Annotated in this window: 46 protein-coding genes and 2 pseudogenes (1 of these 48 running past the window's edge); 23 read left to right on the forward strand and 25 right to left on the reverse strand. The window is 62.7% G+C overall.

Translation table 11 applies throughout. The annotated features are described in order from the left end of the window. Positions 1 to 561: 561 nt before the first annotated feature. On the forward strand, positions 562 to 1,341 hold the full coding sequence (locus ASU33_RS03880; protein WP_286130411.1) for a ParA family protein: 780 nt from the start codon (positions 562 to 564) through the stop codon (positions 1,339 to 1,341). A gap of 29 nt (positions 1,342 to 1,370) precedes the next feature. Beyond that, a complete protein-coding gene (locus tag ASU33_RS03885) occupies positions 1,371 to 2,012 on the forward strand; it encodes a DUF3408 domain-containing protein (protein ID WP_059068408.1) in 642 nt (213 codons plus the stop codon). A 434-nt stretch (positions 2,013 to 2,446) separates the two neighbouring features. Here the strand turns inward: ASU33_RS03885 and ASU33_RS03890 are convergent, their stop codons facing one another. Next, entirely contained in the window at positions 2,447 to 2,725 is a 279-nt protein-coding gene (locus ASU33_RS03890; protein ID WP_059068410.1) for a hypothetical protein, read from the reverse strand. A 516-nt stretch (positions 2,726 to 3,241) separates the two neighbouring features. On the opposite strand from ASU33_RS03890, the gene ASU33_RS21150 reads away from it, so the two are divergent. Then, positions 3,242 to 3,511, forward strand: a complete 270-nt coding sequence (locus tag ASU33_RS21150) for a hypothetical protein (protein WP_149867031.1) — start codon at positions 3,242 to 3,244, stop codon at positions 3,509 to 3,511. Positions 3,512 to 4,130: 619 nt separating this feature from the next. After that, entirely contained in the window at positions 4,131 to 5,342 is a 1,212-nt protein-coding gene (locus ASU33_RS03895; RefSeq protein WP_059068412.1) for a PAS domain-containing sensor histidine kinase, read from the forward strand. A 519-nt stretch (positions 5,343 to 5,861) separates the two neighbouring features. Here ASU33_RS03895 and ASU33_RS03900 read toward each other — a convergent pair. Beyond that, positions 5,862 to 6,137, reverse strand: a complete 276-nt coding sequence (locus ASU33_RS03900; protein ID WP_149867032.1) for a hypothetical protein — start codon at positions 6,135 to 6,137, stop codon at positions 5,862 to 5,864. A 291-nt stretch (positions 6,138 to 6,428) separates the two neighbouring features. Here ASU33_RS03900 and ASU33_RS03905 point away from each other — a divergent pair, with 291 nt between their 5' ends. Further along, the gene (locus tag ASU33_RS03905; protein ID WP_059068417.1) at positions 6,429 to 6,752 is read left to right on the forward strand and encodes a hypothetical protein; all 324 of its coding nucleotides are present in this window, start codon (positions 6,429 to 6,431) and stop codon (positions 6,750 to 6,752) included. A gap of 215 nt (positions 6,753 to 6,967) precedes the next feature. On the opposite strand, the gene ASU33_RS03910 is transcribed toward ASU33_RS03905, so the two are convergent. Together ASU33_RS03910 and ASU33_RS03915 are read right to left on the reverse strand one after the other, a co-directional pair. Continuing rightward, positions 6,968 to 8,182 (reverse strand): PAS domain-containing sensor histidine kinase, encoded by a 1,215-nt coding sequence (locus ASU33_RS03910; RefSeq protein WP_059068418.1) that lies wholly within the window; start codon positions 8,180 to 8,182, stop codon positions 6,968 to 6,970. A 110-nt stretch (positions 8,183 to 8,292) separates the two neighbouring features. Then, positions 8,293 to 8,691, reverse strand: coding sequence for an ANTAR domain-containing protein (locus tag ASU33_RS03915; RefSeq protein WP_059068420.1), 399 nt, complete (start codon positions 8,689 to 8,691; stop codon positions 8,293 to 8,295). 602 nt (positions 8,692 to 9,293) lie between these two features. Between ASU33_RS03915 and ASU33_RS21745 the strand changes: the two genes are divergently transcribed. The 4 genes from ASU33_RS21745 (at position 9,294) to ASU33_RS03930 (ending at position 10,691) form a co-directional block, all read left to right on the forward strand. Next, complete coding sequence (locus tag ASU33_RS21745) at positions 9,294 to 9,416, forward strand: hypothetical protein (protein ID WP_286130404.1); 123 nt, start codon at positions 9,294 to 9,296, stop codon at positions 9,414 to 9,416. A 316-nt stretch (positions 9,417 to 9,732) separates the two neighbouring features. Beyond that, on the forward strand, positions 9,733 to 10,026 hold the full coding sequence (locus ASU33_RS03920; RefSeq protein ID WP_059068422.1) for a hypothetical protein: 294 nt from the start codon (positions 9,733 to 9,735) through the stop codon (positions 10,024 to 10,026). A 5-nt stretch (positions 10,027 to 10,031) separates the two neighbouring features. Beyond that, positions 10,032 to 10,400 (forward strand): hypothetical protein, encoded by a 369-nt coding sequence (locus tag ASU33_RS03925; protein WP_059068424.1) that lies wholly within the window; start codon positions 10,032 to 10,034, stop codon positions 10,398 to 10,400. A gap of 45 nt (positions 10,401 to 10,445) precedes the next feature. Next, entirely contained in the window at positions 10,446 to 10,691 is a 246-nt protein-coding gene (locus ASU33_RS03930) for a BPTI/Kunitz domain-containing protein (protein WP_059068426.1), read from the forward strand. Between the two features lie 175 nt (positions 10,692 to 10,866). Here the strand turns inward: ASU33_RS03930 and ASU33_RS03935 are convergent, their stop codons facing one another. Continuing rightward, positions 10,867 to 11,418, reverse strand: coding sequence for an NADPH-dependent FMN reductase (locus ASU33_RS03935; RefSeq protein ID WP_059068428.1), 552 nt, complete (start codon positions 11,416 to 11,418; stop codon positions 10,867 to 10,869). Next, the gene (locus tag ASU33_RS03940) at positions 11,411 to 12,187 is read right to left on the reverse strand and encodes an arylamine N-acetyltransferase family protein (protein ID WP_059068430.1); all 777 of its coding nucleotides are present in this window, start codon (positions 12,185 to 12,187) and stop codon (positions 11,411 to 11,413) included. The genes ASU33_RS03935 and ASU33_RS03940 overlap by 8 nt, the downstream gene beginning before the upstream one ends. Before the next feature lie 330 nt (positions 12,188 to 12,517). Here ASU33_RS03940 and ASU33_RS03945 point away from each other — a divergent pair, with 330 nt between their 5' ends. Continuing rightward, on the forward strand, positions 12,518 to 13,267 hold the full coding sequence (locus tag ASU33_RS03945) for an energy transducer TonB (RefSeq protein WP_059068433.1): 750 nt from the start codon (positions 12,518 to 12,520) through the stop codon (positions 13,265 to 13,267). 286 nt (positions 13,268 to 13,553) lie between these two features. Here the strand turns inward: ASU33_RS03945 and ASU33_RS03950 are convergent, their stop codons facing one another. Further along, positions 13,554 to 14,564, reverse strand: coding sequence for a bestrophin family protein (locus ASU33_RS03950; protein ID WP_059068435.1), 1,011 nt, complete (start codon positions 14,562 to 14,564; stop codon positions 13,554 to 13,556). A 616-nt stretch (positions 14,565 to 15,180) separates the two neighbouring features. Here ASU33_RS03950 and ASU33_RS03955 point away from each other — a divergent pair. Together ASU33_RS03955 and ASU33_RS03960 are read left to right on the forward strand one after the other, a co-directional pair. Beyond that, positions 15,181 to 16,254, forward strand: coding sequence for a TolB family protein (locus ASU33_RS03955; protein ID WP_160328126.1), 1,074 nt, complete (start codon positions 15,181 to 15,183; stop codon positions 16,252 to 16,254). A gap of 199 nt (positions 16,255 to 16,453) precedes the next feature. Next, the gene (locus tag ASU33_RS03960) at positions 16,454 to 16,966 is read left to right on the forward strand and encodes a hypothetical protein (protein ID WP_059068440.1); all 513 of its coding nucleotides are present in this window, start codon (positions 16,454 to 16,456) and stop codon (positions 16,964 to 16,966) included. 81 nt (positions 16,967 to 17,047) lie between these two features. Here ASU33_RS03960 and ASU33_RS03965 read toward each other — a convergent pair whose 3' ends face one another. The 3 genes and pseudogenes from ASU33_RS03965 to ASU33_RS21890 all read right to left on the reverse strand — a co-directional run. Continuing rightward, the gene (locus tag ASU33_RS03965; RefSeq protein WP_059068442.1) at positions 17,048 to 17,638 is read right to left on the reverse strand and encodes a DUF4468 domain-containing protein; all 591 of its coding nucleotides are present in this window, start codon (positions 17,636 to 17,638) and stop codon (positions 17,048 to 17,050) included. Between the two features lie 123 nt (positions 17,639 to 17,761). Then, complete coding sequence (locus tag ASU33_RS03970; RefSeq protein WP_059068444.1) at positions 17,762 to 18,427, reverse strand: MFS transporter; 666 nt, start codon at positions 18,425 to 18,427, stop codon at positions 17,762 to 17,764. Positions 18,428 to 18,482: 55 nt separating this feature from the next. Next, positions 18,483 to 18,599 (reverse strand): annotated as a pseudogene (locus ASU33_RS21890) (hypothetical protein); the annotation flags it as partial. Between the two features lie 419 nt (positions 18,600 to 19,018). Here ASU33_RS21890 and ASU33_RS03975 point away from each other — a divergent pair. Continuing rightward, complete coding sequence (locus ASU33_RS03975) at positions 19,019 to 19,528, forward strand: hypothetical protein (RefSeq protein WP_149867034.1); 510 nt, start codon at positions 19,019 to 19,021, stop codon at positions 19,526 to 19,528. Positions 19,529 to 19,592: 64 nt separating this feature from the next. Here ASU33_RS03975 and ASU33_RS21895 read toward each other — a convergent pair whose 3' ends face one another. The 3 genes and pseudogenes from ASU33_RS21895 to ASU33_RS03985 all read right to left on the reverse strand — a co-directional run bounded on the left by ASU33_RS21895 (position 19,593) and on the right by ASU33_RS03985 (position 22,141). Then, the gene (locus tag ASU33_RS21895; protein WP_059068450.1) at positions 19,593 to 19,802 is read right to left on the reverse strand and encodes an ATP-binding protein; all 210 of its coding nucleotides are present in this window, start codon (positions 19,800 to 19,802) and stop codon (positions 19,593 to 19,595) included. A 503-nt stretch (positions 19,803 to 20,305) separates the two neighbouring features. Next, a pseudogene (locus ASU33_RS21900) lies at positions 20,306 to 20,605 on the reverse strand (PAS domain-containing protein); the annotation flags it as partial. A 126-nt stretch (positions 20,606 to 20,731) separates the two neighbouring features. After that, on the reverse strand, positions 20,732 to 22,141 hold the full coding sequence (locus ASU33_RS03985) for an RCC1 domain-containing protein (RefSeq protein WP_149867035.1): 1,410 nt from the start codon (positions 22,139 to 22,141) through the stop codon (positions 20,732 to 20,734). Between the two features lie 125 nt (positions 22,142 to 22,266). On the opposite strand from ASU33_RS03985, the gene ASU33_RS03990 reads away from it, so the two are divergent. The 3 genes from ASU33_RS03990 to ASU33_RS04000 all read left to right on the forward strand — a co-directional run bounded on the left by ASU33_RS03990 (position 22,267) and on the right by ASU33_RS04000 (position 25,263). Next, positions 22,267 to 23,190 carry a hypothetical protein gene (locus ASU33_RS03990; protein ID WP_059068454.1) on the forward strand — a complete coding sequence of 308 codons (924 nt, stop codon included), beginning with the start codon at positions 22,267 to 22,269 and terminating at the stop codon, positions 23,188 to 23,190. Beyond that, the gene (locus ASU33_RS03995) at positions 23,187 to 24,137 is read left to right on the forward strand and encodes a hypothetical protein (protein ID WP_149867036.1); all 951 of its coding nucleotides are present in this window, start codon (positions 23,187 to 23,189) and stop codon (positions 24,135 to 24,137) included. The genes ASU33_RS03990 and ASU33_RS03995 overlap by 4 nt, the downstream gene beginning before the upstream one ends. Before the next feature lie 88 nt (positions 24,138 to 24,225). Continuing rightward, positions 24,226 to 25,263, forward strand: coding sequence for a hypothetical protein (locus tag ASU33_RS04000; RefSeq protein ID WP_059068458.1), 1,038 nt, complete (start codon positions 24,226 to 24,228; stop codon positions 25,261 to 25,263). A 331-nt stretch (positions 25,264 to 25,594) separates the two neighbouring features. On the opposite strand, the gene ASU33_RS04005 is transcribed toward ASU33_RS04000, so the two are convergent. Continuing rightward, on the reverse strand, positions 25,595 to 27,265 hold the full coding sequence (locus ASU33_RS04005) for a hypothetical protein (protein ID WP_149867037.1): 1,671 nt from the start codon (positions 27,263 to 27,265) through the stop codon (positions 25,595 to 25,597). Positions 27,266 to 27,660: 395 nt separating this feature from the next. Here ASU33_RS04005 and ASU33_RS04010 point away from each other — a divergent pair, with 395 nt between their 5' ends. Next, on the forward strand, positions 27,661 to 28,770 hold the full coding sequence (locus tag ASU33_RS04010; RefSeq protein WP_160328127.1) for a ligand-binding sensor domain-containing protein: 1,110 nt from the start codon (positions 27,661 to 27,663) through the stop codon (positions 28,768 to 28,770). A gap of 436 nt (positions 28,771 to 29,206) precedes the next feature. On the opposite strand, the gene ASU33_RS04015 is transcribed toward ASU33_RS04010, so the two are convergent. From ASU33_RS04015 to ASU33_RS04030, 4 genes are all read right to left on the reverse strand, one after another. Further along, positions 29,207 to 29,932: a DUF4097 family beta strand repeat-containing protein gene (locus ASU33_RS04015; RefSeq protein ID WP_059068464.1), complete on the reverse strand. Its 726-nt coding sequence runs from the start codon at positions 29,930 to 29,932 to the stop codon at positions 29,207 to 29,209. 40 nt (positions 29,933 to 29,972) lie between these two features. Beyond that, entirely contained in the window at positions 29,973 to 30,743 is a 771-nt protein-coding gene (locus ASU33_RS04020) for a DUF4097 family beta strand repeat-containing protein (protein WP_078062863.1), read from the reverse strand. Between the two features lie 89 nt (positions 30,744 to 30,832). Then, positions 30,833 to 31,672: a zf-HC2 domain-containing protein gene (locus ASU33_RS04025; RefSeq protein WP_059068468.1), complete on the reverse strand. Its 840-nt coding sequence runs from the start codon at positions 31,670 to 31,672 to the stop codon at positions 30,833 to 30,835. 2 nt (positions 31,673 to 31,674) lie between these two features. Continuing rightward, entirely contained in the window at positions 31,675 to 32,226 is a 552-nt protein-coding gene (locus ASU33_RS04030; protein WP_059068469.1) for an RNA polymerase sigma factor, read from the reverse strand. A gap of 331 nt (positions 32,227 to 32,557) precedes the next feature. Here ASU33_RS04030 and ASU33_RS04035 point away from each other — a divergent pair, with 331 nt between their 5' ends. The 4 genes from ASU33_RS04035 (at position 32,558) to ASU33_RS04050 (ending at position 42,885) form a co-directional block, all read left to right on the forward strand. Beyond that, a complete protein-coding gene (locus ASU33_RS04035; protein ID WP_059068471.1) occupies positions 32,558 to 33,670 on the forward strand; it encodes a hypothetical protein in 1,113 nt (370 codons plus the stop codon). A gap of 423 nt (positions 33,671 to 34,093) precedes the next feature. Continuing rightward, positions 34,094 to 34,813 (forward strand): hypothetical protein, encoded by a 720-nt coding sequence (locus tag ASU33_RS04040; protein WP_059068473.1) that lies wholly within the window; start codon positions 34,094 to 34,096, stop codon positions 34,811 to 34,813. 649 nt (positions 34,814 to 35,462) lie between these two features. After that, complete coding sequence (locus tag ASU33_RS04045) at positions 35,463 to 42,074, forward strand: LamG-like jellyroll fold domain-containing protein (RefSeq protein ID WP_078062865.1); 6,612 nt, start codon at positions 35,463 to 35,465, stop codon at positions 42,072 to 42,074. Between the two features lie 289 nt (positions 42,075 to 42,363). Then, positions 42,364 to 42,885 carry a CHRD domain-containing protein gene (locus ASU33_RS04050; RefSeq protein ID WP_078062866.1) on the forward strand — a complete coding sequence of 174 codons (522 nt, stop codon included), beginning with the start codon at positions 42,364 to 42,366 and terminating at the stop codon, positions 42,883 to 42,885. Between the two features lie 290 nt (positions 42,886 to 43,175). Here the strand turns inward: ASU33_RS04050 and ASU33_RS04060 are convergent, their stop codons facing one another. The 6 genes from ASU33_RS04060 to ASU33_RS04085 form a co-directional block, all read right to left on the reverse strand. After that, positions 43,176 to 47,627, reverse strand: a complete 4,452-nt coding sequence (locus tag ASU33_RS04060) for a DUF7619 domain-containing protein (protein WP_059068480.1) — start codon at positions 47,625 to 47,627, stop codon at positions 43,176 to 43,178. A 682-nt stretch (positions 47,628 to 48,309) separates the two neighbouring features. Then, positions 48,310 to 49,911 carry a Na+/H+ antiporter gene (locus ASU33_RS04065; RefSeq protein ID WP_059068482.1) on the reverse strand — a complete coding sequence of 534 codons (1,602 nt, stop codon included), beginning with the start codon at positions 49,909 to 49,911 and terminating at the stop codon, positions 48,310 to 48,312. A 910-nt stretch (positions 49,912 to 50,821) separates the two neighbouring features. Next, the gene (locus ASU33_RS04070; RefSeq protein WP_059068484.1) at positions 50,822 to 51,235 is read right to left on the reverse strand and encodes a hypothetical protein; all 414 of its coding nucleotides are present in this window, start codon (positions 51,233 to 51,235) and stop codon (positions 50,822 to 50,824) included. Between the two features lie 199 nt (positions 51,236 to 51,434). After that, complete coding sequence (locus ASU33_RS04075; RefSeq protein WP_078062867.1) at positions 51,435 to 53,675, reverse strand: penicillin acylase family protein; 2,241 nt, start codon at positions 53,673 to 53,675, stop codon at positions 51,435 to 51,437. 394 nt (positions 53,676 to 54,069) lie between these two features. Next, entirely contained in the window at positions 54,070 to 54,726 is a 657-nt protein-coding gene (locus ASU33_RS04080) for a beta/alpha barrel domain-containing protein (protein ID WP_286130405.1), read from the reverse strand. Positions 54,727 to 55,410: 684 nt separating this feature from the next. After that, entirely contained in the window at positions 55,411 to 56,481 is a 1,071-nt protein-coding gene (locus ASU33_RS04085; protein WP_059068486.1) for an ArsO family NAD(P)H-dependent flavin-containing monooxygenase, read from the reverse strand. Between the two features lie 271 nt (positions 56,482 to 56,752). Between ASU33_RS04085 and ASU33_RS04090 the strand changes: the two genes are divergently transcribed. Further along, positions 56,753 to 57,151: a hypothetical protein gene (locus ASU33_RS04090; protein WP_059068488.1), complete on the forward strand. Its 399-nt coding sequence runs from the start codon at positions 56,753 to 56,755 to the stop codon at positions 57,149 to 57,151. Between the two features lie 126 nt (positions 57,152 to 57,277). Continuing rightward, positions 57,278 to 57,400, forward strand: coding sequence for a hypothetical protein (locus ASU33_RS21750; RefSeq protein ID WP_286130406.1), 123 nt, complete (start codon positions 57,278 to 57,280; stop codon positions 57,398 to 57,400). 163 nt (positions 57,401 to 57,563) lie between these two features. On the opposite strand, the gene ASU33_RS04095 is transcribed toward ASU33_RS21750, so the two are convergent. Continuing rightward, positions 57,564 to 57,671 carry the final stretch of a hypothetical protein gene (locus ASU33_RS04095; RefSeq protein ID WP_059068491.1) on the reverse strand. It continues 363 nt past the right edge of the window, so only the last 108 of its 471 coding nucleotides appear in the window; its start codon lies off the right edge, out of view — the gene reads right to left on this strand; the stop codon is at positions 57,564 to 57,566.

Here is a 57,671-nt window from a genome sequence, read left to right on the forward strand (position 1 = left end):
TGCATTTATAGTGCGTAAATAAGCTAACACCTACTCACATAGCTACATTGTTTTGATAACATGGATATGTATTATATATAATATATATTAATACGTCACCTTATCAGCAACCTTATGTATTGCTATTAACACAAGGTCTATGTTGTTTTGATAACATTAGCATGTAGTTATGATAGCATGTTTTAAAACCTGCTAATTAAAGTGTGCATGCATATTAGCAAGGCTACATTTCTATATGTTTTAATGGACATGTGATAACATTACATCATTAGCACACATACTCACTGTTATGTATTCAACTATCACTGTATGATTACAACCATAAAATCGGGTGATGATATGATTACAGAACCTTGTATGATCACTTGACTTTGGCAACAGACCACTATGTCATTTTGATAACATTACAATATCTGACCAGATACCCACATAACCAGCATGATATGTTAGGTTGTATAAATGATTGTATATAATGATGCATACATGGTATTGGAATAGCTTGTATGTTTGTCCGAGCTCGACCGCTTCGGCGGTCTTTCGCCCGATCAACTGCCTTCCACCATGGCTCAGACCAAGTACATCGCTATCTCTTCACAGAAGGGTGGGGTGGGTAAGACCACCGTCACCATCATCGCCGCCTCGGCCTTTCACCACCTTGGCGGTATTCGCACCGCGGTCGTGGACTGCGACTTTCCCCAGCAGTCCATCGTGGACTTCCGCGACAAGGAGCTCAGCGCCCTGCAGCGCGAGCTGACCCACCTGCAGCAGGACCCGGAAGCAAATGGCAAGCGCATCGAGGAGATTGAAGCAGCAATTGCCGATGCTTACCCTGTAATCGGCTGCATGGTCAAAGATGCCGCCGCGCAGCTGCAAGCGCTCGACGGTCAGGTTGACCTGGTGTTCGTGGACACCCCGGGCACCATGAACGCCGAGGGCATCGTGGATCTGTGGGCCCGCCTGGACTACATCTTTATCCCCGTGGAGCCGGATAAGATCAGCGTCTCGTCGACCATCAGCTACATCGACACCATCCAGGAGATTATGCAGGAGCACCCGGGCAGCCGTCTCAAGGGCATTTATCCCTTCTGGAACAAGTACATCAAGAGCGAGAAGCGCACCATGTACGACCGTACGGAGCAGTATTTCGCCGACAACGACATCCGCCAGCTCGACGCGCGCCTGGAGCACAGCGTGAACTACCGCAAAGACGAGATGCGCTCAACCATGTTCCCGCTGAAAAAGCAGTTTCTGGACCTGGGCGTGCGGAGCCTGATCGAGGAGATGAGCAACGTCATCTTCGCCGACGCCGTGCCCGCCGGAGCCGAAGCCGACGCCCAGTAAACAAGTAAGAGCTAGCGACCCGTATTCCCATGGCCACCAAGACTTCCCCCGTTAAGAACAGCAAGCCCCTGGATGATGAGCCGCTGGGCCCGTCCAAGCGCACCAAAGCCACCACCATTAACTTTTTCCGCTCACCCGCCGCGCCAGCCCCGAAGGTAGCCGCGGAACCTGTAGCTGCTGCCAAGGCAGCAGTTGCTGAGCCGGTAGTCGTTGAGCCAATCGTGGTGCCCGTTGAAACTCCGCGGGTAGAGGTGGTAGCGCCGCCCGCGATAGCACCAATAGCCGAGCAGCTGGCTCAACCGACCATTGCTGATGTACCCGCTCCAGCAATTGAGGCTTCCGAGGTGGAGCCGATCGTAGCAGTAGGCGACAAAGTAATCGTATCAGCAGAAGCATCAGCAGCCAGCGCTGGGGTAGGGGAGGGGCCAACGCTGGAGTATGCCCACTTTCTTGAGAAGCGGGACAAAGACCAGCGTACCCACGCTTACATCAGCCGGGAACTGTACGAAAACCTGGTCTACATCGCCAATACGCTCGGGGACAACAAGTTCGTTTCTACGACCACGCTGCTCAACAACATCGTCGAGCACCACCTGCAGCAGTTTGGCCCGCAGATCCGCAAGCTGATCAAGGAGAAGGAAGCTCAGGCCAAGAAAAAGCGCCGCTTCTAAAGGTCTCAAGTAATACTTGAAGTAAGTAGCCGCCGTGCTCGCTCGCTTACCCGGGTCAGCACGGCGGTGCTGTTTGCAGTGGGGTAGGGGAGGGGCCACGCCAGGTGGACCTGCACTAATAAAAAAGGTATTTCCTCCCCTCGCATAAACAAAAATCCGGTTCATATAAGCCGGAATCAATGCCGGGTGGTCAGCAAACACATTCCGACCGCAAGGATTAAGGTCGCGCAGTAATGACAAAGATTAGGGTGACTTGGTTAATCGCCGGTGCATTCAGGGCAAGAATGGTGCGATGCAGCAGGGACCTCGCCAATAACTCCTTTGCTCCTTACCACCTCGTTTTCGAGCAGCTAGGTCGGACTCACCGGATGAAAGCTCTACAAGGCTCTACTAGTACAGGCCAACGCCCGGAACACTGGAAGGCGGGATCCCCATCAGGCGCAGGCGTCGCGGAGCTCGTGCTCTTCCAGCGCGGCGAGCAGCAAGGCTGACAGCGCGGGCACGCTGATGAAGCGCAGCTGATCGGGGCGGCTGACTAAGTAGCGCTTAGCCAAGTACTGCGCGGTCGCAAGCGGTCCTTCGCGCAGGTAGCGCTGAAAGTCATGGGTCAGCACCCAGGGTCGGCAGCCGTCGTTGATGCGAACCTCCAGGTTAGCGGCGAAGGGGTCAAGAAGGATGTTGACGGAAAGCAGGCTGCGGGCGTTCGAATCCATAGGTTGCTGCAAAATACGCTACTAACTTTATTAGCTTATTGTACTATCAAAGTTAGCAAGCATTGGCGTATTTGCAAGGAGTTTAAGCACAGGACTGAGCTTGCCGGAGGGCTAGCCTCGCGCAGCCACGACCAGCTGATTGGTGTAAGCACGGGCTTTGCTTGCCCAACCGAAAGCAGAGGGCTCCTTCACGAGCCATGTCTGGATCCAGCGCGGTGCTGGTGTAGAGGATGGATACCATCCCGACCTGACTAACTGGTGAACATAGAGGGAATGGAGCTGACAGTTGCAGTCAGCGGTTATAAATACGTAATACCCCGATAATTATCGTATCTTTTCAGGCGTAACAGCACGAATTAGCACGGTTAACAGTTGGCCTGGCTGTACCTATTCCCTCACGTGGGCGTAGGGTGCGCCTGCCGCACTTTCAAACAGCTACGAATATCACGCAAGCCACTGCCACGGATTTCCGGGGTTGCCTTTCCGACCCTGTTGCTCATCCTCTACAGTTCTTGCATGCTTGTTCTTCCGACTTTTGCTGCGCATCGGTACCTCCCACTGGTAGCGCCGACCTTTCTTCCACCCGGCTACGCCACCCACCGCAGCTTTAGCAAGCATCCGCGGGGGGGGCGATTTTTCTTTTTCTACACCCGGGTGGGCCCGGGTGCGGGCGTTACGTTGCCGCGCGGCAGCGGGCTGCTGCCCTGGCGCCACCACGCCTACTCCGATGCGGCGCACGACCCGCAGTCCCCGCACAATTCCGCCACTGCCTTCGACCCGGTGTGAAAAAGCGTACGGTCTACCCGAACGTGCTCAACGATCGGCACGCCGGCGCGGTGGCTTTGCGCCCGGCGACTTTCCCGGGTGTCCGACCCTTAAGTGTTTGGCCAACGAGGGTGTGTGAGCCCGGGCTGGGGCGCCTTGTATCTCGCTTCTAAGCCGCGATTACCAAGGGATAGGGACTGTTTTCGCGGCTGCCGGTGCATTCTGCCTTGGGCGCCCTGCCCGGGGCCAGCGGCAATGGGAGCGGCCATGAGAATGGCTACCGGAACGTAAACAACCACGATAAGTCGCGCAAATCCATGTTCTTCGATCTTCTTGACCAGGCGAGCTGTTCCGGGGTAACCATCACCAGCTGCCGAGCCGCCTCCGTTTTAAGGTGTAGAAGCGGGAATTGAATCCGACCTAGCCCGTTATCCGAACGCTCAGCAACATGGGCGTTATGGACTTAAGCCGATCCAGCTGTCAACATCCCAGCGACCAACCGCGTGGCGCGCCGCCCGTGTTGCTGGCCCCTCGACCAGTCGGCGGGCTGCCTAAGGCCCGTTGTACGGCCATGACACCCAGTACCCCCGAAGCGCTTGCTTTGGCGGGCAGCCCTTATACCACACCCCGCTCATTGCTTATGTCCCACGCCTCCCGTACCCCGGCTCCCGACTCTTCCTTCCAGGCCGAAAACGACGCCTTGCGCGCGGAAAACCGGGAGCTACGCGCCGCGCTGGTTGCCGCGTCGGAGCCCCAAAAGCCTCCCGACCGTTACGCGCAAAGCCAGGTACGCTTTCGCACGGTATTCGATAACGCCCCGCTGGGCCAGAAAATCATCACCCCGGATTTGACCATCCGGCAGGTTAATCAGGCCCTGGTGGCCATGCTGGGTTACACCCGTCCCGACGAGCTCATCGGCCACGAGATCCTGGAATTTGCTCACCCTAGCCACCGGGCCGATTGGCAGGAGCTGCAAACGAGCCTGTGGCAGCACAAGCTGCCGGCTTTCTCGCTGGAAACCTGCCTGATGCGTGCCGACGGCTCCTCCTTCTGGTGCCTCGTGCACTCCGTGCTGTTCCCCGACGACGGCGCCGAACTGGGGTATACCATTCTGGAAGACATTTCCGAGCGCAAAACCCTCGAAGCCTCACTCAAGCGCCTCTACGACGCGCAGGAAACCATTTTGCAACTGGCCACCCACGACCTGAAGGGGCCCATTGCTCAAATCGAGTTAGTGGTCGACCTGCTGCAGAGGGAAATCATCAGCCGCAGCGGCCATGCCCCGCCGCCGCCCGAGATGGTGCATTACCTAGCCCTTATCCAGGAGGCCTGCGCCCGTGCCCGCGGCCTGTTGGAAGACGTGCTCTGCGTGGGCGACCTGGACCAGAACGGCTTGGAGAAGCGGCCAACCGACCTGCTTGTGTACCTCGCCGCCCAACTTGAGCTGCACCGGCCCGAAGCCCGGAAAAAGGGCATTCACCTGGTCCTGGACCTACCCGCCGAGCCCCTGCAGGCTCGTTTGCACGCCGACAAATTCAGCCGGGTGCTCGGCAACCTGCTCTCCAACGCCCTCAAGTTCACCCCGGCTGGCGGCAGCGTCACCCTGGGCCTGCGCGACGAGCAGGGTACCCCCCGCTTCACGGTGCAGGACACCGGCATCGGCATTCCGGGCAAGCTGCACGCCCAGCTGTTTGACAAGTTCAATCCCACCCGTCGCGCCGGCCTGCACGGCGAATCCACCACCGGTCTGGGTTTGTTTATCGCCCGGCAAATCGTGGAGCTGCACGGCGGGGCCATCTGGCTGGAAAGCCGGGAGCGGGAAGGCACTACCTTCTTCATCGAGCTGGCGTAGCCCACCGCGCTGGTCGCGCCCTGGGGTGGGGTCGCTTCGAAGGCATCGCTAAGCTTTTGCGGGCAACCATGCCCGGTCTGCGGTCCTCGTTTTCAACGCATAGAACCCTTTAGGAGCGCGCCGTCCGCTTCCGCGGCACGCGAATAAAAGTAGCCGTAGAGTTTCGACGGTCGTTTACCCGGGTCCTCGCTTCGAGGTCATAAACGAGTCATCCGCCGGGGGTCGTGGCCCCAGGCCACTGTAAACCCCAAAAATGGCACCGATCCGCCGCTTCCAGGGCAACCGGTTCTGCAGCGGCAGATTGGCAAACACATCCTGACGGCGCAGCGGCGCCACCCTAGCACTCAGGCAGCGGTTAACGCCGAGCGGGTGCTCAAGAAACAACACCGGGCCGTCTTGCGGCAGGTGGTCGCGTTGCTAGCGCCGGGCCTGGGCAAAGGCAGGGCCACGGGCCGGTGCGTTTCCGCGCAGCGGCGCGAAGCCGAGGCTTCGCGGGTATAACCCGGTCCTGACAGCAAACTATGAAGCAACCGTGGTGGCTACTTCGGCCGGCCAGTTGACCTGGCGCAGCAATACCCGCAGTTCGGCTTCGGAGGCTACGCGGCCCTGAAAGCAGTATAGTAGTTGGCCGTTGACGCTTTCCAGCAGGGTCATCTCCCCGTCGGCGTAAAGCACTATGGTTTCCTGCCCGCAGGCACTGGGGCGGCTGTGGCGCACCTGGCCGGGCGGCGAGCGGTGCGCCACAAAGCCGAACGCGAGCAGCAGCTCGGCGGATGGCTGGTAGGGAATTGGCATGAAAGGGGAGGGGGAAATGCTGCTCAAATCGCGCAAGAGGCAGTGTCTGCTTATACGTCGCTGACAGCCGGGCAGGCATCCAGCCGGCCGAATTATTTTGATTCTGGCAAGGCGTCGGGTCGTCGGGGCTGGGCGTACCACGCAGAAGCACCGGGTGGGGTCAGGCACAGCCGCCGTAAGTGGGCGCAGTCCGGAACGGCACTGGTCGCCGGTATAATGTTCAACCAAAAGACTTTACTTGGAACGAATGGGCGCGTACAAACCAGCGGCTCTTCTCCCCGAGTCTCAACTATGAAACCCAAGACGTTTACAACCAAGCAGGGCATCCGGTGCGGATCAGACGCCGACCTAAGGGCCCTGCTGGCCTACGCGCACGCCAAGGGCGTGCCGGTGGCCATTGCCACCGAAGAAGCCCTGGAGCGCCCCGAGCCCCTGGCGGCCACCATGCTGGTGTGGGAGCACGACGACTACCCCATCGGGCGCTACGCCGGGGACATGTCGCTGCACGCGCAGCCGGGGCGACCCGAAGGCGGCCTGGAGCTCACCCCCGAGCAGTTCCGGAGCTGCTGCGACCATTATGCTGAGGCCCAAAAGAGTCGACAAAGACCCCGGTAACATTCATACCCGTTAACCAGCCGGAATGCATCAACAGGCCCCGCGGAGCAATTCTGCAGGGCCTTTTGCTTATTCCCGGGCACTTATCTAGGGCCGCGGCCGAGTAGGTTGTTTGCTGCAGCACCTGCGCGCATCCTTCCCGGCAGTTGCTCGGCGCCATGTGCGCTGTCTCCCAGGGCTTCAAGTTGCAAGCCTCCCTGCCGGTGGCAGAACGATCAGACCAACTCAATGGAGAAGGTCGCTCCTTCTTTTTCACGGCTCTCCACCCAGATCTTGCCGCCGTGCAGCTGCACGATTTGCTTGGTGATGAACAAGCCCAGCCCGGTGGTGGTGTCTCCGTAGAGCCCTTCGCGGGCTGCGGCGCTGAACTTGTCGAAGATGCGTTCCTGCAGCTTGAGCGGGATGCCCACCCCGGTGTCGGACACCGAGATGCGGGGGCGGCCCTGGACCTCCGCCAGGCTTACGCCCACGCGCCCACCGGGCGGCGTGAACTTGAGGGCGTTGGAGAGCAGGTTGTCGAGCACCCGGCTGAATTTGTCGGGGTGAATGGCGGCCTGGATTACCCGGTCCGGCAGCGCCAGTGTCAGCTCGACGCCTTTCTGCTGGGCTACCACGTGGTACACCAGCAGACGCGCGTCCAGGAACGCGTTTAAATCCGTGGGCTGCTTCTCCAAGCGCTTGGCATCCAACTCGCCCAGGAAGAGCACATCTTTCAGCAGCGTGTTGGCCTCGGTGCAGGAGCGCTGAATCATGGCCAGGAAGGCACGGGTCTCTTGTTGAGCATTCGCCGGACAGGTAGCCAGCAGCGCCTCGTCGCGCTGAAGTACCTCCACCAGCATCTTAATGTTGACCAGCGGGCTTTTCAGGTCGTGGGCGATCAGGTGCATGACGGTTTCCTGCGCGTCGTAGAGGCGCTGCAGATCGGCTTCGGCCCGCTTGCGTTCGGAGATGTCTTCCAGGGTGGTGTAGCCGAGCTGGCCGGCTTCGTCCTCGAAAAGAATGGAGGTAACGTGGCACCAGAACACGGAGCCGTCCGGGCGCACCAGGCACGTCTCCAAGCTGAAGCTCGGCAATTTGCGGGCCCATAGCCGCTCCCGCAACTGCTCCCAGTCGTAGCGGTGGTGCGGGTGGACAAACTCCAGGATGCGCCGGCCCACCAACTCGGACTTGCCGGACAGGCCCAGCATGGCCACCAAGGCGGGGTTGGCTTGCCGGATGATCAGGTCGGCATCAATGATCTTGTGGCCCAGCGGCGAGTGCTCAAATACCGTCCGGAAGCGCACCTGGCTTTGCTGATAGCGTTCGGTCAACGCGCGCACGGTTTCCATTTCGGTACGCTCGGCGCGCAGCCATTCGATTTTGGCGCGCAGCGCCAGGACCTCCTCTTGCAAGGCAGCCAGGGACGGGTTGTGTTCGGATGCAGCTGGCATGGGTGGATGAGGTCTGGAAGCAACAAGTGATGGGCAGCGGCAGGCTTCCTGGCTAGGGGCAGCCTGCCGCTGTCAGGTCAAGCAGTGACGGGACACCACCAAATTCGTGGCTAAGCTACTTCGGCGAGGGTTACGCAGAGGCTCTGTTCTACCCCATGCTGCAGCTGCTCCGGCGTAGGCGGCTTCGGCACGCAACGAGACGACGCAATGCCCGGCCACGAGGTAGGGAACGGGCACAGCTGCCACGTTTCAGGCACCAGTACCAAGACCGGAACGGGCCCGCACCGGGCGAGCAGCTGCTGAGCGGGATTCAGCGATTCCTGGCTATCCGCCCACGGCGCGCTCAGAACTACCAAGTCAGGGCGACAGGCCGCCGCCTGGGCCAGGGCTTCCCCGCTCGTTTCCACGGCGGTCACGTGCGCGAAACCCCAGCGGGCAAACTGCCGGAGCAGGCCCAACCGCAACGGCGCACCGACCTCGACAATCAGGATGTGCTGGAAGAGGGTCATACCGCAAGGCCAGGGGACGAAGCGGTAAAGATCAGCGCAATTAGCTGGTCGTGGTTGCGTGTAAATGCGGGTTCTTCCGTGCGTGTAGTACCCAATTACGGAAGTATATGTTGGTAAGCGCCTCCGGCTTGTGGCCCGGCCCCTGGCTGGTCAGCCCTATTCTTCAAGCCGGTGGTAAGGGAGTGGTAGGACTAAGGTGTCAATCTTCTATCATTGCTGGCCGGCTCAGCCAGCGTTTTCAGGTTTTGGTTTAGCTGTCCGAGCACCTTGTGCGGCCGCTTCTTGTTCAGGGTAATTGTCCGGTGCGCTGCGACGTCGAGGATGGGAACGGCGTAGCAGTCGGCAGCGGTTCTGGAAGGGCAGCGAGTGCGGCAAGGATTCGCCGACGCAGAACTTGAAAAGCTCAGCCGCGGTGCGGGCGAACGGGCAGGGCTCCTGCTTAACGTCGCAGTAGGTAATGGCCTTGTTGAATGTATTGCCGGGAAAACGAAACGGCCGAATTCGAACGCCAACGCACCCACGACGGCCTGGCCGCGGCCCGGGCGTGCGGTCAGGCGGGCAGACGTTGCGGTCTCTCGTAAGAAGCCGAGCGCAGGGCCTTCGTGGCCGAGACCCTCTACAAGGAGGAGAAGCCCCGCGTCAACGAGAAGGCTCAGCGCCTGCGCAGCTCCAAGCGTCACAACACCCAACAAGCTCCCACGCTACCGCGGGGTGCTGACGAATAACCATCGTACGGGAACGTTGACGCCCGAGCAGCGCTCCAAAGGTTATTTTTTGGGAATATCCTCCTTTCGTGGGTTTAGCCCCGGTAACGAAAATCGGGCCGCGAGCATTGGCTTCCGCAGCAGGCCGGGTTAACCTTTGCTGATTTGCAACCGCTGTTGTGCAAACAAATCGAATCTTTCAATCCGGTATGGCAAAAGGGTTTTTAGCCTTACCAGGGCCTATACGTTTGATACTTCGCTGGAGCAAGCAACGGTTCTGCGGCCAAAGCCACGTGTATCCTGCTCTCGCTTGCAGCTGCGGCCGTAACTTTGCGGCATGAAGGCACCTTTGTTCCGGGTTGGGCAGGAAGTGATTTGCACGAACGATGACTTCACCCTTCTGCTCGTGCAGAACCCCAACATTCAAACGCCCAAGCGCGGCCCTATTTACACCGTGCGCGAGCTTTACGATACGCACCGCGGCTACGGCATCACCCTGGAAGGCATTAACAACGCCCAGGTAGCTCCGGGCTTCCCGGAGGCTAACTTCCACGAGTCGCGCTTTGCGCCCGTGCCGCCCCTGGAGGAAGTAGACATCAGCGCCGCCATCGAAGAGTGCGTTACGGTGTAAACATCATGACCGTAGCCCTGCCCATTCCGGATTGCCCGCTTGAGGGACTGCAGCCCGTGTACCCTACTGGGTGCATTAGCACCACCCAGTCAATCGTGGAGCAGGTAATGCAGCTGGACTTTCCGGAGTTGGCCGCCCGAGGCCTGGAGGCTTATGCCAACCGCCTGCTGCGCGTCGACTACCCCGACAGCACTTCGGTGTTCTACCTGGATTGGACCATCGATCTGCCCGGCTACACGCTCTGCTACCTGGAGCCGTGGACCAGTGAGGTGGGTCCGGATGGCGGGATATACACCAATATCCGCTATTACCGCGGGCCGGAAGCTGCCCGGCGGGCCGAGGCGATTCGGCGCAGCATTCCACCCGAAGCGTAGCGGGCGGGGTTGCAACCTTTTAAGTGGCGTCGAACTCCTGACGGTATGAAAAGTATTTGCTACGCTTTCCTGCTGCTGAGCGCCGGCCTGGCCGGCTGCGCCAAAGAACGCTCCTTGCCCAAGCAGTGTACCCTCGAACCCGAAACCGGGCCCTGCAAAGCTTTGATGCCCCGCTACTTCTACAATCAGAAAACCCAGCGCTGCGAGCAGTTTATCTGGGGTGGCTGCGGTGGTCTGGTTCCCTTTCAGACGCTGGAAGAGTGTTTGGATTGCGGCTGCGAAGAGGCGTAGTACCCATTTACGGTGTTAAGAAAGGCTTGGCCCTCACCGTCGGGCTTTTCCTGGTCAGGGGTAGCGAGCAGTACGGTGCATCATGCCCTGCCCGTGAGCCAGCCACCAAAAAGATCTGGATGCGCGAACGCTATCCGTACGGAGGAAACCAGCCCCGCGCTCAAGCTTGCGCTAATTACCGCAAGGCACGGTGGAAGCCAAGCAGCTCCGTCACGACCCGGGTCAGCCGGCGGTTGCCGGATTCGCTGGTAAGCGTTCCTTCCGGCGAGAAGTCGTTAGCCGTTAAAGTGACCCGGGTCGGCGCCAGCCAGGCCCGCAGCTCCGTTACGCAGTCCGCCATGTTGCCCAGCGGCGCGGGGGTGGCCAGCGCCACCAGGCCCACGGCGCGCCCCTGCAGGTAAGGCGCGGAATCGCGGGCCAGCAGCTGCATGTAGTCAATTGCGTTTTTAAGCGCGCCGCTCATGCACCCGTGGTACGTCGGCGTCGCCCACAACATGACGTCGGCGCTGCGAAAGGCCGCCACCAGCCGGCTAATGGCGCCCTGAGCCTCAGCCGGGTAGTCTTCCAGGGCCAGGTCGGGCAGGTACACGGGAAGGTTCAGCTCCCGCAAATCCAGCAGCTCCGTGGCCGCGCCGCTTTCTGCCGCGATCCGCAAGCCCGCGCGCAGGGCAGCAGTGGAATGGGAGCCGGGCCGCAGGCTCCCGCTTAAGCCAACTAGTTTAAGCATGGGGTTGCGGTTGCAGGGTAATGGCAAAATGCGTTTGCAGAGCCCGCAGGAACTCCTCCTCGGATTCAAGCACGGTTTCCTCCCGGCGGGAACCGCGGGTGACGATCAGGCGCTGATCGCTCAGCGTGATCCGGCCTTCCGGCGTGGCCCGCGAGCAAACGCGCTTTTGGGTAAAGTGCGATTCGGGCGAAGTCTGGTGGTAGTGGCACATGCCGGCGAAGTCCGTGAGCGGATGCGGCTGCCGGGTAAAGCGGTACTGGGTTTCCCAGTGGGGCTCCCGATCCAGCAGGTTTTGCGCTCGCAGCAGGTAATATTCGCCTTCCCGGCTGATCTGGTAGGCAGTTGCGCCCTGCCTCTGAGGGCCGGGCTCATTCAGGCGCAGGGGCAGACGAAACGAATCGCCAAAGCCGACATCTGCCAGCCACGTCTCGTCGAGCTCCACCAGCAGGGCGAGGTGGTCATACGGCGGGCTGAAGGTGCCGTCCTTTTGGCACACCTCCGCCGAGATCAGGATCACATTAAATCCTATTTGCTGCAGCAGCCAGCCGAACAAGCTGTTCAGCTCGTAGCAGAAGCCCCCGCGCCGGTGCTCCACCACCTTGCGGAACACCCGCTCCAGGTCCAGCACAATGGGCTGCCCGTAGTGAATGCTTAAGTTCTCAAAGGGAACGCTTAGCAGGTGGGCCAGATGCAGCTCCTCAAGCGTAGCGAGGTCCACCCGCGGAATGCCGCTGTACTGAATTCTAGTTAGGTATTGGTTCACGTTCATAGGTAACAGGTCAAACCTTCTGCTTGGCTTAGAGCATGGAAGGCCTAGGGCCTGCCCGACAAGCTAGCTTGCCTCGAAGGTAGCAAGTGGCAGGTAACCGTAAGTGCCATTCCTCAGGTGCGCGAATTTTTAGCAATAAGCAGCTTTGTTCCGGTCATGCGGGTTTAAAGGCAACCCCGGGAACACCTGCAAGCTCCAAGTGTCACCACTGATCACGGCCGGCGGCCCAACCTATAGCTCCGGCAGCGGATAGCCCATGCGCTTAAAACTGCGTTCTTCCGGCGTATGTTAACTTTCTTCGTCGCGTATTTACCAAATATCAGCGCGCCCATGCCCCTGCCTTCATCCACCGACCCGTCCCCCGCTTCGTCCAAAAGCACTGCGTGGGGTACTTTGGCTTTCCTGGCGGGCAGCTTTCTGCTGAGCTGCGGCGTGGTGGTCGGCGTGGTGCTGATCGAGTTTGCACTGTACTCGAAGGGCAACTCCGGGTTCTTAAAAGAAAGCTTGCTACTGCTGGCCGGCTCTTTGCTGGTGGGCGTACTCACCGTGCTGAGGCTACTGCTCGCTCGGCGCTTTCACGATGCCATCGCCGTGTTGCTGGGTTTGCTGCCGGTGCTCCTGCTGGCTTGGTTTATCCACGGTGTGTCCGGGTGGGGCCCTATAGCAGGCCGGGCTGCGCGGCCCGCGGAGCCGCTACCCAGCGAAGAGCTGCCGCCCGAACCGGCCGCCCTGTTTCCGGGTACCGATTCGGCCCGGGTTTACTCCTACGTGGAACAGCTACCCGAGCTGCCCACCGGGGGTGGGTTAATTGCGCTGGTCGACACGCTGACCAACCGCACGGCACGCCGGCTGGGAGCTCAGTTAACCAAGCAAGAGGGTATAGTGGTGGTTAGCTTCGTGGTGGGCCCGCGGGGTGGCCTATTCCTGGCCCAAATTGAAGAAAGTCTCTCCCCGGTAGCTGACTCGGCCGTGTTGGCCGAGGTGCGGCGCCTGCCCCGCCTGCAGCCGGGCAGGCAGAACGGGCGCGCGGTAGCCGTACGCCTGAGACCGTCGGTGGTCTTGCCCCCTCCGGTGCAGTAGGCCTGAGCTCCAGGCAGTCAATTAGGCAAAAGCCGCCACAAAATGCGAACGGCGGTCGGGAAATAACGAGGGTAGGTGGACACTCGAGCTGGTCGGGCCGAGCGGCTAAACGGGGTACGCAAAAGCGGATGTCCCGGGCATGGCTTTACGGGGATGGTGCGCGGAAATCGCGTCCGGCCAAACCCTCCGGCACTCCGTCCGCGCCACAATCGTAATCGGAAAACCCAGGAACCTGTCCAGCGGCAACAAGCATGCGTTTACGAGCCTTGATGCGCACTTACTGCCGCTAAAGGAGAATGTCGTTCACGGGCTGGATGCGGGCGGGCACTTCCGTTTCGCCCAGCATCTGCCGCAAATCGATTTCGATGCCCCGGCAGAGCGCCGTCATGGGCACGTCGTTGACGTAGTTCTCGAACGGGTCCTCGGAGTTGTCGCCCACAATCTCGATGGTGGTGAAGATCCAGGAGATCAGCACGGAAAAGGGAATGGTCAGCCACACGAAGCCACGGGGTTCGAGCCGGCTGAACTCGCTCACCAGTCCGAAAGGCAGCAGCCAAACAAAGATCCACACGAACAGGGTGCTGAAGTAGGCGTACTGCCGCGGAAACGGGGTGTTCTTGATGCGCTCGCACATGCCCTGCTGATTGTAGCATTCCTTGAGCGTTTGCATCAGGTCCACGTGGCGGAAGTCGTCGAGCAGCCCCAGGGCCCGGAGTTCCTGCAGGCGCAGGGCCTGGCGGTGCAGCAGCTGGGCGGCTGGATTGGCTGCGCCCACTACGGCCGCGTGCTCGTCCGCCGAAAGAAAGTCCTCCACCCGCGGCTCATGCGCCGCGGCCCGGGGCAAGTGCAGATCCGGGATGTAGCTGGCGTTCTCCCGGTCGTGAATGGTGGTGCGCCGCAGCTGCAGCCGCAGGGCGTTGATCCAGGCCAGGTGGCGGTACACCAATTCCCGGCGCACCGCCCGCAGCGCGGCGCCCGAATCAGAGGCAACCGGGTCGGTTACGTAACCGCACACCTGGCTGGCCCAGGCGCGGCTCTGGTTGACGATGCTGCCCCAGATCTTACGGCCCTCCCAGAAGCGGTCGTAGGACTGGCTGTTTTTGAAGCCCAGGTAAAAGGCCACGGCGATGCCGATGGTGCTCAGGGGCAGGAACGGCAGGCGGATGTCCAGTCCGTGGTGGGCTCGCAGGTACTCGTAGCCGAACGTTACCAGGCCCGACCAAAGCAGAAAGCCCAGCAGGTTTTTCCAGGCAAAGCGCAGGATCAGCCCCGCGCGGATGTTGCGGCGTATGTGCATCGGGAAGAAGGTTATACAAAAGCCCGGCTTGACTCCAAGCAAGTGACGCTTAGCTGCTTGACTCGGGCCCGTCAAGGTACGATTGGGCTCCGGACCTTGTATATTCTGATGCCCAGATATTGTCAGGCTTAACCAATTCAGGTGCGGCACCCGCAAGCCTGATTGCGCCGTCAGTATTCCGTGGTATTCCGGGTCGGGAAGTACGAAAATTGCCCGAAGGTCATGGTCGGTTCACTGCCTGCCTTGGCGCCCGAGATAAACCAAAATAACCTCGGCTCGGGCGAGATGACGATGTCCGAATCGGGTACGGCTTCCGGCGCCCGCAGTTAGCGGGCCAGCGTTGCGTTCAGGTCGGGTGCAAGCATTGACAGGGACACGTACCCGCAGAGTATCCGGCTACGCCCAGGCGTCCCGGCCCTGTTACCAAGCAGCGCGGCGGACTACCGCAGCGTGAAAGCTTTGCATCTCCAACTGCTTGCGTCCGCCACCGGGCGGATCTGGTGCAACGGCAAGTCCACATCAGAGTCATTAAGCTGATTGACTTTTTCAGGATAAAACGCCGAGGTACATGAGCAACGCACTAAGCGCTTACGGATTGGCCACCTGCCTGCTGCTCGTGGGATCGTACGCGATGGGACAAACAACTTCCGGCCCGGTGCCTGCTTACGCTTCTGCGCCGGCCAAGAACGGAGCTTCGTCCCTGCCCGGACCGGGCATGTCGGAACCCCAGCTCACGCAGCGGGCCGCTGCCTTACAAAGCCAGCCGCCTGCGGTCGAGTCGGCGTTTATCAACCTGAACCCGGCCTGGTCGCCCGACGGCCGACAGCTCGTCTTCGAGAGTTGGCGCAGCGGGGCGGGGGAGCTCTACACCCTGGATGCCGACGGCACCAACGAGCGGCGGGTACCGACCGGGGGCGGCAACAGCACCCACCCGCACTGGGCACCCGACGGCCGGATTGTCTTTGATTCAGACCGCGGGGGCTTTTTCACCTTGTACACCGTCCGGCCCGACGGCACGGACGAGCGCTTGTTGCTCCCGCGGGGCCGGGATACCACGGCGTACTTTGCCCGCCACCCGGCCTGGTCCCCCGACGGCCGCTACGTGGCCTTTGATTCGGGGCGCGACAGCAACGGCGAAATCTACGTCGCCCGCGCCGATGGCTCCGGTACCCGGCGCATTACCGCGCTGCCCGGCAACAACTCCCACGCCAGCTGGGCACCCTCGGGCGAGGTCATTCACGAAGGAACCATCGACGGCCAGCCGGGCCCCTGGGCCGTGCACCCGGAAACGGGCGCGCGGCGGCGCCTGTTCGCGCGGCCTGAGCCGTACGGCTACGTCGAAGTAGCCCCGGACGGTCGCCGCTTTATCTACGGCACCAAAGGACGCTTGTTCGTGGCCCCAGTGGACGGCCCCGGCCAGCCCATACCGCTGACCGAGCCGGGATTTATCAGCTACGAAGCCGCCTGGTCGCCCGACTCCCGCCGCATTGCTTTTTACACGGATATAACCGGCCGGCACGAACTGTACCTGATTGATGCCGATGGCATGAACCTGCGGCAGTTAACCGGCCTCGCACCATCGGCGCAGGCGGATGCGGGCGCGGCTAGACCAAATCCCGCTGCTTCCGCCAAGGATGGGCAAAAAGTCCCGGCCGCCGCGACGCCCCGCAAACGAGCGCGCCGCCAGTAGCCAAGGGGCAGTGCAACCTGAAGATAGACGATACCCACTGTCGTGAAAGCTTGCCCCAGCGTCCGGTTCTTTCCTTAGCCGGGCAAATCCCGGCGGAGGCGACTATGACCACATCAGGGAGGCGGAGCAGGAGCAAGAAAATCAGGCTTTGCTTGAAACCGCCGTATGTTTACCGTTCGACTATAAACCTGTGCTCCCCTTGCGCCTGCCACTGATCCTTACGGCCCTCATTCTTGCCAGCTCCTCGGCCACGGCCCAGCAGCTGAAGTCCGACCTCGACAAGCTCGACGCCAAGCACGGCTTCCGTGACGTTAAGCTGGCCGACACGGTTACGGCAATTGCGGGGTTGCAGTTAATCAAAGACGCGGGCGACGTCAAGGAATACAAGCGATCTACGGACGAGCTGGCCATCGGCTCAAACCAGCTGCAGGCCATTACCTACCGTTTTTACCGGGGCCGCTTGGCCGCCGTGGAGCTGCTGCCGCGAACCTTCTCCGACGGGCACGGCATTGTGGGCAAGTTCTCCGAAGTTTTCGGCACCAGCTTGACGACCTGGGAAGACGAAATCAAGGGAGAGCTCAGGGAATGGAAGGGCCAGACCACCCGCCTCAGCTACCTCTACCTTAAACCCGGCAATTACACGACCATTACTTTCAGCGACGTGAAGCTAAGCGAGCGGCTGCCGGCCAGCTTTAAACCCGCGACCCGGTAAAGCCCCGGGGAATGCCGGCAACCTAGTCCGGTTTGACGGCCGGACTGGTTGCCGCGGCCCTGGTTAGCGTATCGGCGGAGTTTAGAAGTCGGTGGGGTCTTTGGCTTTGCTGGCCATGGTAGTGGTCAGCTGGCTGATCAGCTCGCGCACCTGCTCGTCGGTGTGTTCCTTGATGCTGCGCCAGTGAAAGCCGAGCATCATCATGGGCCCGCAGGCAGGCTTGGCGTTTTCCAGGGCGCCGCCGGTACTCACCCCACCCTGGGGCAGGGCAATTCCTTCGTGGTAGAAGTTAGTGAACTCGTACTTGTAGCGGCCGTCCTTGACGTAAAGCGAGAGCGTGTGCGTTACGTTACCCGCGGTGCTGTTGATGCCCAAAGCTTTGAGCTTGGCCGGGGTAAAGCCTTGGATAATGATTTTGCCCCCTTCCTTGTCGATGGTTTGCGGCGCCGAGACGCTGGACTTGTAGGCCGTGCTCACCCACTGGGACGCGCGCGTAAAAAGCTCGTCCCGGCTGGCGCCGGGCACCTCTACCACGCTGGTGTACGTGATAAGCTTGCTGGCAGAGCTAACGGGCAGAGCAGCAGCGTGTTCCTTGCCGGTCGGCTGCTGAGCCCGCAGGACGGGGGCCGTCAGCAAGCCAAGCAGGGTAAGCAGCAGAAAAGGATTTTTCATGCTATGAAAATTGGCCAGGTGCGCCGCCGGCTGGCAGTTCTAGAGGTAGATCGGGTAGCATCACAATTGCTTGGCTGAAGTTTGCACTATTTCCAGGCAATTGCAAGGCAGCGGCTTTTAGCTTTAAACAAGCAGCAGGGCGTAATGGCCGGGGTTCGCTGCCGGACTGCTTAGGCCTTTTTTTTTTGCGAAGGCCGTCTCGGGCATGGTAAACAATACGGGCAGCACCAGCACCGCAACCAGGGCAATCATGGCGCAGGGTACCAACGGCCAGCTTGTGCGATTGATGAGCAGCTCGGCCACGAAGGGCGTCAGCCCGCCGAACACGGCTGTGGCGGCCGCTGCGCCCAGGGCCAGCCCGCTCAGCCGTCCTTCGCCGGGAAACTGCTCGGCGGTAGCGGCCGCGCCCACGGCGCTTACTCCCCCGGCCAAGACGGCCAGCACAACCGCTCCAAACACCGCTTGCGGGGTACTAGCGGCGTGCATCAGCGAAAACAAGGTGATGGGCAACAGGGCGTTGGCGCCGGCCAAGCCGATCAAAACGCGCCGACGGCCGAGCCGGTCGGAGATCAGCCCGACCAGGGGCGTAACCAGAATTACCACGACGGCGGCAACCGTGGACAACCCCAGCGCCTCGCTTTCCCCGCGCCGCCCGGTGGTGGCCAGAAAAGTCGGAACGTAGATAATACCCACGTAGTAAGTGATTGAGCCCAGGGCGGAGATGGAGAAGGTACGCAGCATGGCGGCGCGGTGGTGGCGCAGGGTGTAGCGCAGGGGCTCGGCGGGCACCCTCCAGCAGGTAGGCTACCACGCCGGTGTACTGCCCGCCAACCGAAAAAGCCATCAGGCAGCGCAGCAACAGCAGCAGCCATCCGGCTGGGGCGCCCAGCAGCGCGTAAGTGGGCAGCAGCGCCGTGGCCAGCATGGCCGCCGTCATCAGGGCCATGGAGAGCAGCATCATCCGCCGCCGGCCGTGCCGGTCGCCGATGTGGCCGAACCCAGGTTAAGCGTGTCGGCAGTGGATGCGCAGAGCCGCAGGACGTTGCGGGGTCGAGCCGTCACCTCGCCTCGGCCTTAAAACGAATACGGGAGCCCGTCAAGAACACCAGCGTTTGAGTTTACGAAAGGCGGGCAAGTTTGCGCTTCTGCCGGGTTTTGCCCGCTGAGCAGCCGCGCAGGCCAGTTCAGCGGCGCACCACCGGCAGCGACTTTAACCCGGAAGCAATAACAAGTGAGGAAGCCGGGCAGCGGTACCTATCGCCGGGGCGGGCCCCGGATCCACCTAAGCGGCCGCCAGGGCTGCCAACTGGGAACTTGATTCGCTGGCACCCCGAAAGTTTTGGTACCTTTATTCTAAACCCCGACTATAGCCGCATTACTATGTACCGGGAAGTACAAAATATCTTTGGGCGGGTGTTCTACCGAATTGAGTACAACAGCGCCGCCAACATCGTGGAGGCCGAGTGGCAGGGCGCAGCAACCCAGCAGGACTTAAGAAACGCGGTGGTTGCCGGGCTGGAAGTGCACGAACGTACGCACTGCGCCTACCGGCTGAATGACAACACCGGCTTTTCGGGCCCCTGGGCCGATTCGGTGGCCTGGCTGGAGGAAGAATGGCTGCCCCGGGCCCACGCAGCCGGCATTCGGTACCTGGCCCACGTCGCCCGCGCCGGCTCCTTTGGTGAGCAGGCCGGCGAAGCAATGCTGCGCGGGCGGATCGGCTCCCAAATCGAGGTCGCCCTGTTTTTTAACCGGCCCGCGGCCTTCAAGTGGCTAACCCAGAAGCAAGGGGAACAGGCGGCGGGGCCCGGCGCCCGGGGCCTACCCACGCGCCAAGCTAAAGCTTGCCACAAGGGGCCAAAGCCGCTTCGGGAATGCAGCGCTGCTTGATTTCCGCGCTGGCCGGCAACGAGCGATGGTCACTGCCTGCAAGCTAGGCATCCGCAACCAACCGCTACGCCACCTCCACGAGGAAGGCAGTGCCCACGTGCTCTTGCAATGGCACGCAGCTTCTGCCGCCGGGCAGCTTCACGACCTGCCGGGTGATGAACAAACCCAGGCCGGTGGTTGTGTCCCGGTGAAGCCCGGCGCGAGCCGCCGCACTGAATTTGTCGAAAAAGCATTCCTGCAGCTCGACAGGACTACCCAGGCCCCTGCCTTGCACGGCAAGCCGCGCCCGCCGGGGTAAAATTCAGGGCGTTGGCAAGCAGGTTGTCGATTACCCGGGCACACTTCTCCGGCTGTACGGGGGCATAGACCACCTGGGCCAACAGCTCGAGCGTAAGCTTGAGGCCTTTTCCCTTGGCTGCATCCGATAAACAAACAGGCGGGCATTCAGAAAGAGATTAAGGCCGGTGCCCTGCTTAATCTAACGATTGGCATCCCGCTCGCCTAGGTGCAGCACAAGCAGCAGCCGGTTGTTGGTTTCGCCGCAACCTCGCAGTTGTATTTCCGGAAACACCCGCATTTTCTGCGGCGCCCCGACCGAACAGGTGGCCAGCAGCTCCAAGTCAGGCTGAGCACCTCCACCAGCATCTGACTATTGGTCAGCGGGCTTTTCAGGTCGTGGGCGATCAGGTGCATGACGGTTTCCTGCGCGTCGTAGAGGCGCGGCAGGGCGGCTTCCGCGGCCGGGCGCAGGCTAATTTTCTCCAGGGCAGTGTCTCCCTAACTCCGCTTCTTCCTCCGGAACCAGGATAAAAGTAATCCCGCACCCGAAGGAGGTCCGTCGGGACGCACCAGGCAGTTCCCCAGCGTGGAGCTGAGCGTCTTGTGAAACCAGACCCGCTCCTCCAGCACGTTCCACTCGTAACGGTGGTGGGCAGGGTCACCCTCCAGGAAGCAGCGGCTTGCGAGCTCGGCCGGGTTACTCAGGCCCAGCATGCGGGCCAGTGCATTGTTAGCCTGACAGATGCTCAGGTCCGGGGCAATGGTCTTGTGACCCAGCGGTGAGTTTTCGAACACGGTGCGAAAGCGGCGCTGAGCCCCGGTTTTATTCTCGCCTGGCTTCCCCGCCTTTGCACAGGCAACATAGAGAGCTGCGGTTACGGGAACCTGAAAGCAGGAGCATCCTCAACAGCTTTATTTGCTTGGTTATCGCAGGGCGGAGACCAGCTGCGGCGAACGGGTACTCTCAGCAGAGTTGCCCAATTGCCCCGCGTCATTGTTTCCCCAGGTCCAGACCGTGCCGTCCCGCTTCACGGCAACGGAGTGAAAGCGCCCGGCGGCAACGCTTCGCCACGCTGAGTCTGTGCCGATCTGCACGGGACTTAAACGAGTGCTTGTGGTGCCGTCGCCCAGCTGGCCTTCGTCATTATGACCCCAGGCCCAAAGGGTGCCGTCGCGGCGCACGGCCAAGGTGTGGGAGCGCCCGGCAGCGAGGCATTGCCAGCGCACCCCCGGGCTTATTTGTACCGGATTCGGGGCATAACTTTGATCTCCGCGCCCTAACTGCCCATGCTCGTTGTTACCCCAGGCCCAAAGGGTGCCGTCCTGCTGCAAGGCCAGAGCGTAATCATACCCCACGGCGATACTTTGCCAGCTAGTTGAAGTGCCTATTTGGATCGGGCCGCGCCATGGAATCGAGGCAGCCTGCTGGGGATCTGCCCAGGTTTCAACACTTCTGTCCTCAATTTGTCCCCAAGCCCACAGCGTGCCGTCGGACCTCAGCGCCAGCGTGTAGCGCTCCCCGGCCGCTACGCTACGCCAGGAAGCGCCGGGCGGGCCAAGGGGCATGGGCGCCGGCAATGACGCCGTTTTGCTACCCGCCGCGGATCGGGCCTGGTTGGCAGCCTTTACATCCCTGGTCTGGACGGCGCGATTGTAACCCCAGCCCCACAAGGTGCCGTCGGTCCTGATCGCCAACGAATGAGAGTACCCGCCGGCAACCTGCCGCCAGGTGCTTGCCGACTTAATCTGCACGGGTGAGCTGACCCGAGCCGTGCCGCCCAAGCATACCTGCCCGCGGGCGTTGCTGCCCCACGCCCACAGCGTGCCGTCCCGGCGCACGGCTAAGGCATGGTGCTCGCCTACCGCCACGCTTTGCCAGCGCACCGTGTGGCCTTGCGGAGCGGGGCCTGTTTTCCGATCAGGAGGGGATTCCCAGCCCGGATCGTAGGTCAGGTTGCCCCAGCTCCAAAGCGTGCTATCGGCGCGAATGACGGCTGTGTACGTTCCCCCGGCGGCAACAATCTGGCCGCTCACCGGTCCTATAAGCCCAAGGCTTAAAAGCAGAAAGGACGCCATCCCGACAAAGCTGGCTTGCTTGCGCTGGGCCTTGAGGCGTACCGAAGAAAGTAAACCGGCGTTGAAAGGTACCCGCGGGGGAAAGCAGGAATATTGCATTGACAGAAAGCAAGACCGGGCTTGGCGCAGCAGGGTTGCCGGCCAGACGAGAAAGGCAGAAACTTTCAAGCAGCAAAGCTTGAGCGCGGTAGTAACCGGTCCAAATAGCTTCGCTTGCTTGTGATTCAAAATTACATATAGCTGAATGGAAACGGGCAAAAGAATGGGTAACTGAGTTGCTTGCCCCTCAGCGGCGCAGCGCGCAAAGCCAGCACCCGCCCCAATAGCACCCGTTCAGGGTTATCTTCGCGGTCGCTGGCTTTTTTTAGCCCGCGCTACTGCCTATGTACCGAACCTTTACGCTCATTAGCCGGCGCTGCTTCCTGCTGCTGCTGGGCTGCGTGGGAGCCTGCCGGCCTGCCTCCTCCGATGCCGACCGGCATCAGTTAGAGCAGCTGGATGCTGCTCTGCAAGCCGTTAACCAGGCCCAAGCCGCTTCCTCTGTCGAGCGGCTTGACTTGCTAGGCGAGGTATTCGATCAGCACGGCGCCTCGGATGACGCGTTGCGTGAGCAGGTTTTCGCTTTGCACGATCGGACGAGCGCGGAACTAGCGTACCTGCGCCAGCTGCGCCAACGCCTGCACGCGCCGGCTTCGGCCGGTGATGCCGGCTCGCTGACAGGCAGCGAGGCCGACACGCTGCGAGGGCGGCTTCGCAGCTACGCGCAGTACGTGCAGCAGTACGTGCCGGCTGCCGGTGGATCCCTGGGTCTGGATGTCAAAGACGATATGGACATCCAGAGCGTGGCGGGCAAACAACTCAACGACCAAAGCTTTGGCGAGTTCTACTTCAAGGGTAACTCCGAGGCCAGCAGCTCGGCCATGCTCAGCCTGCACGAGCACCGGGTGCTGCGCCTTGAACACGATGCCCTGGCCAAGCTAAGTGAGCGGGTAGGGCCTAGAGGCTTATTCTTTGAGAAGATTGCCCCCTTCGCCGTACCCGAAGCGCAAACAGTGCGGGCGGGGGAAACCTACCGGGCCCAGCTGTTTCTTGCCGCGGCGTCCCCGGGCGTTCGCCACCTGAAGCTGGAAGTTAACGGGCTTCCGGTAGCGATGGATCCGGGCACCGGGAGCGGGCGGGTCAGCTTCCGCGTGCCGGCGGATGCGCCGGCCGGGCCCGCGGTCTGGGAAGGCAAGCTCCGGGCTTCCTACCGCGGCCGTCCCGTTACTTTTCCCCTGCGCGTACCCTACCAAATCAAGGCCCAATGACCCCGTGGATGACGTTTACCCGCTCGTTTATTCAAGCCGGTTTGATTAAGCGGCTGGCTTGCGCCGCTTTGCTGCTGCCGCTGGCAGCCGGCAGCTTCTCGTGCCAGGGTCCGTCGGCGGACGCTGCGGCCCTGCTTCGCCTGCACCAGCTTGAAGGCGCCCTGCTCAACAGCAGCGACAATCTCTTCAAAGCCAATGCGGAGCGGCTGCAGGGAATGGAAGCCCAGGCCCGGGCCGCGGGACGCCCCGCTGATATGGCTATCCTGGCCCAGGCGCAGGCGCTGCGCGACAGCACGCGGGCATTGACCTCTTACCTACGCGCGGTACGGGAACGGTTAAATCAGCACACGCGCAACGAAGATCCGCTTGCCCGACTCGCTACCCACGGCGCCGCGGGCGAATTTATGCAGGCCTCCCCGGGCCCGGCCGATAGCCTGCAGCATCAGCTTCGTCGCTACGGGGAGCTGCTGCAGCGCGTGACGCCGGCAACTGCCGGCGCCGGGCAAGCCGGAAGTCTCGAGCCTTTCGATTTCGGCGAAACCTCGCTGGCCGGAGCGCTGGCGGCCCTGGCCCGCTGCGAAGCGGCCGTGTTGCTCCAGGAGCACAAAGCGCTGGTAGAGCTGAGCACCAAAGTGACGCCCACTCGCCTGCAAACGGCCCTGCGGCCAGTCGTGAGTGCCAAAGCCAGCTCGGTAGCTCCGGGCGACACGTACCAGGCCCAGGTAAGCGTGGCAAGTGTGAAGTACCACCCCGGGGCCTTGGCCATGACCGTTAACGGGAAGGCTATTGAGGTCGGCCCCGATGGGATTGGACAAGTCGCGTTGTCACCGCCGGCCCTAAGCGGGGGCCGCGCGCAGCAAGCTTATTGGGAGGGCACCATCACGGTTCGCGCAGGAGCCCGCGACTCAACTTTCCGTCTCCGGGTGCCCTACACCGTAGAGCAATAGTCCCGGTCTAGCTCCGGGGATTATTTCAACTTCGAACTACGTGCACATAAGCCGGGCGGGGCGCATCCGGCGGTAAATACCCGTTTCCATGTTAGCCAGCACCACCGAACTCATTCGCTATCTGCGGCGGCCGGCCGAGCAGCAAGAGGACGCCGTGCGGCAAGCCCTCGTTAATGCGGTATGGCTAGGCGGGAGCGCGGATGACGCCCGCGCGCTGCTGGCCGAGTACCGGCAATTCCCTTTTGCTGCTACGCACGCTTGCCTGCTGCCCGTGTTCGAGCGGCACGGCGACGCAAGCTTCGCGCGGGTACTGACGGAAGCTTGCTGCCCCGCGGGGGAGCTGCTGCCCGACGCGCCAGCGGAAGTGCTGTCGCTGGTAGCGCGATTGGGCGATTCCGGTATCAAGCCGCTGCTGGTCCGCTACGCGTTCGGAACGGGGGTTGGGTACAACGTGGCTAAACACGCCGCCTTGGGTTTGCTGCACGTCGACTGCCGGGATCTGGAGCAACAGATCCGCGCTGCCATTGAGGCCACGTACCGCAAAAATTTGTTTCCGGAATTCATCCCGGCGTTGGTGTGCAAGCTGCCCGATCGGGCGGAGCTGCTGGCCCGACTTTACCAATCGGGTACCGAGTACTGTTCCACTGATTGCAACGCCGGCATATTGCTGGGCTTTTCCCTCTGCGGGGCGGAAGGGGTCAGCTATTTTAAACAGGCCCTGCTGAGCCCGGCCTGGGAAGCGCACGGGAGCGGCTCCGGGACGCGCTGGTATGCCTACCTGGGTATGCAGAACCTAGGGCTAACCTTTCAGGAGCTGTACGCTGAGATCCAGCGCCTGGGTAGCTCCCAGGAGCAGCGTTATGCCGTCGGCGTACTCCTCGCCTTGCTTAGGCTCAAAGCCGGTCCCTACTCGTACACCGACCGTGCTCCCGAACCGTTTGCTGAACTTTATCCGGCCTTGTTTGGGTGGGAGAGCCCGGAGCACCGCAACAACCTGCAGGACCTGGCGGCCACATTTGGCAGAGAGGACGAAGCGGATGAGCTGGAGGCACTGATGCAACTTCGGCTGCAGCAGGAAGTCCTGCAGCTCGACTGTACCCGGCGACTGAATATAGGACTTTGCTGACTTCACCTCGCGCGGGATGCTGGCCTGCTACGCCTGGTTAACACCCCGGTCTAAGCTGGTATATTAATTCTCAATCACCAGCTGTTTTACTTTCCGCTTAGCTGCGCCCCCGTCTCCGGGCCTAAGCTTAAGCACCGGAGCGGGTGCTGCAGGCCGGGGCAAGATGGATTAAAGGGCAGACACCTCTGAACGCAACGAACCGTGGTCAGGCTTCCGGGAGGCAAGCCCTGAGCGGATTAAATAAAAGCCCCAGCCGATTGGGCTGGGGCTTACGGATTGGGCAATTAAAGCAAACTGCCCCGCCTGGTTTAGCAAGGCCGGAGCGAGAACCTTATTGCTTCTTGTTTAGGGTATAAGCCCAGCCGTGGTCGAGCTTAAACTCCAGCTTGCTGGGCGTTATGCGGCCATACTGCACACTGGTGGTCCAACGATTATCGTGAAAGCGCAAGTAGTAGGCGTTACCGCTCTTGTAAACGGACCACGTAATGTCGTAGAACGGATCGCTGCCCCATTTGGAAGTATAATCCTCCGAACGGGTTGGCGTACGAACGGACAAGCGCTTGCCCTGCCCATTGGCCTGCAAGACAATGACGTCTTCCTGGTGAAAGGAACCGTACGCATGCCAGGTGGTTACCCAGTTGCCTTGCACCAGCTTACTGTAGTAAGCGATGGAGTCGGGGTTGGTAAAGGTGGCGTTTAGGGTGCGCCGCACGTTGATTCCTAATTCGGCATTTTCATACACGACATCAAACGTGAACGGGGTATCCGTCTTGATGGTGGGGCTCGATGCTTTCAGGTTCAGGGCATTGTTGACCACCGAGCTTGCCAGCGTAATCGCGGTATTTGAAACGTTCTGAATTCTGACCAGCTCCGCCGAGAGCTTGCGCTTACCGGTAGCCGCGGCGGCCTTCACCGGATTTATGTAGGTTGAAGGCGGGTTGGCAGACCCAAGCCACGCCTTGATGCGCTCAAAGGTTTTGACAAAAGCCTCGTGCAGGCTGCCTAGCTTTTCATTGGCCTTGACAATGCTGGTCAGCAAGGAGCTTTTACCGGCATCACTGGCGGCCAAGGTGCGGCCCGTCGCATCAATTGCGGCGGGCGTGCCCTGGTCTTGGGCCAACGTCAGGGTGGAAGAGCCCCCGAGGGCAAACAATTTCAAGTCGACGATCAAGTCGAAGCGGCGGCACAATTCGTCGATGAGCTTGAAGGAGCTGCCCACCGAAACGATCCCTACCGCCGCGGCCGCTACGGCACCCAGCTTGGAAACAGGGTCCGGGGAGGCCGCAAAAACAAAGAAAGCGTCGATGGAGGCCGCCGTAAACGCCATCGTGGTCACGAACGCCTTTCCGATAGCCGTGAAGTCATTCCCGGGGTCCGCGGAAGTAATGCCCGCCACTCCGCGTCGCTGGGGAATGGTGATTTCCTGAAAGGTCATTTTCTGCAGCACGTAAGCTGCTTCGATCTGCTCGGCCGGCGTTAAGGTCTGCCACTGCGCAGCCAGCGTTTTCTGCAGGCTGCGTACCGAGGCCACATCCTGCGCCGCTACGGGGCTGAGCGTGTCTTTGCTTAGGGCTTCAAACTGGGCAATGGCCTTAGTCATCCGCCCATCAAATGCCGTTAGCACGGCGGCGGCATCCGTAATGGGCGTGTAGGAGTTCATGGTTAAGGCCGGTGCGGCCTTTATTCCCATTGTCGACAGCTCCAGGCTGATGGGACCGGGGGCCAGGGTGGGCACCAGGAAGCAAGCACGCCGCGCATCCAAGCGGACGGCACGCAGCTTGCGGCCGCCAACCAGGATATCCCATCCTTCTTGCGCCGGCAGATCTGCCGAAACAGTCAGGGTGACCACCTGGCCGGGGCTCACGCTGTTTTGGTCCAGGGTAGCGGTTATGGCAGTGCCCGCGGGATTGGGCTTGCCGTCAGGATCCTCTTTTTTGGTGCAGGTGCTGAAGCAAAGCAGCATTCCGAGCCACAGGAAGCTGGAACGTAAAAGTGCAAGCATAAAAGCTCAGTTGAGGGCAAAACCGGGCCCGAGCAGAATAAATGAAAAAGCGAAATTAGGCAAAACCGGCCGCGTAGAAGCTAGCCGGCAGGATTTGCAAGTACACTTTTCAGGCTGCTTGCAATTAGTTTCATGGGCGAGGCGGCCGAAGCGATGGCTATGCACCTATTGATGCATTAGAAGGTCGCGGGAGTGCTGGTGATGCACAAGCAGGAATTGAGCGCTTAAACTTGCGCCGTTCTGGGCGGCGAGTTGCATGTTTGCAGATAAGATAAATAACCTCTGCATGGTTAATGGGCCGGTTCGGTCACCTGGTTAAGGTTACAGGTATCCTGTCATTTAACCGCACGATAGCGCGCGCAGTGGTTGGGCGCGACTTGTACCAGACGCAAACGATGCATAAGCTAAAACCCAGCTCACCATTAGCTTTTATTTTCCTGCTGTTGACAGCATTCGCTTGCCGTGAAAAAAAAGAAGCAGTAGCTGAAAAGACGAGCGCGGAAATTATTAATACTGCTCGCTCCGGTACGCCAAAAACTACTGCCCCTGCGTTACGGTTGAAGTTCACATCTGGAGTTCGGGCAATCCTGGAAGATAGCCACGGAAATACTTGGTTTGGCAGCGATGCGGAAGGAGCATGCCTGCTTCAAAATGGCCGGCTACGATATTTTACAACGGAGCACGGACTGAGCAACAACCAAGTGCGGACTATTTATGAAGATAAAGATGGGATAGTCTGGTTTGAATGCGGCCGGGGGCTAAGCAGGTATGATGGCCGCGGAATGACAGTTTATACGCAAAGGGATTACCATTCTCCAAATGACTGGTCTTTGACCGGCAGCGAGCTTTGGTTTAAAGGGAATGAGACGGATAGGTACAATGAGCTTGAAAAACAGCCCGGGGTGTATCAATACGACGGAAAAAAGCTTTCATACCGCAGGTTCCCCTCGGAGTTAAAAAGCATTGCTGCCATTTCGACCCCCTTCGTAAAAAGTAAAGATGGAACGATCTGGTTTGGAACTTACAGCGCAGTTATTGGGTATGACGGCAACACTTTCAAAATAATAAATAATGAATATTTAAGCACTACCGAAAACGCCAAGGGGTTGCATGTTCGTAGCCTTATGGCCGATAGCAAAGGGAACCTTTGGATTGGCAATAATGGCTTGGGCGTTTATAAATATGATGGTCAAAAGGCAATTAAATTGCCCCAACAGCAACCTGCCTCAGCGACCGTTTATTCGCAATTCACCAAGCCCAATTCTCTTACAAGAGTTTTCTCCATTGGCGAGGACACTTTGGGAAATATCTGGTTTGGCACCAGGGAATCTGGGGTTTATAGATATGACGGTAACCGCTTAACCAACTACACCGAACAAGACGGCATCGAGAGCAACCACATTTGGACGATTTACAGAAGCAAAACGGGAGCCATGTGGTTTGGCGGTGCAAACCCAAGCGGGGTATATGAATTCGTTGATGGCGCTTTTAAAAGGAAGTATTAATTGTTCGGCCAAGGTGGTATGGGTTGATGGAGTTAGATGTCCACCAGGAGGAAAAGGCAAATTGCCTCGGTAGCCACAAGCCTCTGACAGTCTGGTTTAAAGGGTTAACCCTTCCCGCTCACAGTGGACGTTTATGCTCCACGCCTGATCGGGGTAACGCCACCTCTGCTTGCGGGAGAGGATGGTCGAAGATCAAATTATATGTTGCTCGAACCGCGAGTAACTTGCCCTGTCAAACGAGTACCCACTCGGACGGCGGCGACTTGCTTGCCGAGGTCGCGACTTACCGGATAGAGTTAAAGAACCACCGCCCAGCGCCACTTGCTGCGGCGCAGCAAGTGGCGCTGGGCGGTAGGTGTGCCCATTTCGTTTTTAGTGCTTCCGGACCAGCAGCCACTTGCTTCGAAAGTCAACCAGCGCCCGGTTCACGCGGGAGCTACTTTCGTTTGCGGAAGTACACGTCGTTGCTGATGGACTCGAGCCGCACCAGGGGACCGGGGGTGCCCAGGGCCCCGCGTACCTCGTAACCAACCATGGGCACGTCCGGCTTGCGGTTGGTAAAGGCAATGTCCTGATCGGTGTAGACCTCCCCGGTGATGGTTTTAAAGGCAACTTTCGCGCCTCGGGCCGCCGGCCAGGTAACGTCCACGTAGCCGCTGATTGACTTGGCTTCCAGGGGCCCGGTCAGGCCCGTGGCTTCAATATTAGCGCTGATGGTGTTTACGCGCAGGGCTACGCCTTCGGGCACCTCAATCTCAACTTCCACGGAGCTGCACACCCGGTATGCTTGCTGGCCATTATGCCCCTCGCCCATGTTCCAGGTCTGGCTGCCGCCCGTTTCGGTCGGGCAGTCGCCCGGCTGGCCCGTGCGCAGCAGCGCCTCGTCGAAGGCCGACTTGACCAGCACCCGGTCGCCCTCGCTGCGCAAACTCAGCTGCAGGGCGTCGTTGAGCTTGTTCTGGTTGATGGTCACGGCGGCCCGCAGGCGGAGCTGCTGGCCGCTGCCGCCGCGAATCCTGATGCTGGTGGCTTGCGGCAAATCCAGCACCACTTGCTGCTGACCGCCGACCGGAGCACTTTTTTCGATGATTTTCTGGGCGTGGGCAGCGGGCAGCAGCAGCCCGGCCGCGCATAAGCTGAGCAGGAGGCGAAAGGGTTTCATGGCGAAGGGGAGTTAAAAGTGAGTGATGTCGGTAAGGCGGCTACTTGGCTTTGCGCACGAAAATGTCGCCGCTCACCGACTGCAGCGACACCTGGGTGCCCCCGCCGTTAATGGTGCCTTGCACGAGTTGCCCGCCCACCCGGCGCATATTGCTGTCCGATTTGCCCAGGTCGATGTCCAGGTCGGTGTAGACCTCGCCGCTGATGGAGCGCAGTTGCAGCGTAGCCTTGCTGTTGGGTCGCATGGTCACGTCCACGTCGCCGCTTACCGAGGAAACAGCGCTGGGGGCCTGGCTTATGCCGGCGTAACGCACGGTGATGTTGCCGCTAATGGTATTGGCGACTACCCCACCGCCCACGTTAAGCAGCTTGGCGTTGCCGTTTTTCAGGTTGAGCTCGAGGTTGCCGTCCACGTCACGCACTTCCACGTCGCCGCCGTTATAGCTGTTCTGCTTGAACACCACGGCCACCGCCCGGGGCACCCGGATAAGGTACCTGGCGTCTTTGCGCGAGGCCTGCACTATGCGCACGATGTTGTCCTTCTGGGTTACCGCCAGGCCCAGGCGCGTGTTGTCCTCGGCCGTGTTGTACACCGCGCGCAGGCCCTCGGCCCGCTTGGGCGCGGGCTGGTAGCCATTGCCCTGGATGATGAGCTCGCTGCCGCTGTAGCCTTCCAGCGTCACGCTGCTGCTTTGCATATCTAGCTCGATTTTACGGTCCTTGCCGCTGATTTTCAGCTTGTATTCCTGGGCCCGAAGGGCCGGCGCCGCCAGCATTAGCAGGACAAAGGGAAGTAGGAGTGCTTTTTTCATATCAAGAAGGAAGTACACGTAGGGCCCGGCCGACCCCGGCGCGCAGGCCGGGCCGGTAGCCGGAACAGGGATGGAAAAGCAAGGACGGGCTAGAGCAGGGTGCCGAGGCCGTATTCGGCCTGCTGACGCACCATGGGCAGCGCGTCGGGCTTCTGGGCTAGCTGCTCAAACTGGGCGGCAGCGCGTCGCTCGCGCATGTTCACCAGCAGCTCGATCAGCAGGATTTGCACGTTGGGGTCGGTTTGAATGGAGAGCGACTGCGTAAAGGCCTCGCCCACGCGCGGATCCGCCCGGAGCCGGTACAAGGCGCCGGCCGCGGCCAGGCGCACGTTCACGTTGGAGTCGAAGTTAAGGGTGTTGATGAGCGCCTGGATGACGGGGTCCCCGGGGGCGTCGGTAGCTTCTGCGGCCGCGGCGGCGTTGCTCACCAGCTGGATGCGGTCGCTGGCCGATAAGCGCTGCGCCGCCTCGCCGGACAGCGCCGCAGCCAGTCGCACGGCGTGCCGGGTGGGAGCCGGCGCCGGGCTTGTGGCCACGGCCGCTGCCGGGTTGGGCCGGCCCCAGTGGCCCAGCGCCACGCCGGTGAGCAGCAGCGCCACGCCGGCGGCAATGCGCAGGGCCCAATGGGTAGCCTCACGCGGCCACAGCGGCCGGACCCGGGCCGCGGGCGCCGCCGCCAGCGCCGCTTTTTCCTCCTCCAGCAACTGCAGGAAGTGCGTGCGCAGCCCCGGGCCAGGCACGGCCGGCTCCACGGCCTCCAGCCGGTAGCTTACCTCCCTGAGCTGGTTTACCTGTTCCCGGCAGCTGGGGCACTGGCTGAGGTGGGCGGTTACGCGCGCGGCCTGCTCGGGCAGCAGCACCTGGTCGGCGTAGTCCACCAGCAGGTCCGCGACGGTAAAACAATCGTAGGGCGAAGGGCGGTCAGACATGGCTAGAAGGCAAAGTAAATGGCTCGCAGGGCTTGCAGGGCCCGGTGCGCTTTAACCCGGGCGGCGCCGGCGCTGCAGGCCAGCTGCTGCCCGATCTCCTCGTAGCTGAATCCCTGAATGCGGTTTAGCACCAGGATGTCGCGCTGGGCATCGGGCAGCAGCGCGAGGGCCTCGTACAGCTGCTCGTCGCGTTCGGCGGCCCGCATGGCCGCGAAGGCCGAGGAGCCCAGCTGCCCGCGCTGCTCGGTTTCCACCACGTCGCAGGTGCGCAGGTGATGCTGACGCTGCCAGTGGTCGATGTGGACGTTGCGGGCCAGCTGGTAGATCCAGGCCCGAAATTGCTGACTGGGCTGGTAGCTGGCGCGGTATTTCAGCAGGCGTTCGAACACGGTTTGGGTCAGGTCTTCGGCGGTTTCCCGGTCGTTGTTGGTGCGGCGCAGCAAATAGTTGAATATGGGTTGGTGGTAACGGTCGAACAGCACGGCCAGCTTATCCAGGTCGTTGGCCTGGACCTGGGCCATCAGGGCGTCGTCGCTCGGGTAGAAGTCGGCCACCAGAAGTTGGTTTGCGGGTTGGTTGAGTGGAGTACCGGCAAATTCCGGGAGCGTTACAAGTGGGGGAAAATTTTCTTGAAAAAGATTTTTCGGGCAGCAGAAAAGGCGGCTGGTGCAGATAAATCTCCGGCGCAGATCAAGGCTTGACGAGGCGCACCCCGCCGCCATCCTCAACTTAGTTTACCGGCGGGGCGGGCGATACCTTTGAGTCTATCGGTTTGCTTGAGCTCCTGGCGAGCAAGGGGTTTTGGGTTAAAGCAACTCCTGCCCGCAGCCAAGTTCGTAGCCGACTTTTCTGGACTTGCCCTCAGCCGTATTTTGCGGCCTGCCGATGACTAATTCCTTTTTCTTCTGCGCCGTGACGGCTTGCTTGCTGGCGGCGGGCAGCGCCCCGGCTCCCCGCCCCACGGCCAGCCCGCCGCTACCCCGTGATGGCCAAACGCTCTACCGCCGCTACCGGGGCGAACTGGCGGGCCGGCCGGTCGTGGTCGAATTTACCTTTCGCCGGCTGAGCGACCTGCCCAAAGAACACCAGTTCGACCTGGCGGCCCGCGCTTACGACCTGGCCACCGGGGCGCAGCACGACCTCCGTCCCGCGGGACTTTTCAAGCCGGCGGCACCCCTCACGCTGCGCGAAGAAACCTACCCCGGCACGGGCCAGGTGTGGCACGCCAGCCAGCCGCTGGGGCCCGTGCTGAGCGGCACCTGGCAGGCCAGCGCGCTGAGCCCGCCGCAGCCGTTTACTTTGCGCGAAGATTATACCGGGGCGGCGCGCTTCGAGCTGCTGACCGAGTACACGAGCGGCAGGCGAGGTCTCAACTCCTGGGGGGAGCCGGCCCGTTCTTCCATCACCGTTACCTACCTGCACCTGCTGGGCGCCGATACCCTGCGCCCGGCGCTGGCACCGCTGCAATGCCCGGTGCCGGTTCGCCGCCGCCGCGAGCGGGTAGGCCTGGACCAGGTAGCCGGCTCCCAGGATTTGGCCAATATTTACGACCAGTCGCTCGAGGTCACGCTTAACGAGCAGGACCTGCTGGCCAGCACCGCCTACACCCAGGAAGGCGTGGTAGACCACCGTCGTGCGCAGCATACCTGGAATAGCTTCGTCTACGATCTGCGCACCGGCCGGCAATTTGGCCTGCTGGAGTTGCTGCGGCCGGGAGCCGATACCACCGTGCAGCGCCTCATCACTAACCAGCTCCGGCGCGGCGACCCTGCCTACGCCGCCCTGCTGCAGCTGGACACGGAACTGCTGCCCCTGCCGGAGGAGGACTTTGCGCTGACGCCCGCCGGCTGTCAGGCCACCTACCAGACCGCGCCCGAAGACGCGCCCTTCTACGCCTACACCGTGAGTTTAACCTGGGCCCAGTTGCGCCCGCTGCTGCGCCCCGGCACTCCGCTTGACCGCTTGCTACAGGCCCGGGGCCTGCCCCGGCCAAGATAAACACCGGGTTTAGCTCGACGTCCAGTCCGCGGTGGGGCAGGGGGTAAAGTGTTCCAGCTGTAATGGCGAAGTAGCACAATTCTCGGTGGAGGCAATGTCCTGCCGGCACACCTACGGAGATGACTCGTCGGCAAAACCCAAGTGGTAGCGGCCGGGCCCAGCCCAGGTTGTATGAAGCGGCGGGGCGGAGTGCAGAAACCGAATGTCAGATTCCTGCACCAGTTCGACATCCGTGCGCCGGGACGCGTAGTGCCTGCACTTGGCCAACTCGTCCCCGCGCCCCCGGCCGTTGGCGATGGTCAGGTAGCTGTTTTCACTACCCGTGGACAACAGCAACGGGCAGGGTAGGGGAATTAGGAAAGGCCTAACTGCACCGTAAAAAGCCTAATCACCCAGGATACTTCAACTCCGATCAAGCTACCTATGGAACGGCCTTTTATCATTTCCTATTTCGCCTTGCGCCGGACAGTAGGCTGGCTGGGCATCGCCTTTCCCCTTGTTTTGATCCTGGGTTCCGTAACGCTGAGCAATTGCGAGTGGCCCGACATCCAAAGCTCGATCAGCGGGTACTACCATACGGTCATGCGCGACGTATTCGTCGGCACGCTGTGCATCGTGGCCTTCTTCCTGTTTGCCTACCGGGCGTATTCCCCGTGGGATGCGGTGGCGGGTCGGGCCGCCAGCGTGTTTGCCTTGGGCGTGGCTTTCTTTCCCACCACGCTAGAACCACCCTACACCGTATGCACCCGCCTGCCCCTTGCCCCGGCGCCCTGGGTGGGGACCGTGCATTACATCTGCGCGGCCCTGTTGTTTACCATCTTTACCCTCTTCTCGCTCGTGCTCTTCACCAGAACGGATCACTACGTCACGCCAAGCAAGCGCATCCGCAATGGCGTCTACCGAGGTTGCGGCACCGTAATGGCGGCTTGCATTGCCCTGCTCACTGCTTACTTTTTACTTGACGAACCCGCCGCGCTTCGGCCGTATAAGCCGGTGTTCTGGCTTGAAGGCATTGCCCTGATCAGCTTCGGGATTTCCTGGCTAACCAAGGGGGAGTTTCTGTTTCCGGATAGTGAGCAGGAGGCAGCCGCCAAGCGATCCGCCATCGCCTCGGCCGCTAAGCAGCTCCCGCAAGCCAGCTAGTATTACGGGGCCCGCTGTCCGAGCGAGGAGCGGCTTAAGCTTAGCCGTATACTCGCCCGTACCGGCGGGGCGACCCGCGGCCAGGTTCGCTGATGGGGCGCTTCAATTCTCGACCATTCCCCAGCTGAAATGGGCGCTCGTGGGGCTGCCGGTTTGCCTCACGGTGGCCAGGTGCCCCTGCCGCAGCCCCTGAGCATGCGCCGTACGTACTGGTACTTGCCCCTGGGGAAGCGGCAGTGCACTTGCCGGTCAAGCCTTCCCGCCGCCCAGGCTTTGTATAGGCGTGAAACCATCCTGCGCCGCTGACTTCCCGCGCCGGCACCCGGCCAGCAGGGCTTCGTCAACGGCAGTACTGGATATCGTTATTTGGCATCAAGGCACGCAAGTAACATAACCCTGCACTTAGGCTTGCCCGCTCAGATACCTTAGCGGCTGCACTCGCTTAAACTTAATTTCCAATGGAGCGGGATGGAAGCGTCACGCCGGCCAGGCAAAGCTCGACAGTAAATTCTGTGGACTAAGGGGGAATAGCTTGGAGGCTGCTGCCAACTGGTGATAGCTTTGCCGGCTACAATACTCCTTGGGATTCTAGCAGTTATTGCTTTTGTCCTGGCCTTCTCCCCCTTGGACGTGGCACTCCACTAGCTGCATGAAGCACCGATACTCTCCTGACCGACGCGGGCTGCGCGCCGGGTTACGCATGGCTGGCTTACATTACTTGGCTTTACCAGCCCGACCACCTGTTACTGCGGCTGTTCTGTGGCTGGTCCTGCTGCTAGCCGGGCCCGTCGGGGCCCAAACCACCACTACCACCAACTTTGCCTACACGGGCTCTGTCCAGTCGTATACCGTGCCGGCCGGAGTAACCACGTTGAGCGTAGTAGCCTACGGGGCCGGCGGGAGCACGTTTGGATCCGCCAGCAATTTCAGCGTAGGCGGCAGCGTAACAGCCACGGTGACCGTCACGCCCGGTGAAGTCCTGGGGGTGGTAGTGGGCGGCTTTCCGGCCAACTACGCTTCGGGAACCTTGGCGGGCGGCTACAACGGCGGGGGCAGCGCCACCGCGGACGGCGCCGGGGGCGGGGCCACCGACCTGCGCCGCGCCGCGGCCGCCGGCGCTACCGGCGACTACCTCAGCAGTCGTAACGCGCTGCTGGTAGCCGGCGGGGGCGGAGGCAGCTCCAACGGTTACTCAAACAACAACAACTTCACCGGCGGGAGCGGCGGCAGCCCCAACGGCGGCAACGGCTCGGGCAGCACCACCTACCAGGGCTACGGAGCTACGCAAACCGGGCCCGGAGCCGGCCCCTCGGCAAGCTTCAACGGCGTCAACGCCACCGGGGGCACCGGCCGCAGCGGCGGCGGAGGCGGCTACTACGGGGGCGGCGGCTCTAGCCGCGCGAGCATATTTTCTCCGGGCAGCCCCAGCGCCGGAGGCGGCTCGTCGTGGGCCATGCCCGGTAGCAGCAGCGTCAGCTACGGCGTTGCATCGGCTGCCGGCAATGGCTCCATGACCATCATTGCGACGCTGCCGGCGCCCACCGTCGCAACGGCCGCCGCTACCGGCGTGACCAGCGTACGGGCCGTGCTGGGCGGCAACGTCTCCAATGCTGGCGCAAGCCCCGTAACCGCCCGCGGCGTGGTGTACAGCAGCACGGACAACACGCCGGCCATCGGCGAGGCGGGCGTAATGCAAGACGCCAACGCTACGGCTGGCTCCGGTGCCTTTTCCGAAACTATTCAAGGCCTGACAGGTGGCACTACCTACTACGTACGGGCCTACGCTACTAATGCGCAGGGCACGGCCTACGGCAGCACCCTAAGCTTCACGACGGTAGCGGCGCTGGGCACTACGACCTCCCAGGTCAACGTGAGCTGCAACGGGGGGAGCAACGGCTCGGCTACCGTGAATGTAAGCGGCGGCGTCACCCCCTACGCGTACTCTTGGAGCCCGAGCGGCGGCACCGCGGCCACGGCCACGGGCCTGAGGGCCGGCTCCTACACCGTGACCATCAGCGACGCCGGGGGCGCTTCCATCACGCGCAGCTTTACCATTCTTCAGCCGCCGTCGTTTATGATCAGCACCGCGCAATTCAACGTCAGCTGCCCCGGCGGTAGCAATGGTGCCGCTGCGGTTTCGGTAAGTGGAGGCACGGCTCCCTACACCTACAGCTGGAGCCCGAGCGGGGGCACCGGCCACACCGCTTCCAACCGCCCCGCCGGTACGTACACCGTGACCATCACCGACGCCAACGGCTGCACCACTACCCGCAGCTTTACCATCACGCAGCCTTCAGCGCTGAGCGCGTCGACCGTAGTGACCAACGTGGCCTGCTTTGGCGGTAATAACGGCGCCATAAACCTGACGCCCAGCGGCGGTACCGCACCCTACACCTTTAACTGGGGCGGCGGCGTGACCACGGAGGACCGCACGGGGCTTTCGGCCGGCACCTACACCGTGGTCATTACCGATGCCAATGGTTGCCAGTTTAGCCACAGTGCCACCGTAGGCCAGCCGACCAGCCCCATCAGCGGCACCACCGTGGTAAGGAACGTAGCCTGCTTCGGCGGCTCGAATGGATCGATCAACCTGACGCCCACGGGTGGCACCGGGCCCTACACCTATAACTGGGGGAGCGTGAGCACCGAAGACCGCACCAGTCTGGTAGCTGGCACCTACACCGTCACTATCACCGACGCCAACGGATGCACGGGCACGGTCAGCGCCACGGTTACGCAGCCGCCGGCGCCCGTGTCGGGCACTACGGTGGTCACAAACATTGCTTGCTTCGGCGGCAGTACCGGGTCGATCAACCTTACTCCTACGGGCGGTACGCCGCCCTACACCTTTAACTGGGGCAGCAGCGTGACCACCGAAGATCGTACCGGTCTGCCGGCCGGTAACTACCTCGTTGTCATCACCGATGCCAACAGCTGCACGGGCACCGTGACGGCTACGGTAACGCAGCCCGCCGCGGCTTTGACGGCTACCCTGTTCTCACAAACCCACGTGAGCTGCAACGGCGGCGCCACCGGCGCGGCCACCGTGAGTGTGACGGGGGGCACGGCCCCCTATACCTACTCGTGGAGCCCCAGCGGCGGTACTGCGGCCACGGCCTCGAACCTGACCGCCGGCACCTACACCGTGACAGTGACCGATGCCAACGGCTGCACGGCCCAACAGAGCTTCCTCCTCACGCAGCCGTCAGCGGTGAATACCTCCACGGTGGTCACGAACATTGCCTGCTTTGGCGGCAATACCGGAGTTATCAACCTGAGTCCCTTTGGCGGCACTCCGCCCTACACCTTCAACTGGGGCGGCGGCGTGACCACGGAGGACCGCACGGGCCTGGTTGCCGGCACCTACACCGTCACCATCACCGACGCCAACAACTGTACCGCCACCCGCAGCTATACCGTAAACCAGCCGTCGGCGCCGCTGACCACCACCGGCTCGCAAACCGACGTGACAACCTTCGGGGGCGCCGACGGTACGGCCACGGTGACCGCCGCGGGCGGGGAGCCCTACAACGGCTACTACTACAGCTGGGCCCGCCTCTCGGCCCCGGCCCAGAGTCTTAATCAGTCCACGGCCACGGCTACGGGTCTGAGCGCGGGCACTTACCGCGCCACCGTCTTCGACGGCAACAGCTGCACCACCACCCGCGACTTCACCATCACGCAGCCCACGGCCACCACGCTGACGGCCGTAGCCCCCAACCCCGGCGGGCTGGGGCAAAGCATCAGTCTGACGGGCACCAGCCTGAGCAACCCCACGGCCCTCACGGTCAACGGCGCCAATGCCCTGACCGGCATTCTCAGCAACACCGGCAGCAGCCTGGTAGTGCGCGTGCCCCTGACGGCTACGGCCTCGGGCACCGTGAGCATTACCACGGCCAGCGGCTCGGCGAGCCTGCCCTTTACGCTGCTGCCCGCGCCGGGCAACGCGCTGGCGCTGGACGGCGCCAATGACTACGTGCGCGTGCCGGACCACAGCAGCCTGGACTTTGGCAACGGCAACTTCACGGTGGAGGCCTGGGTGCTGAAGCAGACCAACTCGAGCGGCTACACGCACTCGACAGCCCCCGGGGGCAAGTGGAACACCGGCGCCACCCTCGGCACCAACGAATGGCTGCTGCAAACCACCACCGACGGCAATAACAACATTCCGTCGTTCTGGGTAGAAAGCGGCACCACCATCCACACGGTAAACGCCACCACCGCCATGAGCCTGGGCCGCTGGTACCACCTGGCCGGCGTGCGCTCCGGCAACAGCCTGCTGATCTACGTGGACGGCGTGCAGCAAGGCGCCACGACCATTCCGGCCAACATGGCCGTCAACAACATCACGGGCCGCGACCTGCTGCTGGGCGCCATCGGCAACAACACCGCCAACGGCGCCGGATTCTTTGCCAACGTCCGCCTCGACGAGCTGCGCATCTGGAACGTGGCCCGCTCGGCGGCCGAGCTGCAGGCCGGAATGGTGGGTACGGTAGCGGCTACAGAGTCCGGACTGGTGGCCTACTACAACTTCGACGCGGGCACTGCCGGCGGTGACAACACCACCCGCACGGCCCTCTACGACCTGAGCAGCAACGCCAACCACGGCACGCTTACCAACTTCAGCCTGAGCAGCGGCAACACCGCCTCCAACTGGGTGGAAAGCTACGCCCTGGTGGTGCCCGCCGCCACGGCGGCCTCGGCCCGCACCGCCACCGGCTTTACGGCCAACTGGACGGCGCCCGCCCTGGGTACGGTGAATACCTACTCGGTAGACGTAGCAACCAACGCGGCCTTTACCGCCAACCTGACCACGCGCAGCGTTACGGCCCCGGCTACCAGCGTAACGCTTACGGGCCTGGCCGCCAATACCGTCTACTACTACCGGGTACGGGCTGATAAGACCTCGGTAAGCGGCCAGGGCGCTTACTCCAACCCCGTGCCGGTGTGCGCGCCACCCGTAGCTCTGGTCCGGAACGCCAGCGTGACGCTGGACGCCAACGGCAACGCCACCGTGACGGCCTCGTCCGTGAACAACGGCAGCACCGCCAACTGCGGTCCGGCGCCGGCCAGTGCGCTGAGCGTATCGCGTAGCGCCTTCACCTGCGCCGATGCGGTACCGGCCACCGTGGCCGGCGCGCTGAGCTTCAACGCCACAAACCAGTACGTAGCCATTCCGGCTACGGCTACCGTGCCGCTGGGCAACAGCAGCTACACTATCGAAGCCTGGATCAAGCCTACGCAGATGGGCAACTACGGCATTATCGGCTGGGGCAATTACGGCACCACGAACCAGGTAAATGCCCTGCGCCTCTATTCAGGTGGCCTCAACAACTACTGGTGGGCCAATGACTTACTGGCTCCCACGGCCAACCTGACCGGCGCTTGGCACCACGTGGCCGCCACCTTCGACGGCACCACCCGCACCCTCTACCTCGACGGCGTGGCCATCGGCTCGGACACGCCCACGGGCCACGCCGTGCCGAACGCCAACAACCTGCGCATCGGCTCGACCAACAACGGGGAGTACTTCCCCGGCAGCATCGACGAGGTACGGGTGTGGAACGTAGCCCGCACGGCCGCTGAGCTTAACGCGGCTAAGGGCGCGGGACTGCCCGGCGGCACCACCGGCTTGGTGGCCTACTACCGCCTCAACGAGGGGAGCGCTCTGACCACGGCCGATGCCACCGGCAACGCCGCCAACCAAGGGACGCTCACCAACGGCCCCACCTGGGCCACCGACGCGCCCTCGGTAGTGAACGGCGTGCCTGTGACGCTGACTGTTACCGACGCTGGCGGTAACACCGCCACGGCGCCGGCCATTGTGGCCGTAACGGTACCCGCTACACCCACGACCACCTGGAACGGCAACGCCAGCACGGCCTGGGTTAACTGCGCCAACTGGAGCTTCGGCAAGGCGCCCGATGCAACCACCAACGCGGTGGTACCGGGCAGCCTGACCCGCTACCCCGTTCTGCCGACCGGCTCGTTAACCGTAAAGGACCTGACCATAAACACCGGGGGCAGCCTCACGGTCAATAGCGGCGCTACGCTGCAAGTAAGCGGCAACTTCGTTAACAACGGCACTGCTACGCTGAGCGGCACCGTCGCCTTCGTGGGCAGCGCGGCTACCCAGACGCTGAGCAGCGGCGAAAGCTTTACCACCGTCTTGGTAAATAAGCCTGCCGGAACCGTGCAGCTGGCCCAGAACCTGACCATCAACTCCGCCCTGACCATGAGCAGCGGCACGCTCACGACCACCGACGACTACCGGGTAAACCTGGGCGGCGCGGCTACGCTGAGCGAGAGCAGCGCCGGTTATGTGCAAGGCAAAGTAGCGGTAGTTCGAGCCCTGTTGCCGGGCACGGCGCAGGCTTTTGGCGGGATAGGGCTTACCCTGACACCGGCTGTCGGCTCGGTGGCACCCGGTACTACGGTGGTCACGCGCGTAACGGGCACGGCCCTAACGGGTGCGGGTAGCAGCGTCAGCATCCGGCGCTACTTCGACATCGAACCAACCACCAACGCCGGCCTGGACGTGACGATGAACTTTGCCTACTTCGACCACGAGCTCAACGGCATCCCGGCCGCCAACCTGGCGCTGTTCAAGTCGGAAACGGGCCTGGCCGGCCCCTGGGCCAGGCAGGCGCCCATCACGCTGGCGCCCAACCAGGTAAGCAAAACGGGCATCACCAGCTTCTCGGTCTGGACGCTGGGCAATGCCGCCAACCCCCTGCCCGTGGAGCTGACGGCCTTCACGGCCACGCCGATAGGTACCACCGTCCGCCTGGACTGGGCCACGGCCACGGAGCGAAACAGCGCCGCCTTCGTGGTGGAGCGCAGTTTGGATGGGCAGGCGTTTGCCCCGCTGGGCACGGTGCCGGCGGCTGGCAACAGCAGCAGCCTGCGCCGCTACGGGTGGGTGGATGGACCGGACCTGCCCGGCGCCGCCGTGCTGTACTACCGCCTGCGCCAGGTGGATCTGGACGGCACGCTCAACTACTCGCCCGTGCGTGCGGTAACCCAGGCTGGCCTCGCTACAAGCCGTCTGGTGCTGACACCCAACCCGGCGCGGACCACCCGCCTCTCCGGCGCGGCCGCCGGCGCGCCGGTACAGGTGTACGACGCTGTGGGCCGCCTGGTGCTAAGTGCTACGGCTGACGCCACGGGTACCGCCCGCCTAATGTTGCCCGCGGGCTGCCCCACGGGCGTATACGTGGTCCGCTCCGGGGCCCAAGCGGTACGCTTGGTCGTGGAGTAGCCCAGCTTGTAACCCCTAACCAAACGGGCCCCGGCAAGGATTGCCGGGGCCCGTTTGGTTAGGGGTTACAAGCTTGATGGACCCTCGTAATAAGGATAGCGTAGGAGTAAGAATAGAGATTGCCCATCAAGGCCGTGGTGACGGGTTAGGACTAATTGGGGGCAACTTAGAAAACAGGGCGGAATTATAACATGATCAACAACTATGTTCTATTATTTATTTAAATTGTTATAACATCAACTATCCCCACCGGTTGAATCCAATCACACACCATAAACACCTAACTACGATGAAGCCAAGACTATTACCCCAACTTGCCATCTTAGTTTTCGCCGGGCTGCTCCTGGCGGGCTGCCAGCAGGAAGCCGTCGAGCCTCGCGCAGAGATTCACACCCAAACCGCCGATGCCAAGGGACAGAGCCGCACTTATACCGCTCACCTGTCTGGGGACGAAGAAGTACCCGCCGTTCCCACCAACGCTACGGGTCAGGCCATCTTTCACCTAAGCAAAGACGGCACGTCCATCAGTTATAAGTTAATTGTTGCCAACATCGGCAGCGTCCGCTTCGGCCACCTGCACCTGGCCCCGCGCGGCGCCAACGGCCCGGTGGTAGTCGATCTGGTGGGCCGCACCGAGCCCAGCCCGCAGGGTGTGATTGCCGAAGGAGTAATCACCAGCGCCTCGCTGCGGGGCCCGCTGCTGGGACAGCCCATCTCGGCCTTGCTGGCAGCCCTCGAAGCCGGGAATATTTACACCAACGTGCATTCGGACGAATACCCCGGCGGGGAAATCCGCGGTCAGGTTCGCTAGCTTGGCCCGGCAGATTCCGGCCCGAAAACCAATTTTGGCACGCCCGGCCTCAGCGCCGGTCTTGTCCTTTGCCTTGGCGTCAGCAACAGCACAAGCAGGGCACCTACCTGATCGGAAGCTTCGGATACGAGGAGCTGGGGTACCGAGCGTCCACCAAATAGCCTTCCTCGCCCGAAGTTGCGCAGGAACTGGAACACCTGCACCGTTCCGTCCAAAGCTAAAATCTTAAACGCCGAGGAGGACCGGGGCTTGGGCTCCAATCCTCCTCGGCTTGTTAGTTCAGCTAAGAGCTAGTACACGGTCACGCGCTTGGTAAGCAGCCCGCGGGAGGTTTCGATGAGCAGCAGGTAGAGGCCCTGGCGCTGGCCGCGTAGGTCCAGGCTAAGCTGGGGCTGTACCCGTCCCTGTAGGTCGTGGACGCTGATCAACTTGCCTAGTACGTCGAACAAGCGCACCTGCGCCAGCTCGAAGTCCGCCCGCTGCCAGTCCAGGGTCAGCTGCCCGTCCGTCGGGTTGGGGTACACCGCCAGCGCTTCCGCCGCTGGCAGGCTCACCACGTGGAAGGATTCAACGCTACGGCTGCGCCCGCCGCGGCCGGCGATAGCAAGCGGGCCCGACTGCGCCCCCCGGGGTACGCGTACGACCGCCGAGGTGGTGGTTGAGGAAAGCACTGGCGCCCGAACCCCGCCGAAGGACAGCGTGTCGGGCTGACCATCCTCCAGGAAATTTTCGCCCGTAACGGTTACCAGCTCCCCTACCGAAGCCTGCGCGGGCGTAAAAGCCAGGATCCGGGGCGCCGGAATGATGGTGAAGTCGCCGGCGGAGATGGCCACCCCGCCCGGCGTTTCCAACCGCACCCGCCCGGTCTGCGCCCCCGCGGGCACCCGCACCAGTACGCTGGTGGCCGTCACCTGCAGCACCGGCGCCGGGACCCCGGCCACGGTTACCGTGGTGCGCGCCGCCGGCGCCAGCGTGTGGCCGTGCAGGGTGAGTCGGTCGCCGGCTTTGCCTTTCCCGGGGCTCAGGCTCGTCAGCCCGGGCGGGTACCACACGGTAAACTCTAGCGCGCTTTGGGTTACGCCGCCGGGCGTGCGCAGCTCTACTACCCCGGTGCGGGCGCCGGCCGGAACCTCCACCCGCAGTTCGGTGGGGCTGGCCAGCAGCACCCGGGCGGCGATGCCGCCAAAGTACACCGTATCCTCGGCCGCGACGGGCGAAAAGTGGGTTCCACTCAGGGTTACCGCGCTGCCGGGCCGGCCCTCAGCGGGGCTTAGCCCGGCCAGCGTCGGCGGCTGGTACACCGTAAAGGCGGCGGGGCTGCGGGCGCTGCCGTCGGCCGTGACCACTTCCACGAAGCCCGTGCCGGCGCCCGCGGGCACGCGCACCGTGAGGCTGGAGGCCGATTGGCTGAGCACCGGGGTGAGCGTGCCGTTGAAGCGCACCCAGGTGGCCGCCCCGGCCGGGGCGAGCCGTTCGCCGGTGATGGTAACCAAGGTGCCCGCCCGGCCCGCACCCGGGGCCACGCCGCTGATGGCGGGCGAGGCCAGCACCGGGGGCAGCTGCACCGCCGGGTTCACAACGAGCGGCATATCGTAGAGGCGGTTCACCGTCGTGTTGGTGCGCACCGGCTCGTTGTAGTCGAAGAAGATGTCGGCGCAGTTCTCGACCAGGGTTTTCGGCGCCAGCCCGGCTTTCGGCCGGATGGTGAAGTCCACGAAGCCGTGGGAGGCGGGCTCGTTGCGGGCGCTCGGCGGCAAGCTCAACCCGGCGAAGGTAAAGGTCAGCACCGGCCGGCCCTGCCCGGCGACGCTCAACCGGTAGGGGTGAGAGGCCGCCCCGACCTGCAGCGTGCTTAGATCCAGGTTATTGTCCAGCGTGTCCACCAGCACTACCCGGTAGGCGTCGTCCGTGCCGGTGTTCTGAAAGCGGATGCGGTAGCTGAGCGGGGTAGTGGTGGGCGTGTAGCGCTGGTCGGTCACCCCGGCGGGCACCACCTGCTTGTCGTTGGGGTCAAAGGAGTCCACGATGGGCTGGCAGTCCTCGGCCACCTCCGGTCCGGGATCGTTGGGCGGCATGCTGTGCATGGCGGCGTTCACCTGACCGGGGGCACTCAGGCCGCGCAGCTCCACCGTTGCGCTGGCCACCCGCTGCCGGGGGTGGCCGGGGGGCTGCTCGACTTCCACCCGCACCACCGGCTCGGTGGCGGGCACGCGCAGCACGAGCGAGTCGCCGGCCCCGAGCCGGTAGCGCTGCAGCCGGGCCAGCGCGCCGTTCTGGTACACGCGCAGGGGCAGGCTGTCCTGGAGGGCGCCCGTGCCGGTGTTGCGCACCACGAAGCGGGCCTGGTTGCCGGGCTCCACCCGGCCCTGCACGGTTACGGAACCGCGCAGCCACGCGGGCGGCGCGGGAAGCTGGTTCAGGGGCGTGATCCACGCCTGGGTGCAGACGGTTTGCCCGCGCAGCTCGGGCTGGCCGCACACCACCGAATCCTGAATGACCAGGTGCCCGCGGGCCTGGGGCGGCAGCGAGCCCACGGCAAACACGTAGTGGCCCGCCGCGTCGCGGGTGTGCGGGACACTGGCCGAGATAAACTGCACCTGCGGCGGCAGGGCCACCGTCACGGTAGCGTTACGGGCTTCGGCAAAGCCCGTGTTGGCGTAGCTGACCGTGGTCGTGTTGCGAAAGCACCGCCGGCGGCGGTTGGAGCCTACCTGTACGCTGAGGTAAGGCGTGCGGGAAACCAGGTTGCCAAACTCGGGCCCGGCCAGGCTCAGGCCATACTGCCGGAAGGTGGGCGTAACAGGGGTAGCGCACAGCGGGGTAATGCTGCGCCCGAGCTCCGGGCCCGGCAGCAGCTGCTGCACGTAGTAGGTGCCGGTGTCCACGGCGATGGTGTACTGCCCGGCCTGGTCGGTCAGGCTGTAGTAGTTGCCGGGTTGGGCAACCACGGCAATGCCGGCGAGCGGATCCTCATCGGCGTCGCGGACGCAGTTGCCGTTGCGGTCCTCGAAGATGTGGCCGCTGATGAGGTTAAGCGGGCGGTGCCGGCCGTTGGCGTAAAAGCGGATAAGATCGCCGGTCTGCGTGATCAGGCGGGAACCGGCCGGGTCAACCGTTACCGCGCCCTTTAGCACCTGAGGCAAGGTGCGCACCAAACCGGTCTGCGCGTTAAAAACCTGCACCCCGCTTTGCAGGCTGGTGTTGACGTACATGTTGCCGACCTGGTCTACGCTCAAGCTGGCCGTGCCCACCGGCACGGTATTGTAGATCTGGCGGGCGCCGTACTCGCGCACGAGCTGCCCGCTGGGCGTAAAGCGCTGTACGCGCTGGCCGCCGTTGTCGGTCGCGTACACGTAGCCGAGCTGGTCGACGGCCACGGCCTGCGGCAGCGAGAGCTGGCCGGCGCCCGTGCCGCGGGTGCCGATCGGGGGCAGGGGTTGGCCCTGGGCGTTCACGGCACGGATGCAGCCGCCGTACAGGTCGGTGATGTACATGGTGCCCGCGGCGTCGGCCGCAATGCCCCCGCCGTAGGACGTATACGATATGCTGCCCCCAAGCTGCGTGTAGCGCCGGATCGGGCGTCCGCTGGGATCCAGCTTATCGACCACGCCCCCGGAATAGTTAAGGGTGAGCAGGTAGATGTTGCCCAAAGGGTCGAGCGTTATGGCGTACACGTCCAGGGGCAGCTGACTGCCCAGCTGGGCAATTTCAACCCCGGCCGGGTTGTACTTGATGACTTTCTGCAGGCCCGGATGGTAGCAGTAGTAGTTGCCCTGGGCATCCAGGGCCCCCGGCTTAAGGGAAACCATATTGCCCCAGGTGTTGATCAGCTGCCCGCTGGGGTTGAACCGGTAGAGCTTGCTGCCGCCGCCGTGGTCCCGGTTGGTCGCGTACAGGTTGCCGGCGGCGTCAAAGGCCAGGCTGGTGCGCGTGCTCCCGCTCAGCCCGCTCCCGATCAGGCCGAGAAAGTTACCGGCAGCGTCGAACTTGCGAATGGAATTACCCTGGGAGATGGTGGTGTACAGGTTGCCGGCCGCATCCACCGCCAGCATCGCGTCCACGTCTTCGCGCTCGTTGTAACCCGGCATGCGCACCGGCACCTGGTTTTCCAGCTGCCCGTCGGATGTCACCCGGCTAACGGTAAAATTGGCGCCCAACACGAGCAGGCGACCGCTACGGTCCAGGGCCAGGGCCGAGGGGCGGACGGGAGATGAGGGGTTGGCTGATGGCAGGGTGAACGACCACTGCGGCTGGCCCTGCGCGTTGAACTTCCGGACCCCGCCCGCAGGATTGGAGCCCGCAACGTAGATGTTGCCGGCGGGATCTACCACCACGGTTTCCGGATTTGGAATTCCTACGTAGCCGTTGGCCGAGTAGCCGCCAGTGGAAAAGGCGAGCTGCAGCTGCCCGGCGGGGGAGTACTTACGCACTTCGCCGTAGCCGAAATCAACCACGTACAGGTTGCCCCCCGCATCCAGGCACAATCCGTAGCCGGCACTGTTAACCTTGGCCGGGTCGGGGCTGGTTGCGTCCAGCTGGCCGACGTAGTTTCCCTGCGCATCGAGCTTAGTGACAAAGCTTCGCTCGAGCACGTAGATAAAGCCCTGCCCGTCCACGGCGACGCCCTGGGGAAAGGAAACCGGGGTGCCGACAATCTTTTGAAGCTTGAAGTCAGCGGGTACCTGAGCGGCACTTAACAGGGGCAGCAGCAGCCCGCAAAACAGCAGTAGCCGTTTGATCATAGAGAAACGGTATAGTATTCCAAGCGCAAACCAAACTGCGGCGCGGGCAGAAAACGCGGGCGGGCGCAATCCCGGAGCTGGGGAGAAAACTCCCTAGTGAATCCGGATCTACTCAGCAGTCCTTGAGGGGTAATATTGTTCAAAGAAAAGTGTTGCCCCCGGTTTTAGGTGCAAAGGCCGCCGAATAATCCTGTTTTTCCGGTTTGCTTCTGACTTTCATAACCTTATTGCGCTCGACTGGCCTCAAATGCGGCAAGCGGATGTTCGCTCCGCGCTGCCGAGAAGTTTCCACGTGCCCAAGCCTGGCAGGCGCACCGGGCTGATCGACAAGGGTGAGCACCAACGGCCGCGGCCTGTTTTGGGAGCCCGGCTCGAAAGGCTTTCGGCTTAAGAATTTAGCCTGGCCCCACCGCCGTGTCATACAGGCCGGGTGCAGCCTGGCAGCTAGGGCGAAGGCCGCGGCCTCTAAACCGGCTCCCGGCGCGCCCGACGGCGGAACCGGTAGCGAAAGTAAAGCTAGCTTTCGGTAGGCTACTACCGGGGAGCTTGCCTACCGGAGCGACATGAATGCACGCCGGGCCGGGATAAGGCAACAAAGGACCATCCCCGAGCGGGAATGATCCTGGAGCTCGCCGTTCAGGCTAGGGTAGGAGAGGGGGCGAAAGCCAGTGCTTTCGGGGCCTCAATAGCCCCGATCCAACATCAGGCGGGATTCCTCCAGATCCAGTTCGTTTTCGAGCTTGCGCAGCACTTCCTCGTTTACTTCCTCGCTGGCCCGCCACTGCTGCACCCGCTCACGTTCCATCCGGATTAAATCTTCGAGCAGGTTCTCGTACTGGGCAAGGTGCTTGCTGTCGAGGCGCGAGGCCACGACGCCCCCGGCGCGGTTGTGCAGCCGCTGAATGCGGATCTCGTAGCGCGTTTTCATCTGGCTGAGCACCTCCTCCGGTACGCGGCCGAAGCCGTAGTGGCTTTCCAAATACTCCACCGAGTTGGTGGCCAGCGCTAACCGGACCCGGTGCTCCTCCTGCTCCAAGCTGCGGTCGGGGGGCAGGCCCAGCCAGCGAATCAACGGACGCAGGCTCAGGCCCTGCAAGACCAGCGTGCAGAAAATAACAACAAAGGTCAGAAACAAAATCAGGTCGCGGTGCGGAAACGGCACGCCCGGGCTGGCCAGCAGCGGCAGGGCCAGCGCCGCGGCCAGCGACACTACCCCCCGCATGCCCGTCCAGGCTACCACCGTCACCAGCCGCCATGTGGTAAGCGGCTCCTGCGCCCGGATACGGCGGCTCAGCAGGCGCGGCAGGTAGGCCCCGCCATAAACCCACAGAAGGCGCCCCAGAATCACGGCCAGGCTGATGAGCACCCCGTGGCGCAGCGCTTCCCAGGCTGGGATCTCGCTGCCGAGCCGCTCCAGGATGTAGGGCAGCTGCAGGCCGATAAGAATGAACACCACCCCGTTGAGCAGGAACACGATGGTGTTCCACACGGCGTAGGCCTGCAGGCGGGCCTGGTAAGTGAAGATCGCAGCCGAGCGGCGGGAGAGAAACAGCCCCGCCGCTACGACCGCCAACACGCCGGATACGTGCAGCTCTTCGGCTACCAGGTAAGCCAGGTAGGGGGTGAGAAACGTCAGGCTCGTATCAATTATGGGGTTGTGCGGCGTAATGCGGTGCACCCGGTACACCACCCAGGCCAGGCCGATTCCCAGGGCCGCGCCGCCCGCGGCAACCCACACCAGCTGCAGGCTGGCCTCCCAAAAAACAAACTGACCCGTGAGCACCGCTGCCACCGCGTAGCGGTAGGCAATCAGGCCCGTGGCGTCGTTTACCAGGCTTTCGCCCTCGAGGATCGTGAGCACCCGCCGGTTAACGCCCAGGCCTTTGGTGGCCGAGGCGGCCGCAACGGCGTCGGGCGGGGAGACAATGGCCCCCAGCACGAAGGCTACGGTCCAGCTAAAGTCGGGAATCAGGTAGTGGGCCACAACGGCCACCAGCCCGGTGGAAAACAGCACGCAGCCCAGGGCCAGTAGAAAAATGGGCCGCCGGGCCGCCTTGAACTCGGTCCACGACGTGTTCCAGGCGGCCGCGTAAAGCAGCGGCGGCAGGAAGATGAGGAACACCACGTCCGGGTGCAGCTCAATGCGGGGCAGGCCCGGCACCAAACCGATGCCGATGCCGGCCAGCACCAGCAGCACGGGGTACGGCAAGCGGATGCGCTCGGCCACCTCCGCCAGCACGGTAATGGCAACGAGTAAGCCAATGATGAGTTCCAGCTCGTGCATGCAGAAAGTGGTCAGACCTGAAAAGGAGAGCCGGAAATGTAGCACCGCAGCAAGCTGGTCCGCAAAGCTCACCCAAGGAAAGTGTCGGGTCCGCCCTGGGCCACGCTGCTGGGCATTGAAATCTTCAGCAGTTTGATGCCGGCTTAACCCGCGGCGGCGGCCGGCCTCGCGGCAAATAAGGGCGCGCTGACGCCCCACTGGCAAACCAGCCGGACAAGTCACGCCGTACGTTGGTTAACCCAACGCGGAGAGCATGGCCCGTCGAGCCCGTAGCAAGCGCAGATCCCGCCGCTTCCACCCGGCGGCTTGGTGGCCGTGGCTGCTGGCTGCGGGCGTAATCCTGTTTCTGAGTTTGGCGGTGTGGCGGTACGGCTGGTAAGCGGCAAGGGCTGTGAGCTGGGCGTGCGCATCAAGCAATAAGCTTACTTTGTCTACAGCACTGCCTTTAACTTGCCCGGGCGGAAAACCTTTGCATAGCCGCTCCGCAGGCGCAGGTGCAGGGCACGCTGGGGAGCAGTTAATTTCAGGCCGCGTACTTTCGCTTCTGCTCCCCATTAAGCAAGTCACCAAAGCCTCAAGATCGTCCTGACCGGCAGCTCCAGCCGCTAGGGTCGCGCCATCTACAACCAGCTGGCGCCCCGCCACCAGCCGCGGCGTGCCGGGCCCAGGACTGGGAGCTGCCTTCAATTCTGGACCGGGGGTACGTTTGAGCGCGATCTGAAAGCGACCTGGGCTAGAGCCCCCGGTATGGGTTTGAGAAAGTGCCAGCCTGGTTCGGCTGGCCTGCGTTGACCGTCGGCACGGCTACGACGTAGCAAACCCGCCGTAATTGCGCTAAGCGCGTTTAAATCATTCAAAAGCTATCGCCTGATTACCGCCTAGAACCAGGCAGCAGCCGGGCCGTCAACCCTCAGGCTGTTACGGCCAAATGGGATTTCAGCAGCCAGGTAACGGCTTGGGATTCGTCGTCAAAGGACTTATTAACCAGCGCTACGGTACTTGCCAGGGCGAGCAGGTTAGCGGCGGCCAGCCGGGCCAGGCTGGCCGTAGGCGGCAGCGTAGCCCGGTAAAGCGGGGGACGGCCCTCCGCTAGTTTTCGCCAGTATTCCGCCACCCAAGTGCATTCAGCGGGGGTAAACTCCCGCATCTGCCGTTGGTCGACCAGAATGCGGTGATAGCCGGCGCGCTCATACAAATTGCTGAGGTGGTGCACCAGTGCCTTGAGCTCATCCAGTTTGCGCAGCCCGGGCTTGTATTCCAGCCGGAGATAGCCCTCTGAGTGGGTGAACACCCGTCCTACGGGATTTTCAAAGTACAGGCGCATGCGGGAAAACCAAATGGCGGCAATAGGTTTGGCCTTTAACGGAAACTCAACGTTAAGGTTGCTTCTGAACGCTGATTTTCCAAGCCAAGGAACGGCAGCCTGCCGGGCTGGAATTACTGCCGGTAACTTTCATAGGCGGCTGAACGGCCGGTTTCGACGGCCGGCGAGGGGGAAAAGCTCAGCCAACTCAATCAACGCCTTATTGCCCCGGGTGGTAGCTGCGCCGGGCGTGGGATAACACGTCCTGCTGGTAGTACCAGGCTTCCTTGAGCTGGTAGGTGGCGTACAGGGGGGCCTGGTCGAAATAGTGCGGCGAGGCCGGATCCGCACTCTGCCCGAAGTTGACGACGGAGCGCGCCCGCACCCGCGGGCCCAGCTCGACCACGGCAACGTAGGTATTGCCCCCGATGCCGTACTGGCGCTGCTGCGCTTTCTCCGGGCGGGTACGGAAGGCAAACAGCGAACCCGCGCTACCGGCAAAGCTGCCCACCGGCAGGCTGGGCCGGCTGTCGGCAAACTTTTCCTGCGACCCGCTGCTGTGAATGCGCTGCAGGCGATTGACTTCCCCCCAGGGCACCCAGGGCGAGCCGTAGCGCGCGGTGAGCTCGGCTGCGGCGCTGCGGAGAAAAGCGACGGCCAGGCTATCGGAAACGGGCAGCTGCAGGCCGTGCAGGTAGGCCGCAATGCCGGGCGCGTAGTAGGGTACGGTGGGGGGAAAAAGCTGGTTGAGGTAAGCGGAGTACTGTTGCCCCCAGGCGAACGCCAGGGTAGTAGCCCGGCTGTGGACGCCCGAGCGGCAATCCCAGCGGCGCAGCGTGTCGGTTACCGCCTGCAGCTCGGCGCGCAGCTCGGGCCGGCGGGTCAGCTGCCGGTCACTGGCCGCCAGCACCTGCGGCAGCCAAGCCGCGTACATGGGCAAGCGGGGACTGCAGGCGAGAAGCCACAGGCCTTCGGGGCTGAGCGGCCCCGCTGTTCCTAGCTGCCGCACGGCCTCCACTGCCCGAAACGTCTGGGGGTCGTAGGCCAGGTAGGCCGGATAGCGGCCGGGCTCGGGGCTGCCGGGGCCGGCAGCCTGAAAGGGCGTGGAATTGCAGTTCTGCAGCCAGCCGCTGGCCGGGTTTACGATCTGCGCCAGGCTGCGCAGGGAATGGCGGCCGCGCCACTCGGTGCGGGGATTGCTTCCGTCCACGGGCTGGGTCCAGTTAAAGGCCGGGTCCCGGCGGGGAACGGCGTTGCCGTGCCAGTAGGCGATGTTGCCGCGGGCATCGGCAAACATAGTGTTGGACAGCAGCTGGCGCTGGTTCATGGCCGCCTTGAAGCGGGCCAGGGTCGGGGCCTTGCTCATCAGCCAGGCCTGCCAGGCGTAGCGCCCGAAGCTCTCGGTGGCGCCGCGTACGGTTAGCCAGGCCGCGCCGCGGCGGGCGATGGCGGGCCCGTGGTGAGTGCGCAGAAATCGGTACACCCGGCGTTGTTGGCCCGCGGGCGTCTGGTAAGCGAGGGTATCGGTCCACACCACGGCCCGGCGGTAGCCCCGGCCGTAGCAGTAGAGCGTGGAGTCCTTGGGGTGATCAAAGGTTTCCTGGTAGACGTCGTCGTAGTCGGCGGCCGTATTGGTGTGGGCCCAGGCCGTGGTAGCGGTAAAGCCCGACCAGATCCAGAACTGCCCAAGCATGGCGAAGCCCGAAGCGTTCAAGCCCTGCTCGCTGACTAAATGCGCCTCGTAGCGCTGGTTGTCCCCGAAAAATCCCACGTGGGGATTAATCAGCAGCAGGCTGTGGCCCGTGGTGGTTTTGCTTGGCGCAAGGGCAATTGCGTTAGAGCCGCTTTCCTGCTGCTGCTCCCAGCCCTCAACCCCTTCGCCTCCCGCTCCGCCCCCGCCCAGGCCGAGGCGGCGCCGCTCGGCCGCGGTGATGCCGTGGTTGGCGCCATCGGGGGCGGGCTGCAGCAGCAAGTGCCAGGACTCGTAGCGAGTGAGCAGGCGGCGGGGCACCTCGGGGTGCGTGTGCAGGTAGTAGTTTATCCCCGCGGCGGCCGCGTCGCAGAGCTGCCGCAGCCCGGCGGGGCCCTCGCGGTAAGCCTGGCGGGCGCGGGCCGCCGTCTGGCGCACGGCCATGGAGGCGTCGCTGCCCAGCTCCTTTTCCCCGTAAAGCTCAGCCAGACGCCCTAGCTTACGCACCGCGCTTTCTTCTACTTGCCAGTAGTTGTCCTCGCACTGGGCATAGAGCATACCGAACGCCGCGTCGGCGTCGGTTTTGCCGTAGATGTGCGGCACGCCCCACTCGTCCCGGATGATGGTCACCGCGGCGGCCCGGGCTTGCCAGGCGGCAATTTCCGCCGGCTGAGCGGACTGCGCCACAGCGGCGGCGGAGAGCAGCCAGCAGGCCAGCAGCTGAAATGCCCAGCGGGCGGCGGTCGGGGCAACTATTAAGCCTGCGCGCATGTGCTTCCGCGTCAAAGGTTAATACGACAAACGAGTTGTGCTGGGAGAGTTGATGCTGCGCGCCGGGTTAAGGCAGCCGACCACCGGGAGCCCGGGACGCAGGTGCTGCTGCCGACAGCGCGCTTATGGCGGAGTGCGAATAATTAAATATAAAAATATTCCGTGACGCCTAACGCCTCGTTTCTGTTCGGCTTGCCGGCCTGCGCAGCTGGCTGAATCAGTAATGTGTCAGTTTAATCGGACCCACGGATGTAATTACGGAACGGGTAAACCCCTCAACCCGGGCTGGGAGGACTCCTGGCCGCGCCGGGCAGCAAGGTAACGTCGTTGGATGAGGCCGTGTCCCAACCCGTGAGGAACGTACGCTACCCTCTGAGACCATGGCAGCATGGAATTATGCTGCCGTGGGATTGCTCATTGCCGCTAGCAACGTGCGCATCAGGGCCGTAAGCGCCGTCGGATCTTGGGTGGGCAGCAGACGCGAGTCCAACCCCACACAGGTTGCCCCCGCCTGCCGCCACGCGGCCACCACTTCCGGCCGCGGCTCCAGTCCCCCCGTAGCCATGATAGGCACCTGCGGCAAAGGTCCGCGCAGGGTTTGCAGGTAGGCCGGGCCAAGGTAGCCGGCCGGGTACAGCTTAACCAGGGCTGCCCCCTGCTGCGCGGCCTGGTAGACTTCCGTCAAGGTCATGGCCCCGGGCAGCCAGGCCAGGTCGTGGCGCCGGCACACCGCGGCTACTTCCGGACTGAGCACCGGCTGCACGATAAAGTCCGCGCCCGCCGCGATAAACCTTTCCGCCTCCTCCGGGGTGAAAATGGTGCCGGCCCCCAGCAGCAGATCCGGGTAATCGGCTTCCACCAGCTTCTGCAAGCCGGCGAAGATCCGGTAGGCTTCCGGCCCGCGGTTCGTAAACTCGAATACCCGGACACCGGCGGCGTAGCAGGCGGCCAGCACCCGGCGGGCAAAATCATCCCCGGCGTGGTAGAACACCGGCGTCAGCGGGGTGCGGCGGGCCTGATCAAGCAAGTCAGCGGAAGTAAAGCGGGCCATGGCAAATTCAGGTTGCGGAACCCATGCGCTACGCACGAACGCGGGGCGGGGATGTACCCGGAAAGTTTTTCCGATTCCAAAAGTCTAAGCTAGTGCCTAAGTCTTGCCCCGTAAACGCTTGATTTTACCCTGCCGAATGAAAACCAGAGACGTCCGCCGGGAATGACGGGGGTCCGCGAGGCAAAGGTCGTCAGTCTGGCCAGTCAGCGCGAGGCGTTCGGGTGCAGACGGGCGGAACTTGCGTTTTCGTCCCATGCGTCGTAGACCGTGTTGCCGGGTGAGCCGGGGCTACGGGTTGCTGTGCGCCGCCCGCGCCCTGGGCCAGGAGTGGCTGGGCCCACAAACGGTGAGGCAGCCTTAAGACGAAAAGGGAGGTGAACGGTTACGCAAAAACTACGCGGCCATTCAGCAGCTTACAGGATCGGCGTCTTATGCTTCCTTTAGCCGTCCGTTATGGCTGCGCCAGCGGCGCGAACCCAAGGCCGCGGCTTGCGCTTACCGGCCCAATCCGGCGCATCAACCGCAGCTGCTCCCGGCTACCGCGCAACAAGCCGGACGACGGGTCAACCTTCGCCTGAGCACAATTGCAGCGAGATAATGCGGGCGTCGGCTTTCTGAGAATTGAGCGGCCGCGGGCGGCTTCCCCAACCCAAGCGCACGACCGGGTTGCCGATCGGCAACGTACTAGGTCTGCAGGTAAGCCTGGATTTCTGCCACCGTGGCTTTGGCCGAACGGCCCACGCCGATCAGGGTAGCCGAAGCAAAGCCCGTCCAGCTGCCGTAGCCCACCAGCCACAAGCCCGGGACGTCCGTTGCCCTGGTGCCTGTGGTGCTCACCCGGCCATCGGGCAGCACCACGCCTAAGGAACGCAGATGGCTGAGCGCAGGCCGGAAGCCGGTGCACCAGATAACCGTGTCCACCTTTTCAAACCGGCCACCGGGCCACTCTACTCCTTTGGAAGTAAAGCGCGTAAAGGGGCGCACGCTTTGCAGCACGCCGCGGGACCGGGCATCTTTGACGGAATCCACCATGACGATGTCACCCAGCGCGGCCTGAGGCGAGCTATGCCCGGCCAGGTAGCGCTGCGTAGCCTGGCTGAACAGCACCCGGCCATCCACTTCGTCGGGCAAGTAACGCGGCTCCTCTTCCGTTACCCAGGTCGTGCGGGCCACCAGCGATACATCAGCTAGTATCTGGGCCGCCGAGTTGCCCGCACCCACAACGAGCACGTGCCGGCCGGCAAAGCCGACCGCACTCCGGTAGGCCGCGGAGTGCAGCTGCTCACCCGCAAACTCTCCCTGGCCGGGATAAGCCGGCAGAAAGGGCTGGCTCCAGGTGCCGGTGGCACTGACCACTGCCCGGGCCCGCCAGCTGCCTTGATCGGTAATAACCATAAATTCCCCGTTGGGCAGCGCCGTTACGCTTTGCACCCGCACGGGGCGCTGCACCGCAAGGCCGTAGCGCTGCTCGTAGCGCCGCAGGTAATCCACGACTGCGTCGCGGGCCGGGAACTGCTCGTCGGCGGGCTTGGGCATCATCCAGCCCGGCAGGGAGCTAGCCGACGCCGGCGAGAACAGCCGCAGCGAATCCCAGCCGTGCTGCCAGGCCCCCCCCGGCGCTTGCTGAGCATCAAGCAGCACGTAGGACAGGCCGCTGCGCCGCAGAAAATAGCCCAGCGCCAGACCGCTCTGCCCGGCGCCGACTACCAGGACATCAACCAAACGAGCTGGGGGATCAAAAACTTTGCTGCTCATCTTATGCCTGGAAATATACTGTGGCGGCAGGGATACGTAAGCCCTCCGCCGGGGATACGACTGCCGTCTGGACGCGGGCGCATCGCGACCAATCAGACCCCGGCCATTTTGCTTGCAGGCTTAACCTGCGGCCGGGCACCCCTGGCTGGCCGTTCTACCCGACCGGAAAGGCGAGACCGGGTAACCGGGCAAGGCCGGGCCTTCAACAATTGCCGGGATGGGTGCGTAAACCGGATTGCAACCCACCCGGGGTAATTCCCCTCCCGATCCCATGAAAACGCCCCTTATAACCATATTCGCGGCCGCCTTGCTGCTCGGCGGCTGCAGCGAAGAAACCCGCAAGCAGCGCGAGGCCGAGCACGCGCTGGAAGAAGCCGCCGAAGCCCAGGCCGAGGCCGACGCCAAGCGCGCCCGCGCCGTGGCCAAGCAGGTGCGCGCGGACGCCGAAACCCGGGCCCGCGCCCTGGAGGAGCATGCCGCCGCCGTGGAGGACGCTGACGTTGAGGTGGACGTGGACACCTATGATCGTCCCTACACTGGCACCGACGAGAAAGAGCGTATCCGCTACGAGGCGGAGCGCGAAGCCCGTCGTCTAGAGCGGGAGCGCCTAAGGGAAATCGATGGCGACCGCTTTGCCAAGGAACGAGAAGTCAAGGTCAAAGTCGACTAAGGTAAACCGGGCGGCCAGCGGGCGGCCCGGTCTGCTTTTGAAGCCATCGCCGCTTTGCTTTTTTTCTCGAGCTGCGCCAACACAGCAGGTGCCACTGCGTACAGTAGAGCCTAACTCCACTGCGCTATGAAGACACTGTACTTGACCGCCCTCGCCGGGCTGCTTTTCCTCGCCTACAGCCAAGGCTCCGAAAAGGCCGCAGCCCAAACCGCTACCTCAGAACCCGCCGCCAGCGTTGCCAGCAACTAACCGGCTGCGAAGCGAAATCCGTTTGCCTTAATGAACATTGCCTGACTCGGCCTACCTGCTCTGCAGGTTGGCTTGGTCAGGCAAGTTCTCTTTAATCCTTCCTTGCACCTAAAACGGAACACCGTCCGCAAGGTTGGTTTTGCCAGGAAGTAAGGCTCCAAGATTAACTGGCTAAGGCCAAAGCAGCGAGGGCTGGCAACAAGGTGCTCCGCCCGGAAGCGGGCAGGCTACCGCGCTGCTGCCACTGCTGCCGCAGCCAGTCCCTGGCCGC

The sequence above is a fragment of the Solirubrum puertoriconensis genome, assembly GCF_001483135.1.
GTDB classification, from domain to species: domain Bacteria; phylum Bacteroidota; class Bacteroidia; order Cytophagales; family Hymenobacteraceae; genus Solirubrum; species Solirubrum puertoriconensis.

Coding starts and splice junctions, on each gene's coding strand:
- ASU33_RS03880 (WP_286130411.1), top strand. CDS start 562: ATGGCTCAGACCAAGTACATCGCTATCTCTTCACAGAAGGGTGGGGTG.
- ASU33_RS03885 (WP_059068408.1), top strand. CDS start 1,371: ATGGCCACCAAGACTTCCCCCGTTAAGAACAGCAAGCCCCTGGATGAT.
- ASU33_RS03890 (WP_059068410.1), bottom strand. CDS start 2,725: ATGGATTCGAACGCCCGCAGCCTGCTTTCCGTCAACATCCTTCTTGAC.
- ASU33_RS21150 (WP_149867031.1), top strand. CDS start 3,242: ATGCTTGTTCTTCCGACTTTTGCTGCGCATCGGTACCTCCCACTGGTA.
- ASU33_RS03895 (WP_059068412.1), top strand. CDS start 4,131: ATGTCCCACGCCTCCCGTACCCCGGCTCCCGACTCTTCCTTCCAGGCC.
- ASU33_RS03900 (WP_149867032.1), bottom strand. CDS start 6,137: ATGCCAATTCCCTACCAGCCATCCGCCGAGCTGCTGCTCGCGTTCGGC.
- ASU33_RS03905 (WP_059068417.1), top strand. CDS start 6,429: ATGAAACCCAAGACGTTTACAACCAAGCAGGGCATCCGGTGCGGATCA.
- ASU33_RS03910 (WP_059068418.1), bottom strand. CDS start 8,182: ATGCCAGCTGCATCCGAACACAACCCGTCCCTGGCTGCCTTGCAAGAG.
- ASU33_RS03915 (WP_059068420.1), bottom strand. CDS start 8,691: ATGACCCTCTTCCAGCACATCCTGATTGTCGAGGTCGGTGCGCCGTTG.
- ASU33_RS03920 (WP_059068422.1), top strand. CDS start 9,733: ATGAAGGCACCTTTGTTCCGGGTTGGGCAGGAAGTGATTTGCACGAAC.
- ASU33_RS03925 (WP_059068424.1), top strand. CDS start 10,032: ATGACCGTAGCCCTGCCCATTCCGGATTGCCCGCTTGAGGGACTGCAG.
- ASU33_RS03930 (WP_059068426.1), top strand. CDS start 10,446: ATGAAAAGTATTTGCTACGCTTTCCTGCTGCTGAGCGCCGGCCTGGCC.
- ASU33_RS03935 (WP_059068428.1), bottom strand. CDS start 11,418: ATGCTTAAACTAGTTGGCTTAAGCGGGAGCCTGCGGCCCGGCTCCCAT.
- ASU33_RS03940 (WP_059068430.1), bottom strand. CDS start 12,187: ATGAACGTGAACCAATACCTAACTAGAATTCAGTACAGCGGCATTCCG.
- ASU33_RS03945 (WP_059068433.1), top strand. CDS start 12,518: ATGCCCCTGCCTTCATCCACCGACCCGTCCCCCGCTTCGTCCAAAAGC.
- ASU33_RS03950 (WP_059068435.1), bottom strand. CDS start 14,564: ATGCACATACGCCGCAACATCCGCGCGGGGCTGATCCTGCGCTTTGCC.
- ASU33_RS03965 (WP_059068442.1), bottom strand. CDS start 17,638: ATGAAAAATCCTTTTCTGCTGCTTACCCTGCTTGGCTTGCTGACGGCC.
- ASU33_RS03975 (WP_149867034.1), top strand. CDS start 19,019: ATGTACCGGGAAGTACAAAATATCTTTGGGCGGGTGTTCTACCGAATT.
- ASU33_RS03990 (WP_059068454.1), top strand. CDS start 22,267: ATGTACCGAACCTTTACGCTCATTAGCCGGCGCTGCTTCCTGCTGCTG.
- ASU33_RS03995 (WP_149867036.1), top strand. CDS start 23,187: ATGACCCCGTGGATGACGTTTACCCGCTCGTTTATTCAAGCCGGTTTG.
- ASU33_RS04000 (WP_059068458.1), top strand. CDS start 24,226: ATGTTAGCCAGCACCACCGAACTCATTCGCTATCTGCGGCGGCCGGCC.
- ASU33_RS04005 (WP_149867037.1), bottom strand. CDS start 27,265: ATGCTTGCACTTTTACGTTCCAGCTTCCTGTGGCTCGGAATGCTGCTT.
- ASU33_RS04010 (WP_160328127.1), top strand. CDS start 27,661: ATGCATAAGCTAAAACCCAGCTCACCATTAGCTTTTATTTTCCTGCTG.
- ASU33_RS04015 (WP_059068464.1), bottom strand. CDS start 29,932: ATGAAACCCTTTCGCCTCCTGCTCAGCTTATGCGCGGCCGGGCTGCTG.
- ASU33_RS04020 (WP_078062863.1), bottom strand. CDS start 30,743: ATGAAAAAAGCACTCCTACTTCCCTTTGTCCTGCTAATGCTGGCGGCG.
- ASU33_RS04025 (WP_059068468.1), bottom strand. CDS start 31,672: ATGTCTGACCGCCCTTCGCCCTACGATTGTTTTACCGTCGCGGACCTG.
- ASU33_RS04035 (WP_059068471.1), top strand. CDS start 32,558: ATGACTAATTCCTTTTTCTTCTGCGCCGTGACGGCTTGCTTGCTGGCG.
- ASU33_RS04040 (WP_059068473.1), top strand. CDS start 34,094: ATGGAACGGCCTTTTATCATTTCCTATTTCGCCTTGCGCCGGACAGTA.
- ASU33_RS04045 (WP_078062865.1), top strand. CDS start 35,463: ATGAAGCACCGATACTCTCCTGACCGACGCGGGCTGCGCGCCGGGTTA.
- ASU33_RS04050 (WP_078062866.1), top strand. CDS start 42,364: ATGAAGCCAAGACTATTACCCCAACTTGCCATCTTAGTTTTCGCCGGG.
- ASU33_RS04060 (WP_059068480.1), bottom strand. CDS start 47,627: ATGATCAAACGGCTACTGCTGTTTTGCGGGCTGCTGCTGCCCCTGTTA.
- ASU33_RS04065 (WP_059068482.1), bottom strand. CDS start 49,911: ATGCACGAGCTGGAACTCATCATTGGCTTACTCGTTGCCATTACCGTG.
- ASU33_RS04070 (WP_059068484.1), bottom strand. CDS start 51,235: ATGCGCCTGTACTTTGAAAATCCCGTAGGACGGGTGTTCACCCACTCA.
- ASU33_RS04075 (WP_078062867.1), bottom strand. CDS start 53,675: ATGCGCGCAGGCTTAATAGTTGCCCCGACCGCCGCCCGCTGGGCATTT.
- ASU33_RS04080 (WP_286130405.1), bottom strand. CDS start 54,726: ATGGCCCGCTTTACTTCCGCTGACTTGCTTGATCAGGCCCGCCGCACC.
- ASU33_RS04085 (WP_059068486.1), bottom strand. CDS start 56,481: ATGAGCAGCAAAGTTTTTGATCCCCCAGCTCGTTTGGTTGATGTCCTG.
- ASU33_RS04090 (WP_059068488.1), top strand. CDS start 56,753: ATGAAAACGCCCCTTATAACCATATTCGCGGCCGCCTTGCTGCTCGGC.
- ASU33_RS21750 (WP_286130406.1), top strand. CDS start 57,278: ATGAAGACACTGTACTTGACCGCCCTCGCCGGGCTGCTTTTCCTCGCC.